At 66.4% G+C, this 54,579-nt stretch carries 57 protein-coding genes and 2 pseudogenes (1 of these 59 only partly in view); 23 read left to right on the forward strand and 36 right to left on the reverse strand.

Going from position 1 to position 54,579, the window contains the following annotated elements:
• Positions 1-107 precede the first annotated feature (107 nt).
• The 3 genes from ACFXN1_RS28170 to ACFXN1_RS28180 form a co-directional block, all read right to left on the reverse strand.
• Positions 108-365: a DUF397 domain-containing protein gene (locus ACFXN1_RS28170; protein WP_379446798.1), complete on the reverse strand. Its 258-nt coding sequence runs from the start codon at positions 363-365 to the stop codon at positions 108-110.
• Between the two features lie 958 nt (positions 366-1,323).
• Positions 1,324-3,315, reverse strand: a complete 1,992-nt coding sequence (gene ligA / locus ACFXN1_RS28175; protein WP_379444135.1) for an NAD-dependent DNA ligase LigA — start codon at positions 3,313-3,315, stop codon at positions 1,324-1,326.
• A 189-nt stretch (positions 3,316-3,504) separates the two neighbouring features.
• Entirely contained in the window at positions 3,505-4,164 is a 660-nt protein-coding gene (locus ACFXN1_RS28180; protein ID WP_379444134.1) for a hypothetical protein, read from the reverse strand.
• 386 nt (positions 4,165-4,550) lie between these two features.
• Here ACFXN1_RS28180 and ACFXN1_RS28185 point away from each other — a divergent pair, with 386 nt between their 5' ends.
• From ACFXN1_RS28185 to ACFXN1_RS28195, 3 genes and pseudogenes are all read left to right on the forward strand, one after another.
• Positions 4,551-4,877: a YciI family protein gene (locus ACFXN1_RS28185; protein WP_379444133.1), complete on the forward strand. Its 327-nt coding sequence runs from the start codon at positions 4,551-4,553 to the stop codon at positions 4,875-4,877.
• A gap of 70 nt (positions 4,878-4,947) precedes the next feature.
• Positions 4,948-5,121 (forward strand): annotated as a pseudogene (locus ACFXN1_RS28190) (SDR family NAD(P)-dependent oxidoreductase); the annotation flags it as partial.
• A 938-nt stretch (positions 5,122-6,059) separates the two neighbouring features.
• Positions 6,060-6,569: a hypothetical protein gene (locus ACFXN1_RS28195; protein ID WP_379444132.1), complete on the forward strand. Its 510-nt coding sequence runs from the start codon at positions 6,060-6,062 to the stop codon at positions 6,567-6,569.
• A 397-nt stretch (positions 6,570-6,966) separates the two neighbouring features.
• Here ACFXN1_RS28195 and ACFXN1_RS28200 read toward each other — a convergent pair whose 3' ends face one another.
• A complete protein-coding gene (locus ACFXN1_RS28200; protein ID WP_379444130.1) occupies positions 6,967-8,340 on the reverse strand; it encodes an FAD-dependent monooxygenase in 1,374 nt (457 codons plus the stop codon).
• Between the two features lie 35 nt (positions 8,341-8,375).
• Between ACFXN1_RS28200 and ACFXN1_RS28205 the strand changes: the two genes are divergently transcribed.
• Together ACFXN1_RS28205 and ACFXN1_RS28210 are read left to right on the forward strand one after the other, a co-directional pair.
• Positions 8,376-9,062, forward strand: a complete 687-nt coding sequence (locus ACFXN1_RS28205; protein ID WP_379444129.1) for a TetR/AcrR family transcriptional regulator — start codon at positions 8,376-8,378, stop codon at positions 9,060-9,062.
• Positions 9,063-9,456: 394 nt separating this feature from the next.
• A complete protein-coding gene (locus ACFXN1_RS28210) occupies positions 9,457-9,930 on the forward strand; it encodes a hypothetical protein (RefSeq protein ID WP_379463705.1) in 474 nt (157 codons plus the stop codon).
• A gap of 151 nt (positions 9,931-10,081) precedes the next feature.
• Here ACFXN1_RS28210 and ACFXN1_RS28215 read toward each other — a convergent pair whose 3' ends face one another.
• From ACFXN1_RS28215 to ACFXN1_RS28225, 3 genes are all read right to left on the reverse strand, one after another.
• The gene (locus tag ACFXN1_RS28215; protein WP_379444126.1) at positions 10,082-10,519 is read right to left on the reverse strand and encodes a GNAT family N-acetyltransferase; all 438 of its coding nucleotides are present in this window, start codon (positions 10,517-10,519) and stop codon (positions 10,082-10,084) included.
• A gap of 606 nt (positions 10,520-11,125) precedes the next feature.
• A complete protein-coding gene (locus ACFXN1_RS28220) occupies positions 11,126-11,347 on the reverse strand; it encodes a hypothetical protein (RefSeq protein WP_379444125.1) in 222 nt (73 codons plus the stop codon).
• Between the two features lie 146 nt (positions 11,348-11,493).
• Complete coding sequence (locus ACFXN1_RS28225; RefSeq protein ID WP_379444123.1) at positions 11,494-11,937, reverse strand: MarR family winged helix-turn-helix transcriptional regulator; 444 nt, start codon at positions 11,935-11,937, stop codon at positions 11,494-11,496.
• A 115-nt stretch (positions 11,938-12,052) separates the two neighbouring features.
• Here ACFXN1_RS28225 and ACFXN1_RS28230 point away from each other — a divergent pair, with 115 nt between their 5' ends.
• The gene (locus ACFXN1_RS28230; RefSeq protein ID WP_379444122.1) at positions 12,053-13,180 is read left to right on the forward strand and encodes an NADH:flavin oxidoreductase; all 1,128 of its coding nucleotides are present in this window, start codon (positions 12,053-12,055) and stop codon (positions 13,178-13,180) included.
• Positions 13,181-13,239: 59 nt separating this feature from the next.
• Here the strand turns inward: ACFXN1_RS28230 and ACFXN1_RS28235 are convergent, their stop codons facing one another.
• Together ACFXN1_RS28235 and ACFXN1_RS28240 are read right to left on the reverse strand one after the other, a co-directional pair.
• Entirely contained in the window at positions 13,240-13,434 is a 195-nt protein-coding gene (locus ACFXN1_RS28235; RefSeq protein WP_364625851.1) for a hypothetical protein, read from the reverse strand.
• Between the two features lie 53 nt (positions 13,435-13,487).
• Positions 13,488-13,907 carry a hypothetical protein gene (locus tag ACFXN1_RS28240; RefSeq protein ID WP_379444121.1) on the reverse strand — a complete coding sequence of 140 codons (420 nt, stop codon included), beginning with the start codon at positions 13,905-13,907 and terminating at the stop codon, positions 13,488-13,490.
• 684 nt (positions 13,908-14,591) lie between these two features.
• Here ACFXN1_RS28240 and ACFXN1_RS28245 point away from each other — a divergent pair.
• Complete coding sequence (locus tag ACFXN1_RS28245; protein ID WP_379444120.1) at positions 14,592-14,903, forward strand: putative quinol monooxygenase; 312 nt, start codon at positions 14,592-14,594, stop codon at positions 14,901-14,903.
• Positions 14,904-14,922: 19 nt separating this feature from the next.
• On the opposite strand, the gene ACFXN1_RS28250 is transcribed toward ACFXN1_RS28245, so the two are convergent.
• The 3 genes from ACFXN1_RS28250 to ACFXN1_RS28260 form a co-directional block, all read right to left on the reverse strand.
• On the reverse strand, positions 14,923-15,312 hold the full coding sequence (locus tag ACFXN1_RS28250; RefSeq protein WP_379444119.1) for a hypothetical protein: 390 nt from the start codon (positions 15,310-15,312) through the stop codon (positions 14,923-14,925).
• Positions 15,313-15,650: 338 nt separating this feature from the next.
• The gene (locus ACFXN1_RS28255; RefSeq protein WP_379444117.1) at positions 15,651-16,487 is read right to left on the reverse strand and encodes a MurR/RpiR family transcriptional regulator; all 837 of its coding nucleotides are present in this window, start codon (positions 16,485-16,487) and stop codon (positions 15,651-15,653) included.
• Between the two features lie 31 nt (positions 16,488-16,518).
• Positions 16,519-16,818, reverse strand: coding sequence for an antibiotic biosynthesis monooxygenase family protein (locus ACFXN1_RS28260; RefSeq protein ID WP_379444116.1), 300 nt, complete (start codon positions 16,816-16,818; stop codon positions 16,519-16,521).
• A gap of 77 nt (positions 16,819-16,895) precedes the next feature.
• Between ACFXN1_RS28260 and ACFXN1_RS28265 the strand changes: the two genes are divergently transcribed.
• Positions 16,896-18,131: an amidohydrolase family protein gene (locus tag ACFXN1_RS28265; RefSeq protein WP_379404766.1), complete on the forward strand. Its 1,236-nt coding sequence runs from the start codon at positions 16,896-16,898 to the stop codon at positions 18,129-18,131.
• A gap of 117 nt (positions 18,132-18,248) precedes the next feature.
• Complete coding sequence (locus ACFXN1_RS28270) at positions 18,249-19,634, forward strand: threonine/serine exporter ThrE family protein (protein WP_379463706.1); 1,386 nt, start codon at positions 18,249-18,251, stop codon at positions 19,632-19,634.
• 103 nt (positions 19,635-19,737) lie between these two features.
• On the opposite strand, the gene ACFXN1_RS28275 is transcribed toward ACFXN1_RS28270, so the two are convergent.
• A complete protein-coding gene (locus tag ACFXN1_RS28275; protein ID WP_379444113.1) occupies positions 19,738-19,929 on the reverse strand; it encodes a DUF397 domain-containing protein in 192 nt (63 codons plus the stop codon).
• A complete protein-coding gene (locus ACFXN1_RS28280) occupies positions 19,926-20,804 on the reverse strand; it encodes a DUF5753 domain-containing protein (RefSeq protein ID WP_379444111.1) in 879 nt (292 codons plus the stop codon). The genes ACFXN1_RS28275 and ACFXN1_RS28280 overlap by 4 nt, the downstream gene beginning before the upstream one ends.
• A gap of 387 nt (positions 20,805-21,191) precedes the next feature.
• Here ACFXN1_RS28280 and ACFXN1_RS28285 point away from each other — a divergent pair, with 387 nt between their 5' ends.
• Positions 21,192-21,428 (forward strand): hypothetical protein, encoded by a 237-nt coding sequence (locus ACFXN1_RS28285; protein ID WP_379444110.1) that lies wholly within the window; start codon positions 21,192-21,194, stop codon positions 21,426-21,428.
• Positions 21,429-21,672: 244 nt separating this feature from the next.
• Here ACFXN1_RS28285 and ACFXN1_RS28290 read toward each other — a convergent pair whose 3' ends face one another.
• Positions 21,673-23,421 (reverse strand): proline--tRNA ligase, encoded by a 1,749-nt coding sequence (locus tag ACFXN1_RS28290; RefSeq protein ID WP_379444109.1) that lies wholly within the window; start codon positions 23,419-23,421, stop codon positions 21,673-21,675.
• Positions 23,422-23,479: 58 nt separating this feature from the next.
• On the opposite strand from ACFXN1_RS28290, the gene yaaA reads away from it, so the two are divergent.
• Both yaaA and ACFXN1_RS28300 read left to right on the forward strand, forming a co-directional pair.
• Positions 23,480-24,226 carry a peroxide stress protein YaaA gene (gene yaaA / locus ACFXN1_RS28295; protein WP_379444107.1) on the forward strand — a complete coding sequence of 249 codons (747 nt, stop codon included), beginning with the start codon at positions 23,480-23,482 and terminating at the stop codon, positions 24,224-24,226.
• 64 nt (positions 24,227-24,290) lie between these two features.
• Entirely contained in the window at positions 24,291-24,683 is a 393-nt protein-coding gene (locus ACFXN1_RS28300; RefSeq protein WP_354850838.1) for an ankyrin repeat domain-containing protein, read from the forward strand.
• A 217-nt stretch (positions 24,684-24,900) separates the two neighbouring features.
• On the opposite strand, the gene ACFXN1_RS28305 is transcribed toward ACFXN1_RS28300, so the two are convergent.
• From ACFXN1_RS28305 to ACFXN1_RS28315, 3 genes are all read right to left on the reverse strand, one after another.
• The gene (locus tag ACFXN1_RS28305) at positions 24,901-25,722 is read right to left on the reverse strand and encodes an ABC transporter permease (protein ID WP_379444106.1); all 822 of its coding nucleotides are present in this window, start codon (positions 25,720-25,722) and stop codon (positions 24,901-24,903) included.
• Positions 25,719-26,741 carry an ABC transporter ATP-binding protein gene (locus ACFXN1_RS28310; RefSeq protein WP_379444105.1) on the reverse strand — a complete coding sequence of 341 codons (1,023 nt, stop codon included), beginning with the start codon at positions 26,739-26,741 and terminating at the stop codon, positions 25,719-25,721. The genes ACFXN1_RS28305 and ACFXN1_RS28310 overlap by 4 nt, the downstream gene beginning before the upstream one ends.
• 164 nt (positions 26,742-26,905) lie before the next feature.
• Positions 26,906-27,589 (reverse strand): PadR family transcriptional regulator, encoded by a 684-nt coding sequence (locus ACFXN1_RS28315; protein WP_379384158.1) that lies wholly within the window; start codon positions 27,587-27,589, stop codon positions 26,906-26,908.
• A gap of 218 nt (positions 27,590-27,807) precedes the next feature.
• Between ACFXN1_RS28315 and ACFXN1_RS28320 the strand changes: the two genes are divergently transcribed.
• Positions 27,808-29,076, forward strand: a complete 1,269-nt coding sequence (locus ACFXN1_RS28320; protein WP_379444104.1) for an alkaline phosphatase family protein — start codon at positions 27,808-27,810, stop codon at positions 29,074-29,076.
• Positions 29,076-30,164 carry an alkaline phosphatase family protein gene (locus tag ACFXN1_RS28325; RefSeq protein WP_379444102.1) on the forward strand — a complete coding sequence of 363 codons (1,089 nt, stop codon included), beginning with the start codon at positions 29,076-29,078 and terminating at the stop codon, positions 30,162-30,164. Before ACFXN1_RS28320 ends, ACFXN1_RS28325 begins: the two co-directional genes overlap by 1 nt.
• 57 nt (positions 30,165-30,221) lie before the next feature.
• Here the strand turns inward: ACFXN1_RS28325 and ACFXN1_RS28330 are convergent, their stop codons facing one another.
• Both ACFXN1_RS28330 and ACFXN1_RS28335 read right to left on the reverse strand, forming a co-directional pair.
• On the reverse strand, positions 30,222-30,713 hold the full coding sequence (locus tag ACFXN1_RS28330; protein ID WP_379439503.1) for a carboxymuconolactone decarboxylase family protein: 492 nt from the start codon (positions 30,711-30,713) through the stop codon (positions 30,222-30,224).
• Positions 30,710-31,786, reverse strand: a complete 1,077-nt coding sequence (locus ACFXN1_RS28335) for a dihydrodipicolinate reductase (protein WP_379439505.1) — start codon at positions 31,784-31,786, stop codon at positions 30,710-30,712. The genes ACFXN1_RS28330 and ACFXN1_RS28335 overlap by 4 nt, the downstream gene beginning before the upstream one ends.
• A gap of 56 nt (positions 31,787-31,842) precedes the next feature.
• Between ACFXN1_RS28335 and ACFXN1_RS28340 the strand changes: the two genes are divergently transcribed.
• Positions 31,843-32,331 carry a nuclear transport factor 2 family protein gene (locus ACFXN1_RS28340; protein ID WP_379439506.1) on the forward strand — a complete coding sequence of 163 codons (489 nt, stop codon included), beginning with the start codon at positions 31,843-31,845 and terminating at the stop codon, positions 32,329-32,331.
• A gap of 46 nt (positions 32,332-32,377) precedes the next feature.
• Here the strand turns inward: ACFXN1_RS28340 and ACFXN1_RS28345 are convergent, their stop codons facing one another.
• The 4 genes from ACFXN1_RS28345 to ACFXN1_RS28360 form a co-directional block, all read right to left on the reverse strand.
• Positions 32,378-33,145 carry a hypothetical protein gene (locus tag ACFXN1_RS28345; protein ID WP_379439508.1) on the reverse strand — a complete coding sequence of 256 codons (768 nt, stop codon included), beginning with the start codon at positions 33,143-33,145 and terminating at the stop codon, positions 32,378-32,380.
• A 14-nt stretch (positions 33,146-33,159) separates the two neighbouring features.
• Entirely contained in the window at positions 33,160-33,852 is a 693-nt protein-coding gene (locus ACFXN1_RS28350; protein WP_379439510.1) for a hypothetical protein, read from the reverse strand.
• 86 nt (positions 33,853-33,938) lie between these two features.
• On the reverse strand, positions 33,939-34,529 hold the full coding sequence (locus ACFXN1_RS28355; RefSeq protein ID WP_379439511.1) for a hypothetical protein: 591 nt from the start codon (positions 34,527-34,529) through the stop codon (positions 33,939-33,941).
• A gap of 38 nt (positions 34,530-34,567) precedes the next feature.
• Positions 34,568-35,992, reverse strand: coding sequence for a DUF1254 domain-containing protein (locus tag ACFXN1_RS28360; RefSeq protein WP_379439513.1), 1,425 nt, complete (start codon positions 35,990-35,992; stop codon positions 34,568-34,570).
• A 228-nt stretch (positions 35,993-36,220) separates the two neighbouring features.
• Between ACFXN1_RS28360 and ACFXN1_RS28365 the strand changes: the two genes are divergently transcribed.
• Entirely contained in the window at positions 36,221-37,465 is a 1,245-nt protein-coding gene (locus ACFXN1_RS28365; RefSeq protein ID WP_379439514.1) for a PucR family transcriptional regulator, read from the forward strand.
• 297 nt (positions 37,466-37,762) lie between these two features.
• Here the strand turns inward: ACFXN1_RS28365 and ACFXN1_RS28370 are convergent, their stop codons facing one another.
• The 3 genes from ACFXN1_RS28370 to ACFXN1_RS28380 all read right to left on the reverse strand — a co-directional run bounded on the left by ACFXN1_RS28370 (position 37,763) and on the right by ACFXN1_RS28380 (position 40,741).
• A complete protein-coding gene (locus ACFXN1_RS28370; protein WP_379439516.1) occupies positions 37,763-39,235 on the reverse strand; it encodes an MDR family MFS transporter in 1,473 nt (490 codons plus the stop codon).
• 26 nt (positions 39,236-39,261) lie between these two features.
• Positions 39,262-39,894: a hemerythrin domain-containing protein gene (locus tag ACFXN1_RS28375; RefSeq protein WP_379439518.1), complete on the reverse strand. Its 633-nt coding sequence runs from the start codon at positions 39,892-39,894 to the stop codon at positions 39,262-39,264.
• Positions 39,895-39,958: 64 nt separating this feature from the next.
• Positions 39,959-40,741, reverse strand: a complete 783-nt coding sequence (locus tag ACFXN1_RS28380) for an SDR family NAD(P)-dependent oxidoreductase (RefSeq protein ID WP_379439519.1) — start codon at positions 40,739-40,741, stop codon at positions 39,959-39,961.
• Between the two features lie 92 nt (positions 40,742-40,833).
• Between ACFXN1_RS28380 and ACFXN1_RS28385 the strand changes: the two genes are divergently transcribed.
• A complete protein-coding gene (locus ACFXN1_RS28385; protein ID WP_379439521.1) occupies positions 40,834-41,451 on the forward strand; it encodes a TetR/AcrR family transcriptional regulator in 618 nt (205 codons plus the stop codon).
• Positions 41,452-41,657: 206 nt separating this feature from the next.
• On the opposite strand, the gene ACFXN1_RS28390 is transcribed toward ACFXN1_RS28385, so the two are convergent.
• Together ACFXN1_RS28390 and ACFXN1_RS28395 are read right to left on the reverse strand one after the other, a co-directional pair.
• Positions 41,658-42,869 carry an alpha/beta hydrolase family protein gene (locus ACFXN1_RS28390; RefSeq protein ID WP_379439522.1) on the reverse strand — a complete coding sequence of 404 codons (1,212 nt, stop codon included), beginning with the start codon at positions 42,867-42,869 and terminating at the stop codon, positions 41,658-41,660.
• A gap of 259 nt (positions 42,870-43,128) precedes the next feature.
• On the reverse strand, positions 43,129-43,485 hold the full coding sequence (locus ACFXN1_RS28395; RefSeq protein WP_379439524.1) for a DoxX family protein: 357 nt from the start codon (positions 43,483-43,485) through the stop codon (positions 43,129-43,131).
• A 49-nt stretch (positions 43,486-43,534) separates the two neighbouring features.
• Between ACFXN1_RS28395 and ACFXN1_RS28400 the strand changes: the two genes are divergently transcribed.
• Positions 43,535-43,909 (forward strand): winged helix-turn-helix transcriptional regulator, encoded by a 375-nt coding sequence (locus ACFXN1_RS28400; RefSeq protein WP_379439525.1) that lies wholly within the window; start codon positions 43,535-43,537, stop codon positions 43,907-43,909.
• Between the two features lie 180 nt (positions 43,910-44,089).
• On the forward strand, positions 44,090-44,422 hold the full coding sequence (locus ACFXN1_RS28405; protein WP_379439527.1) for a hypothetical protein: 333 nt from the start codon (positions 44,090-44,092) through the stop codon (positions 44,420-44,422).
• 16 nt (positions 44,423-44,438) lie between these two features.
• Here ACFXN1_RS28405 and ACFXN1_RS28410 read toward each other — a convergent pair whose 3' ends face one another.
• Complete coding sequence (locus ACFXN1_RS28410; protein WP_379439528.1) at positions 44,439-44,786, reverse strand: hypothetical protein; 348 nt, start codon at positions 44,784-44,786, stop codon at positions 44,439-44,441.
• A 323-nt stretch (positions 44,787-45,109) separates the two neighbouring features.
• Entirely contained in the window at positions 45,110-45,556 is a 447-nt protein-coding gene (locus ACFXN1_RS28415; RefSeq protein WP_379439530.1) for an RICIN domain-containing protein, read from the reverse strand.
• Between the two features lie 813 nt (positions 45,557-46,369).
• Here ACFXN1_RS28415 and ACFXN1_RS28420 point away from each other — a divergent pair.
• Positions 46,370-46,591, forward strand: coding sequence for a hypothetical protein (locus ACFXN1_RS28420; protein ID WP_357008936.1), 222 nt, complete (start codon positions 46,370-46,372; stop codon positions 46,589-46,591).
• Positions 46,592-47,012: 421 nt separating this feature from the next.
• Here the strand turns inward: ACFXN1_RS28420 and ACFXN1_RS28425 are convergent, their stop codons facing one another.
• The 3 genes and pseudogenes from ACFXN1_RS28425 to ACFXN1_RS28435 form a co-directional block, all read right to left on the reverse strand.
• Entirely contained in the window at positions 47,013-47,351 is a 339-nt protein-coding gene (locus tag ACFXN1_RS28425) for a hypothetical protein (RefSeq protein ID WP_379439532.1), read from the reverse strand.
• A gap of 178 nt (positions 47,352-47,529) precedes the next feature.
• Positions 47,530-47,643: pseudogene (locus ACFXN1_RS28430) on the reverse strand (electron transfer flavoprotein subunit alpha/FixB family protein); the annotation flags it as partial.
• Positions 47,644-47,746: 103 nt separating this feature from the next.
• Positions 47,747-49,363 (reverse strand): MFS transporter, encoded by a 1,617-nt coding sequence (locus tag ACFXN1_RS28435; protein ID WP_379439534.1) that lies wholly within the window; start codon positions 49,361-49,363, stop codon positions 47,747-47,749.
• A gap of 253 nt (positions 49,364-49,616) precedes the next feature.
• Here ACFXN1_RS28435 and ACFXN1_RS28440 point away from each other — a divergent pair, with 253 nt between their 5' ends.
• Together ACFXN1_RS28440 and ACFXN1_RS28445 are read left to right on the forward strand one after the other, a co-directional pair.
• Positions 49,617-50,357, forward strand: a complete 741-nt coding sequence (locus tag ACFXN1_RS28440) for a hypothetical protein (RefSeq protein WP_379439535.1) — start codon at positions 49,617-49,619, stop codon at positions 50,355-50,357.
• Entirely contained in the window at positions 50,354-51,136 is a 783-nt protein-coding gene (locus ACFXN1_RS28445; RefSeq protein WP_379439537.1) for a hypothetical protein, read from the forward strand. Before ACFXN1_RS28440 ends, ACFXN1_RS28445 begins: the two co-directional genes overlap by 4 nt.
• A 5-nt stretch (positions 51,137-51,141) precedes the next feature.
• On the opposite strand, the gene ACFXN1_RS28450 is transcribed toward ACFXN1_RS28445, so the two are convergent.
• Positions 51,142-51,975, reverse strand: coding sequence for an IclR family transcriptional regulator (locus ACFXN1_RS28450; protein ID WP_379439538.1), 834 nt, complete (start codon positions 51,973-51,975; stop codon positions 51,142-51,144).
• Positions 51,972-53,213, reverse strand: coding sequence for a flavin-dependent monooxygenase (locus ACFXN1_RS28455; protein ID WP_379439540.1), 1,242 nt, complete (start codon positions 53,211-53,213; stop codon positions 51,972-51,974). The genes ACFXN1_RS28450 and ACFXN1_RS28455 overlap by 4 nt, the downstream gene beginning before the upstream one ends.
• Positions 53,214-53,323: 110 nt before the next feature.
• Between ACFXN1_RS28455 and ACFXN1_RS28460 the strand changes: the two genes are divergently transcribed.
• Positions 53,324-54,579: the 5' portion of an MBL fold metallo-hydrolase gene (locus ACFXN1_RS28460; RefSeq protein ID WP_379439541.1), read on the forward strand. The gene runs 34 nt beyond the window's last position; only the first 1,256 of its 1,290 coding nucleotides appear in the window; it begins with the start codon at positions 53,324-53,326; its stop codon lies beyond the right edge, outside the window.

Consider the following 54,579-nt stretch of genomic DNA (forward strand, 5'->3'; position numbering starts at 1 on the left):
TCGATTCGCCCGACGCCCCTGACGCTTTTGCGGTTGCGCTCGCTGGGTGCCTCGGTCGTTGGGGTGGGCTGTGCGACACCGCGAAGCGCTTCAAACCACCTTTCCCGTCAGAGGCCGAAATCGAATTCGCCGGCCCGCACACCTGACATGAACGCTCGCCACTCAGATTTCGTGAACCACAGTGTCGGGCTGTGCCGATCCTTGGAATCACGCAATGCGATTCGGCCTTCGTGGTACGCGACCTCGACGCAATCGCCGCCACCGTAACTGAAACTGCTCTTGGCGAACCTCGGGCCGCGATGCTCCCCGCGAATCATATTGCGGTTCATGGCATTCATTCCTTCCCCCGGAGGGCCACTCCCCATGGCCCTTCGTCCGAATCACTTACGACAAACACAGTGCTATCCGAACCACCGGCCGCGCAACCGAATTCGTCCGGGCCTGCGCGCCGACACATCGAAATGCTCATGAACGCAACTCTACGGCGACCCACCGACAAATCACCGTGGCGCACGGATCGCAGGTACGAGATGCGTCTGCTACAGGCGGGCCACCACGCTGCTACCAGCCGCCAGTTCAGGCTGATATCAGCGGAAATCCGCCGGTCACGACCGTGTAGGTCAGGTTCGAACCTCACCCACCAAGACCCAACGCAGAACCAGCACCCGGCCACCCACGCCCAGATACTGCATCGACAAAACCCCAACCCCGGTAACAGAGCAGACCGACGCGGGCAAACAGCAGGCACGATCGGCCCCGTGCACCAACCACCGGTCAGACACCCTCAGCGAGTCGATCTCGCGCGGACACAGGCCCGCCGTTCGGCCAGCGGGGCAAGCGGCCCTTCCGTCCGCTGCCGACAACCCAGCATCCACCGTCTCGAGTGGATGGGCGTCTGGTCGTCACGATCGTGATCGCCGAGCGTGTGGCGGTTCCAGGTGCCGCCCGGCCTTCTGATGGGCGGGGACGGCCCGGACGCTGCGGAGACGGCGTCCGGGCCGTAAGTGCCCTGGCACTGCATGCGCTGCCCAGCGCTACCGCTGGGCACCGGAGGTCCTACGGAGAGTCACCGGGGTGACGGGGCGTCTGAAGTCCGCCACCGGTGACCCGAGGGGTGTGTATTTCCTGCACGGTGCCGCGCGCAGTGCGCCGCACAGTGCCCGGGTGTTCCCGGCAGCACCGAAGTACGGCCGGTACCAACGAGTTTCACGTATCCGTTCCGGCCGTGCATTTCGGGAACCCTGGTAGGCACGGGAGGTCGCCGGTCTGGCACAACCGGTCGGCCTGTAATGCTGCAGCACGCATCGCCCGCAATTGGAGGGTCTAGATGACCTTCGCGGCGATGAGCAGATTCCAGATTTCTGCTTGGTCGACGACCGCGACACCGAGCTTCTCCGCCTTGGCCAGCTTGGTCTCGCCGACTCCCCCACCGGTGATGAGCATGTCGGTGTTGGCCGAGACCGACGACGCGGCTGTCGCGCCGGCTTTCTCGCACAGGCGTTGGAATGTCGGGCGCGCGACTTTCTCACCGGAGCGCGGGTCGCTGATGGCGCCGGTGATCACGACCGTTTTGCCTTCCAGGGGCGCGCCGGCCGCGACGACCGGGGGAAGGTCTTCCTCCCGAACATCCAGGCTGACACCGGCTTCTCGGAGCCGCTGCAGTTCCGGGCGCAGGCGGGTGAGGTGCGCGGCCAGGGAGGCCGCGACTTTCGGGCCGATGTCCTCGACCGCCACGAGGCGTTCCTCGCCTGCGTCGGCGACCTCTTCCAGGGAGCCGAACCCGGCTCGGGCCAGGCGCGCGGCGGTGCCGTCGGAGGCCATGGGGATGGCCAGGCCGATCAGTGCGCGGCGCAGGCCGACCTTGCGGCTGGCGTCGATCGAGTCGATCATGCGCTGCGCCGAGATCTCGCCGACGCGGTCGAATTCGAGCAGGCGTTCCTTGGTCAGCGTGTAGAAGTCGGACGGGCGCTCCAGGATGCCGGCCTCGGCGAGACGTTCGATCCACACCTGCCCGATGGCGTCGATATCGGCCGCCGCGCGCGACGCCCAGTGGATGAGTCTGCGCACCGTCTGCGCGGGACAGGAAACGTTGGTGCAGAACAGTTCTCGGCTGTTGCCCTGCTCGGTCACCGGCTGCCCGCAGGACGGACACACGGTGGGCGGCACGATCTCGCGCTCGGTGCCCGTGCGCTGGGAGGCGTCGAGTACGCCCGCCACGAACGGGATCACGTCGCCCGCGCGGCGCACCAGCACCGTGTCACCGATCTTGATGTCGCGGGCGCGGATCACCTCCTGGTTGGCCAGCGTGGCCTTGGTGACCGTGGTGCCGCCCACGAACACCGGCTCGAGCCAGGCGACCGGGACGATCTTGCCCGTCTTGCCGACGTCCCAGACCACGTCGTCGAGCACCGTGGTCTTCTCCTCGGCGGCGAACTTGAACGCCAGCGCACCACGCGGGGAGTTCGACCGAGTCCCCGCCGCCGCGTAGGCGCCGCGGTCGGCCAGCCGCAGCACCGCACCGTCGAGGTCGTAGTCCAGCTCGTTGCGGCTCTGCTCGATCGCGGTGATCGCTGCCTGCGCCTGTTCGGCGTCGGCGCAGTGCCGCATCTGCGCGCCCGCGATGCCCAGCGCCCGCAACCCCTCCTCCAGGTCGACCGCGGCACTGTCGGGCGAGGTGTCCAAGTCGAAGCCGAAGAACTGCAGGCGCCGCTCGGCGACCGTGGCCGGGTCCTTCGCCCGCAGCGTGCCCGCAGCGGCGTTGCGCGGATTGATCAGCGGCTTGTCCGGATGCGCGGTGTTGTAGGCGGCGAAGGTCGAACGCAGCATCACGGCCTCGCCCCGCACCTCCACCCGCCCCGGGACGTCGATGCGCTCGGGAACACCATCGACCAACGCACGGACCAGCACGGTCACATCGTCACCGGTGGTGCCGTCACCCCGGGTCACCGCACGCACCAGCCGCCCGTCCTCGAAGACCAGGGCCAGCGACAACCCGTCGAGCTTCGGCATCACCACCACCGGCTGCCCGGGAAAGCGCGCGAAGAACGCTGCGACCTGCTCGGGCTTGGTCGCCTTCTCGAGTGACAGCATCGGACGCGAGTGCCGGATCGGGGCGTGCAGCACCGCGGGCGCGCCGACCTGCTCCAGCGGATTCGGGTCGGGCGTGAGGTCGGGATGCGCGTCGATCAGGCCACGCAGCTCGTCCTCGACCGCGTCGTACTCGGCGTCCGCGACCAGCGGCGCACCCTGGTAATAGGCATCACGCAGCGCCACGATCCGGTCCGCGAGTTCTTGGATACGTTCCCCAGTTTCCACGGCCCCCGACGCTACCGACACTCACCGACACCAGGGCCCGCCGCAGGTCACCACCATGCGGACGGCCGTTGTGGCTGAAGGCTAGTCAGCTGCCCCGCAGGGGCCACACCTCGACCAGCACTGGGCCCCTGCTATGAAGCAGGGGCCCAGTGGGTTTCAGTAGAGCGGGCAGTCGGGCCGCCCAGCCGGTCAGATCCGTTCGAGCAGCCAGTTGCCCTCTTCCTCGTTGACCAGCGAGGTTTCCGAGGCCGGGCCGGATGCGTACAGGGCGTCGTCGAACTGGGAACTGTCCGGATCGTCGCGGGGGCCGAGGCCTTCGAGGTCGTGGGTCCCCGCGCTGGTGATCTTCTGCGATCGCGGCAGCATGGGCATGGCTCCGACAGCGTTGAGCGCGCGCTGCTCGTCCGCGGTCGGTGTCGTGCTGTCGAGGCTGAAGAAGGCAGCCACCTCATGATTCATCCGCATCTTCTCGAGATGGGCCAGGGCGTAGCGGGTCAGCAGCGCGGCCCGTCCGGCACCGACGACGGCCATGGGCCTGCCGCCAGAGCGCATCGCCTGCGTGCGCATCGCAGCCTCTACGATCACCTGCTCGGCGGTGTCCCAGTCGGATTGGTCGCCGTAGCCCACCAGGATCACGTCCTTGCCGCGTTGGCCCAGTTTCGTCCGCAGCGGGTAGTCCGGGCCGTCCACCCGGCTCGAGAACGCGTCGAGGTCGGTGGGTCCCTGACCGGGCTCGGCGACCACGATCACCGGATCGACGACCTGCGCCGCACCATTGGCCGGGTACACCCAGGCGGTGCCTCCGCTGCGGAGGCTCCACTTCTCTGACGGTTTGTTGTTGCCAGCCATGATCGAACTCCTCTCACGTCGGAAAACGAAGAAGGAATCTCCCATCACGCACCCGTGACGGCATGCAACATCGCCCAGTCACCGGCCACCGAACCGACGGTCACCAGGTGATCTTGATTCTAGAAGAGGACGCACCACCGCGAGACTCTTTGCCCGAGTCGACGGTGCAGCTACCGCTCCCGGCGGCGGTCGGGCCCGAGCGCGGTGCGGTGGTCCGCAGACCCGCCGCTCCAGCACAGCGAAGGCCTCCCGGCTCAGCTTGTCCAGCTCGCTGGAGTCTGAGGGCTCTCCGGTGGTGACCCGGTACGGGAAGCGGGGGGTTGTCTGCGGCGCGTGAATTGGCGCACCGTTGACAGGGGTCGCATCTGAGTACCGAGGAGGCTGAAATGTGGTACCTGACGTTGCACCGATGGCTCGGCGATCGAGACACGGCGACCGACAGCAGCCTCGACGATCACCTGGCCTGGATGCGCGAGCAACAACTGGCCGGCAAGGTGTTGTTTTCCGGCCCGAGCCTCGACGGCGAACTCGGAATCATCGTCTTCGGGCATATGTCCAGGGCCGAACTCGATGACCTGTGCCGCCAAGAACCGTTCGTCGCCCGCGGATATCGCGGTTTCGAAGTAATCCCATGGGAAGTCCACCAGATCCTTGGGATCGGCGGTTTCGACGTCAGGACACTTACGGCGATGACCCGTTCCGAGCGAGCGTAGGTATAGACACCGAACCGTCCTGCTCTAGAGCCGAATCATTCGTCCGAACGATTTCGTTGAGGAGTGAACCATGAGCGATTCTCCACGTCTGGCCGGCAAGCGGGCACTGGTTACTGGTGGCGGGCGCGGCATCGGGGCCGCGATCGCGCGTCGGCTGGCCGCCGATGGTGCCGCGGTCGCGGTCAATTACGTCTCGAACCAGTCGTCCGCAGACACGCTCGTCGCCGAGCTGACCGACAAGGGCTACCACGTCGGGGGAGAGTAAGAACGCAGCGACCGCGGCGATTTCATGGGGTTCGGCTAGGCGCCCGAGCGCGGTCATCGATTTGATGACCGCCTCGGCGGGCGCTCCTACCTCACCGGCACCACAGTCGAAGCCGCCGGCGGACTGCGATAATCGTGCTCGCTGGGAAGCACAGCACCGCCGATCGGTGGCTCGCTTCCGGCGCAACGGAAGCCGTTGCGCCGGAAGCGCATTCACTCGATCCGTTGAACCGGGAACACTCAGCCGTTGCACTGAGTGGTCACGATGTGACCCTCGTCGTGCAAGCCCTGCGAGCTTCCGGCGGGCGGAAGGATGGTCGACACGAAAGACTCAGCACCTCGCCGGTATGCCCGTCACGGGCGGGTAGTGAGACGGCTGCGTGAGCTAGACGTCTTCTCGCTCGAATCGCCAAGGCGTGTCTGCCTTCTCGTCGTATCACGCGGGTCGCTGGACGGCCAGATCGCCGGGACTCGAGCTACCTCCCAACAATCACAGCCCAATCGTGGAATGGCAGCATGAAGAGCAGCCTCGCGACCAAAGGATCGAAAACATGGCACCGAACTGACAGAGATCCACCAACCTATCTCTCGCACAGGGAATTTCAATGAACACCATCTCGACTTACGCGTCGGCGCCCGGCTGATCATCGGATGCGCATGCCGATGCCCGCAGGGTTCGCGGCGAGGGGGTCCGGATCCGAGCCACAGTCGCCGCCATCGGCTGGGGTGCGCTGGTTCGCGACCATCACAACCTGCTCAGATTCATCGACCTACCGGATCTTGTGATGCGTCGAAGACTATTCCGCCCAGGTGGCTGGTGTTCCGCCATTCGTCACCAGCCACCTAGCGTTCTTGTGGAGTGGTCACACCGTCGGCGCGCCTTACGCCCCGCTTTGCAGCATTAATTACCTTTTCTGCATGGACTGGCTGAAACTGCTTGTTCCACCGGTTGCCGGTGCGTGTATAGCTGGCGCTGTCGGCCTTCTCGCTGCGTTAGTCGGCCCCGGAACTTATCGAGGCTGGCGGATCAAGAAGCTACTGGACCTGGTGAAGGACCTTGATAGGGACCGATTTCCCGGACAGCGTGCGGTGCTTCTCGATCAGGTTGAGCGTCTTGCGACACAGATGGCGGCGATCTATAAGGTTCCTCACGAGTGGCGCCTATTAGCGGCCAGCTACGTTCTTTATGGCGCATTGTCGGGCAGCGTTTTCACCCTTCTTCACCGGGCGGCGTCGGCGTCAGGGATTTTTCTCCTACTGGACTCCATTATCGTCCTAATTATCATTTTCGTCACTTACGTGACAATGAAGCCGGCCCAAGAAGCCTTTGATTACGTGAAATTTCACCGTGCGGAATTCATTCGGCGGGGGTCACCGGAATCGTACGAGCTTCCACCACGGCCAAGACCTTGGTGGATCCGGAAATAAGGCCGTGGGGGAATCGCCGCGGACTAAGACTGACGATTTCCCCATGCGCCGGAGGAGTTCTCAACCTGCGCGCGGACAGCCACCGCCACACCGTGCGTTCGGTGACGCCCAGCGTCTCAGCGGTCAGCCGGACATGATCGCTGGACAAGCTGCCCTGCTCGGACAACCGGGCGAGCCGGACCATAGCCGCCTGCCCGCACTTGCTCGCGTAGGAACTCAGGCCCTCGTTCGGGAATACCCCATCTCCAGCGCACCTGGGCCGACAGCCGGCGCCTGGCGCTGGCCGGTTCGGTCAGCGCGGCATGCGGCAAAGTAGTGCGTTTGCTGGCGACGTTGACCTTCGAGACACTGCCGCGGCTGGATCGAACCGTGCGGGCTGGGACAGCACACGGGCGCGCTAGCGGTACGACCGGCTCACGAAACTGTCAGGGCGAACCAACACCGTCCCGTACGGCCAGCCATCCACGACGTGCACCGGAACGTCGGCCGCCACGCCGGGATCGGCCGTGAGCACGCACCACTGCGATCCGACGAGATCCAGTGTGGACACCCCGTCGGCCACCCACATGTGCGGCAGGCGGGATCCCGGCGACCCGTCGAGGTCGAGGGCGACGTCCTCGGTGGAGGGGAGCTCCGCGCCGCCGTACCGGTAGCCCATGTGCACCACTGGCGCGTTGATCGCCCCCGCCGCCTTGCGCGCCTCCGCCATGTCCTTTCCCCAGTGCAGGGACGGATCGTTGAACCGCAGGCGCGCCTGCTCCATCGTCATGAGGGCCACCGGATGGCGTTCCGCGTGATAAGTCTCCAGCAGCTCGGGTCCGGCCTCACCGCGCAGTACGTGCGCGAGCTTCCACGCCAGATTGTGCGCGTCTGCGATGCCGGCGTTCAACCCGAACGCGCCCAATGGCGGGATCGCGTGCGCCGCGTCGCCCACCAGGAAGACCCGCCCGACGGAGAGCCGATCGGCCACCTGGCCGCGCCCCCGGAACCTCAGCACACTGCGGATCTCCACCTCGATCGACGGGTCGCCGAGCGCGGTGCGGATGAGGTCGGCAGTCGGCTCCGTGTCGAGGCGGGTGAGGAACACCCACTCACGTTCGCCGTCGACGGTCACCAGCAGGCCGGTCGCGTCCGGATGCTCGATATTGCACATTGCGAACGGCTTACGCGGACGCAGATCCGCACCGAACAGGACACTCGTCGTCTCCTGACCGATCACACCTGGACCGGTCAGGCCGATGCCGAGGACCTCCCGAACCCGGCTGCGCACACCGTCGGCGGCCACCAGATAGCGCGCCCGCACGACACGCCCGTCGGACAGGGTCGCCGTGACGCCGCCGGAATCCTGCTCGAACGAGTCGAGCGCCACGCCGAACTCCACGTCGCCTGCCCTGGTGATCAGTACGCGGTCGAGCCGGTTCTGTGCGCAGGTGCCGCGGATCCGGGCCGGTGTGTAGGTGAGCTCGGCCGCGGTTTTCGCCTTCCACTCAGCGCTTTCGGTGAAGTCGGCCTCGGCGAGCGTGCGCCCTCTGATCTTCCCCGCCCGCAAGTCGACCGCAGCCTCGTTGACCGCGTGATCCAGGCCGACCTCGCGCAGGATCTCCACCGACCGCGACCCGATGCCGGTGGCCCTGGGGTGGGGCGACAGCTCCGGCTTCTCCTCGACGACGAGGGGCTTGACGCCGTGGTGGTGCAACAGCACCGCCAGCATCAGCCCGACGGATCCGCCGCCGGCGATCAAAACATCAGTGGGCACAGTGTTCCCGTTCATGGGCACACTGTATCCATGTCTGTAGACTCCTGTCCATGTCGCTTATCTGGGAACGTGAGCCGTACCGGTCGAAAAGGCAGGCCCTGAGCGTGGAGCGCGTCGTGGACGCGTCGGTCGCCATCGCCGACGCCGAGGGGCTCGACGCACTGTCGATGCGCCGCGTCGCCACCGAGCTGTCGACCGGCACGACCTCGCTCTACCGCTACGTGGACAGCCGCGACGACCTGCTCGACCTCATGGCCGATGCGGTACAGGACGACCACGTGCCGCTGACGGGAGACTGGCGCGCCGACCTCGAGGCGTACGCCCACCACGAGCGCGAGCTGTGGCTACGGCACCCCTGGCTCGCCCCGCTGCTGGCCACCCGGCCATCGCTCGGCCCCAACTGGCTGCGCGGCCTGGAACACGCCCTCACCGCCGCCGCCCCGCTGACCTCCGACATCGCCGACGCGGCCTCGGCCGTCGGGCTCATCAGGGACTACGTGCGCGGCGCGGTCATACGCGAACTCGCCGAGAAAGAGACCCAGCGGCGCACCGGTCAGACCGAGGACCAGTGGCGCGCCGCCGTCGCCCCCTACATGCGCAAGATCATCGAAAGCGGCGCATATCCCCGGGTTTCGCGCATGACCGAATCCGCCGACCTGAGCCCGGCCGAACAGTTCTCGTACGGCTTGCGCCGCATCCTCACCGGGATCGCGGACTCTCAGCAGACGGCAAAGTGATCGCGAATGCACCGAGGCCGATCCCGCCTGAGCGGGAAACCACCTATGCGGCACACTGCATTCGGCAGTTGCGGACATTCCGCCGACCTCGGATCGGCACGGCCACATGATCTTCCGATGCCCCGCGCTGGCCGGTTCGGTCAGCGCGGTATGCGGCATGAGCGGATGGTCCCGACTCGTTTTGGTCGGTGCCAGGGTTCGCCTTGGTGCGGGCAACTGATCGGTGGTCGACGGGGAACCCAAAATGACGGTGCACTGCGGTGGGTGCTGGAGGTGTCAATACCCCAAAAGATGTGAAATGAATTCGGTTCGCAATGCTGGTTCGGTGGCTAGGCTGCGAGCGCCCGGGCAGCAATCTCCGGGGGGGGGATCGAACAAGAGAGGTTCTGCACCGATGACTCTGAAATCACTGACCGGCAAGGGATTCGCGGTCGCGGACGGGGGCGCGGGGGCCAAGCCCCCAGTCGCCGCGGCACCGGCGTCGGCGACAATCACCAACTTGACGGCGGACTGTGTCGGCGGCGCGCTCTCCGGCGGCTGCGCTTACGTCGCAGTCTCCGCCAACCTGACGGATTCGACGCCGGTGTCGTTCACGATCAACGGTGCAGTGCTGGCAGGAAGCCCGTTCACTCCCACACCGTCGTCAGGCGGGACGTATTACGTCTTGCTTTACCTCGATTGCATCGGCAACCCGTTCCATGTGGTCGCGACCCAGAACAGCGCGACAGGCGGACCCGCCAGCCAGGTGGCGGCCGATTACACTGTCCCCTCGTCCATTCATGTCGTTGGCACCGGCAGTTCCGCGGTCGACAACATCTTGAAGACTGGCTCCAGCCTGCTCCCGCGTCCCGCCTGCCACGTCGTTTAACCAGACGTGAGCGCCATTGGAACGCCCGCAACTCGGCAGTAGCGGACGTTCCTGCGCCGCAGTCTGTTCCGACGGCCGCCGCCCGCGCTGGCCGGTTCGGTCAGCTCGGTATGCGGCAAAGTAGTGCGTTTGTCCGACTGCCCGCGCGGGATCAATCGGTCGGAGCGAAGCGATAGACCCGTGATTCGCGCGGTTGGAATCCGAGCCGCTCATAGAGGCGGTTGGCGGCTGAACGCGAAGCTCGCGAAGTCAGATCCAGCGTCCGCGCACCGGCGGCACCAGCCCGCGTCTTGGCCTCCTCGATCAAGGCCGCACCGATGCCTTGACCGCGGGCCGAGTCATCGACCACCACATCTTCCACCCGCGCTCGAATGCCCGACGGGATCGGGAACATCACCAAGCTCAACGTCCCGACAATCTTTCCATCGCTGCGTGCGACCAGGACGGTGGTCGACTCCACAGAGGCCAACTGCGACAGCGCTTCTCGACTCAATCGTTTCGCCGTTGCCGACAGTTGAGGCAGCAGTCGGTCGAAAGCTTCCACGATCTCGTCGTCGACCTCGGTCAGTGTTTCCACAGTGACAGCCACCACGGCACTGTACTGCGGGCCCACACCTTCCGCCTTCTTCGAGCCCAGCGAGCGACACTTACTTCGCGCACTATGCAACACGAGCGGATGTTCACACCGATCGCCGCTGGATCCGTGCGAAGGTGCCACGTTCTCGGCCACTCAGTCCAGACAGAACTCGTTGCCCTCGACGGGCTACGGGATGACGATCGTGATGGAAGTCGTTCACCCCCCGTTGGTTTCACCACCGCGACACTGCTCGACGGACGTACAGCGTCCAGGGGAGGACGGCGACGATGATGTCCAACGGGCCTGCCAAACGTTGAGCCATTCAGTTCGTGGCGCGGGCATGATGGTGCGTCGCCAAGGCTGGGATAGCCTCGGCCCGCTGATCTTCGGGCGTGCCGGAGGGCCGCTCTGAACAGCGCCCTATGCGGCTAGGACATTGCCCGTGAAGACGATTGGCGGTGGCGACCATCGCGATCGGACCCAATGGGTCTGATGACCGGGACGAGGCGGCTAGGGATGGGCTCGCCGGAAGCCTCGGTGCTCGGATTTTGCGATGGCCAGGCCTGGGTTTCGGCTGTGCAGTTCCGCGGCAACGTCGTCCAGCGATATCGTGCGCAGTCAGCGCTCCGAGATGGTCAGTGGGTGGCCGACCGCGATCTTGCCTATCGGGCCGTAGATCCATCTGGGCCAACGCCTTTCGGTGATCGTCGGGCTGGGCTCGACCAGTTCGATGGCCAGATACCTGCTGCGATGGGCGGTAATCAGATGGATGCGCGATATCGCAGCCCACGGAATTCGGCCGAAGGGGCTGAACGTAACGCCCCGATCGTCGACTGCCATCTCGGGTGAGGGACGGACGATGTGGTCCAGTTGCGTACCGATGCAAATGCGGTATCCAGTAATGCAATTCGCGCAGACTCAACGAGAAAACGATTGTCTCCCACCTAAGTCCACCTCGATCCTGCGGCGCGAACTCGAGCGAATGATCACTCCGGTCGAGAGGCGAGCCGGGAGACGAAGACCCGTTCCAGTAGGGCGTACAGGCGGTCCTGGTCCTCGGCGCTGAGTCTGTTCAGGCCATCTCGAGTGGTGTGCATCTTCGCTCGGATCGCGTCGGTGACCTGCTCGCCCGCGACCGTGATGACGAGGTTCGTGACGCGCCGGTCCGATGCGCTGGCCTCGCGGCGCACGAGGCCGCGCTTCTCCAGCCGGTCGATGATCCCTGTTACGTTCGAGGCGTCGCAGGTCATGATGTCGGCCAAGGCGCGCATCGCAATCGGGCCTCGGCGCAGCACGGTCAGTGCCTTGCCCTGAATCGCTGTGAGGTTCTCGCTCGCCGCCGCGAGTGTGAAGTCTCCGTAGTAGGCGCCGAGCGACACCGAGAGCAGCTCCATGAGCTGAGCGGTGTCGACGCGGGGAGCTTCTGCCATACGAACCAGCCTATCCACAGAAACTTGACTACCTCAAATATTCACCACTAGCGTGTGCCATATTGCTTGAAGTTCTCAACCATCTAGGTTGGCAAGTAACCACGAGGAGTGTCCAGTGACCGTCATCGCGTCCGACGCCGCCCGCACGGCTCAGGTTCTGTCAAGGCCCGTCATGCTGAACGGACTGACCGTTCCGAACCGCATCGTGATGGCGCCGATGACGCGCATGTTCTCCCCCGGCGGCGTTCCCGGAGAGGACGTGCGCGCCTACTACGCCCGCCGCGCTGCCGCCGGCGTAGGGCTGATCGTCACCGAGGGGACCTACGTCGGCCACGATTCGGCCGGGCAGAGCGATCGGGTGCCGCGATTCCACGGCGAAGAGCAGTTGGCGGGGTGGGCGAAGGTGGCTGCGGACGTGCACGCCGCAGGCGGCACGATCGTGCCACAGCTGTGGCACATCGGCATGGTCCGCAAGCACGGCGAGGAGCCCTACGCCGATGCCCCCGCCGTCGGCCCCTCCGGTATTCGCGTCGACGGCACCGAGGGCACCGGCAAGGCGATGACCCAGCGTGACCTGGACGACGTCATCGGTGCCTTCGCGGATGCCGCTGCGGCCGCCGAGCGCATCGGCTTCGACGGCGTCGAAGTGCACGGCGCCCACGGCTATCTCCTCGACCAGTTCCTATGGGAACGGACGAACCGCCGAACCGATGCCTACGGTGGCGATTCCGTGGGCCGGACGAAGTTCGCGGCTGAGATCGTGGCGGCGATCCGGGCGGTCGTCTCGCCCGGGTTCCCGGTGATCTTCCGCTACTCGCAGTGGAAGCAGGAGGCCTACGACGCGCGGCTCGTCGAGACCCCGCAGCAGCTGGAAGCGATCCTGGCCCCGCTCGCCGCGGCCGGCGTAGATGCCTTCCATGCCTCCACCCGCCGCTACTGGCTTCCGGAATTCGAGGGCTCGGACCTGAACCTGGCCGGCTGGACCAAGAAGCTCACCGGCAAGCCCACCATCACCGTAGGTTCGGTCGGCCTCGACGGCGACTTCCTGCGTGCGTTCACCGGTGAGGGCGCCGAACTCGGCAGCCTCGACAACCTCCTCGATCGGCTGGAGCGTGACGAATTCGATCTGGTCGCCGTCGGCCGAGCCTTGCTCCAGGACCCGGAGTGGGCGTCCAAGGTCCTGGCGGGGCGGATCGACGAGCTGAAGCCGTACGACGCGGCAGCACTGAAGACACTGAGCTAGCCGTCGGCGTGCAGGCGAGGTCGCCTCGGCGACCCGCCACCGCTGCGGGCAGACGACGGTTAGGCCGAAGGGCTGGCGATCAAGCACCACAGGGCGAGAAGGGGGTCGGCGTTGCACAGGCCGCCGGCGACGGGTTCGGTTGTTGCCGGAGAGGGCGATTCGAGCGGGAGGGGGTTGGCTGTGGCGGTGCCGGCGGCGGACAGGGTTGCGGCGCCGATCAGGAGGGCGGCGGAGATTCCGCGGCGTGCAAGCATTTGAAACTCCTCTGAGCGTGGGGTGGGGCGAGAAGAGGTCGGGTGGTGGCGGATTAGATTGCTACGCAGGCGGATCCGAGGTTGATGCCGGTGCCGACGTCGACGGGCTGTCTGATTTGAGCTGTCGCGTTCGGCTGGATGGCGTAGATGTAGGTGATTTTCGTCGAGGACGGGGTCCAGGTCGCCTTCGCTACGCCGTTGGAAGGCTTCGCCTCGGCGAATCCGCTGGGGCCCTGACCCTCCTCGAAGAAGTAGACGGTCTGACTGTTGTCGTCCACCGCGACGGTGACGGTGTACGAACAGGTCGTTCCGTACGTGTGGGTGCCGAGGGTGAAGGCGGGCGCGATCGCGATGCTGGTGACGGTCGCCGAGGCCGACGGCGCGGTCAGCGCGGTCACGCTTGCGACGACGCCGAGTGCGGCAGCACCCGCGACGATGCGCTTCGTCTTGGGCGAGTTCGGAATTCGCGTCATGGTGTATCGATCTCCTGTCAGGGTCGAAATCGGTTCGGCCGGACGGTCTGCCGCCGGCCGAGGGTGAGAGCCGCAGTGCCCTTGCCGACGATCACGCCGTCCGTTGCATTGATGACGTAACAGCGGCGGGTCTCCCGGCCCCGACCAGCGTCGCGATCGCAACTGCCGCAAGGACACCGATCCGCGCCGAGAACTGTTGAACCTTGCGCTTTTTCGGACTCACAGTCCATTCGTCGGATGATCCCCGGATACCGTTAGCAACACTGGCGGCCCCCAAAACTGGGGGCAGCGTTCGAGCAGCCCTATCGGAGCCATCCGAGTTCGTGGGCGAGTTCCCTGACGGCGGACCGGATGCGGCGGTGTAGGGGTGACTGCTCACGTGGAAGTACCAGATAGACCGTCAGGGCGGGTGCGCCGCGCAGGGGTCGCCAGGTGAGGCCGGCTACCTGGGTTGAGAGGGCTGCCTCACCGGCGAGAGACAACGTGGCTCGGTCACGCAGGTCTCGCTGGGCGATGTCGAAGGAGAGTGCCGGCGTGTGGAATCGAGGTTCTCGGCTGCCGGTGCGTAGCAGCGCCTTCAGTTGGTCGTAAACGGCCGGGTTGGCGGCGCGATCGTGGATTCGGACGGGATATGTTGCGGCCGCGTCGATCTCGATCTCTGCCTCGGCGGCGAGCGGATGGTCTGTGGTCCACCAAGGCCGGAGCGGTTTCCGAACCGGCGCTGGGGCTGTATCCGATGCGCAGGCGGCCGAGTTCCCCGGTTCCGGCTCGGCGGGCCGTCTCGGTGTGCTCGACTACGGATTCTGGCGCGATCCGGCCCAACCTGGCCGTTATCTCATCCGGGAGCGCTACGCCGACCAGGCGGCAGTCGACGTCCATATGGCGCTTGCGGACGTCGTGGCCTTCACCGTCCTGCTCCCGGAGTGGCTGACCGAGGACTCGCACGCGCTCCTCGAAACCACGACCGACCTGACCCGAATCCCGTTTTCCCGTTGAGCGGCTGCTGACGCCGACGCTACCTCTCGATCTCTTGGGACGTGATCATGGTGGAGTGGATTCCGCGGGCGTCGGCGGCCGCTGGTCCACCTCCGGTCCCGCCGGTGTCGCCGTGGTCGCTGCAGCCGTTCCCGGTCTGGCTGGGGTCGGTGCAGGTGTTGTCGCCCCCGCCGTTTTCACCGCAGTTTCCGGTGTCGCAGCCATGGGGCGGGACAGGCGGAGGCGGAACCGGCTCGGCGGCATTGCCAACCCACCCCCAGGTCCGATCGACCTGCACCACGCCGGGCACTGCACTCGGCGCGGCCAGGGCCGGAACCGCCGCCGTCGCGGGAACTGCCATCGCCACCCCCGCCAGCACGAACGCGGTGAACAGCTGACGTGTGGCACTTCGGTAAGTCTCGTTGGTCATCATCATTGCCTTTCCCGGACTCGGTGAACCGACTGTTGTGCCTGATCGATTTCGTCACCTCGCACGTCTCGTTCGAGTAACGACTACGTCGTGACTATCCGGGGTTGCGGCGCGGTCGACGGTGTCGCTGTGAATCCCGCTTCGGCGAGCAAATCTGAGCAAGCCCGGTCTGTGCATGTCCGAGGACGCCGTCCACGAGATATTTCATGCGTGATCGCTATGAATCGAATCCTACTCAGATGATCAACAGCGGAAAATAGTCATCTCCGGCAGCGAGACAAGGACTCGATGCGTGCTCTCCGCCGGTCCGTCAGCGGATCCAGATGCCGTGAGCGGGTTCAGGGTTGGTCGTCCATGAGATCGAGGTCTTGCCACATTTGCTGGATCTGGCCCGAGGCGCGGATCGCGTCGTCGTCGGCGAGTTCGCCGAGAATGGCCTGGATTGCGGCGACTACGCCGGTGAGGGATGGTCCGGCATGGGTGGCCTCGATGGGGGTGAGGATGAGGTGGTCGGCGTCCCCGGCGAGGGGGGAGGTGCGAAGGTCGGTAAGAACGCTGACGGTGGCGCCACGGTCGCGGGCGAGCCGGGTCAGGCCACGCAAGGTTCGGGTCAGACGCCAGATGTTGATGGTGATGAGGCAGTCGCCCTTTTCGAGGCGAGCGACGTCGACGGCCTGCGTGGTGGAGGAGCCGAGGGAAAGCCGGATGTCGTGCCCGGCGATGGCACCGAGGTAGCCGAGGATGTGGGCGGGACCGGCTCCGCTGCCGGAGCTGATGATGAGCGTGCGGCGGGCCGCCTTGATGGCCCGGGCGGTGGCGCGGATGGCGGCGAGGTTGTCGGAGGTGGCAAGTGCGACAACGTTGTTCGCGTCCTGCCGCAGCATCTGGGCTGCGGGGTCGGCGGCCGCGGGGCCGAGGGAGATGTCACCGGAGGAGACGGAGGCGAGGTAGAGGGCGCGGAGTTCCTCGCGGAGCTGGGGCCAGCCTTCGAAGCCGAGTTGCTGCGCGGTGCGGACCACGGTGGAGACATTGACGCCGGCGCGTTCGGCGATCTCGCGTGCGGAGGAGTAGCTGGCGAAGTGTGGCGCCCGGACGAGCACCTGCGCAACGCGTTCGGCTTGGGGACCGAGCGTGTCACGTGTGGTGCGTGCCGCCAGCCATGCCTCGATGCTCACGTGTCGTCTCCTCGTGGGGTAGGTGCCCTCGTCACTGCGCCGTGTGATGAGCGACGTGGAAGCCGCGGCTGCTGATGGCATCGGCAGAGTCGAAGAAGGGCATCAAGGCCAGGGCGAACTCCTGGCGCTGGGGTGAATTCTGCCAGGCCGCACAGGCGACGGCGTCGGCCCACAGGGCGGTGACGACGACGGCGTCCGGCTCGTCCGCGGGAATCAGAACCTGCGCCGCGAGGGCGCCCGAGGCTTCGAGGATGCCCAGCGAGCGATAGCGCTCGACCAGCTCGTCACGACGGCCGGGCGAGGTGCGTAGCGACAGTGATGTGAACTGCATGGAACAATCATTGCACACATCCATGCTGTGCATCTATTGTTGCATTCAACTTGGCTATTACCGGAAGGAAACCGAGCATGAGTGCCCCCAATCCCGATCGCCTGTTGATCACGAACGCTCATCTGCTACATCCCGAAAACGGTGAGCTGAGCGATGTTTCATGGCTGGAGGTCGCCGACGGGCGCATCGCGGGCCATGGCACCGGTCGCCCGCCGACAGTGTCCGAGGACGTGCCGGTGCTCGACGTCGCCGGGGCGACAGTGCTGCCGGGTCTGATCGACGCACACGTGCATCTGCTGTTGACCACCTTCGACCCGAAGGAAGCGGCCGGCTGGACCCCCGGGTACGCCACTGTCCGGGCCTTGAAGGAAGCCGAGCGCATGCTCCGACGCGGATTCACCACCGTCCGCGACGTCGGCGGCGCCGACTACGGGATGGCCCGGGCCATCGAGGAAGGGCTCGCTGCGGGTCCGCGTTTGATCTACGGCGGGAAGGCGCTGTCACAGACGGGTGGACACGGGGACATCCGCCCACTGGGTGACGACGCGATGCCCTGTTGCCAGAGTCGTCCCGCCTTCGCCCGCATCGCCGACGGTGCCGACGAGGTGCGTGCCGCCGCGCGTGACGAATTCCGCAAGGGCGCTTCGCATCTGAAGATACTGATCAGCGGCGGCGTCGCCTCACCGCACGACGAGATATCGGCGGTCCAGTACACCGATGAGGAGATCCGCGCGGCGGTCACCGAGGCCGAGCAACACAATCGCTATGTCACCGCGCACGCCTACCACCCGCGCGGCGTCAACCGGGCGCTGCGGGCGGGCGTGCGCAGCGTGGAACACGGAAACCTCATCGACGACGAAACCATCGGCCTGCTGCTCGAACACGACGCCTTCCTGGTCCCCACCCTGGTGACCTACGACCAGATGGCCCAGTTCGGCAAGGCCGCCGGAATGCCCGAACAGTCGTACAAGAAGATCGCCGATGTCCACGCAGCGGCCATGTCCGCGCTCGAACGGGCCCACACCGCAGGGGTCAACCTGGTCTTCGGCACCGATCTGCTCGGCCCGCTGCACAGCGCACAGCTGCAGGAATTCGCCCTGCGCGCCGAAATTCAGCCCGCGGCCGACATTCTCCGCGCCGCCACCACCACCGCTGCCCGGCTGCTGCGGATGGAAGGCGACATCGGCACCCTCGACGTCGGAGCCCACGCCGACCTGCTCGTCGTCGACGGTGATCCGCTCGACGATATCCGCGTGCTCACCCGGCCTGAGCAGACCCTGCGCCATGTCATCAAGGCCGGGACCGTGATTTGAGTTGTCGCACAAGCCGGTAGGACCGTGAACACACGGAACAGAGAGCAGCTGCGCGGTACAGATTCGAGAGCAGCGCGGTCGTCGCCGCGGATGGCGGTGCGCGTGCGGAGGGGACGGATGTGGCAACCCCGTGCCGCAGCCCCCTCCCCTCCGCGGGTGCTCGACTTGGCGCTGCGCATCGGGACCGCACTGTTGGGTGGTGGGGCGAGTTGCCGGGAAGTCGAGGCCGCGATGCGCGCGGTCACCAGCGCATACCGCTTGAACGGCAGCGTCCCGAACGTCACCTTCTCCATGATCAGCCTGTCGTACCAGCCATCGGTGGACGTGGCGCCGCTGGCGGCGGATCGATCGGTGCTGGATCGCGGCTCGCACTACACCCGTGTGGATGACGTCGAGCGCCTCACCGCGCGTATTGCCGACGGTCTGCCACCGAGCGCGGCAGCGGAGCAGCTGGCCGCGGTCGAATGCGGGCCCGGCCCTTACCCGCAGTGGGTGCTGTCGGTGGCGACCGCGCTGGTCTCGGCTTTCGCGGCGGTCATGGTGGGCGGCGGCTGGTGGGTGCTCCTCGGTGCGCTCGCCGGCGGCCTGGTCGGCGAGCGCGCAGCGGCGGCGGTAGCCAGGACCGGGGCTGCGCCGTTCTACCAGCTCGGCGCCGTGGCCGTAGCCGCAGCCGGAATCGGTGTCGCCGCAAGCACAGTGACCGACCGGTCTCAGGCGGGCGCCATGATCACCGGCGCGCTCTTCGCGCAATTCCCCGGCCGCCCGCTCGTGCTGGCAATCAACGACGGCTTGGCCGGCTACTTCCTGACCGCCGGCGCACGCCTACTCGAGGCGTTCTTCCTGCTGACCGCCATCGTCTGCGGGGTGACCGCGACCCTGTACATCGGCCGCCTGGCCGGGACCGGACCGACCGTGCAGGACACCATCTTCGGCCAAGCTCCCACTGCCGGCTGGGCACTCGTGCTGACAGCCGGGGCGCTGACCGCCGCCTTCGCGGTCATTCACGAGGTTCCCCCGCGAGCGATAGCAGCGGCCACGGCCACGGGCCTGGCATGCTTCACGACCTACCATCTCCTCGTCGTCGCGCACCTGGCCCCCGTGGCCGCGACGGCCGTGGCGGCCATACTGATCGGGATCTTCGGCGGACTCGGAGCCCGCGTACTGGGCAGCAGCACCTTGCCGCTGCTGGTGCCTGCCCTCGCTCCCCTGCTCCCCGGCCGCTCGCTCTATCTCGGGCTGCTCGCTCTCAGTGAGGGGCGTTTCGCAAGCGGCGGACCGCAATTGGCCCTGGCAATCACTCTCAGCCTCACGCTGGCAGTGGGCACCGACGTGGGCCTGCAGATCGTCGGCCGCCCGCCCCTGCCACCGGCCATCCCGAGCGGCCGGCCGAACCGGTCTGAACGCGCACTACGACTGAGGAATTGGCGGGAAACTGCTGTTCAGCTCTGGATCGTGCGCGATTGCACCGGCCGACCCGAACTCGGCATCTCGGTGCGTTCGTGACGCTGAAATGATTTGGGCGCGTTGGCCTCCGATCCGCGCCCGGACGAAAGCCGCCGACTGGATCGAGCACCCGGCCAGGGGCTTTCGTCGTGTGGTCAGTTCGTCAGCGCTGCCAGATACCGCTGTCGATGAAGTTGGCCCACACGTCAGCAGAGAACTCCAGGATCGGGCCCCAGCCGTTGTCCTTCGTGTCGCGCACCAGCGTGACAGCCGGGTCGTGCCGAACCTCGACACACTCCTTGCCAGCATCGGAGAAGCTCGACTTGTACCACTCGCTCATTACCGGCTTCTTCATGCCGTGTGCTCCTTTGCGATTCGCACCAGCAAGTCCCTGGTGTCCTGCGCTGTCAACGCTACAGCCCGAAGACCGGCGATTGCTTCACGATATTCGTCGACCTCTTCGTCGTGCTCGTGGAGAACGCTGCCGATGGCGCCTTCGGCGTATACCACTGGCGGCAACGTCATCCCACTCGTGCCTTTGGGCAGATGGAGCAGGATGAACTGCTGTATGACAAGCCCCGGGTGTGGGCCGATAGCGAACGGGAGCGCCCGGATCTCGATATTGGCCCGGTCTCCAACTTCGGCGAGCCACCGCAGTTGCGCTGACATGACCTCCCGCAGTCCAGGCCTGTTCCACAAGACCGCTTCGGATATGAACGCCTCCAACCGAAAACCGGCATCGTCCAACCGTGTTTGCCGCTTTTGGGTGAGCTCGACCCGCCGTTCTACGTCCACTGCGGACAGACGCGGCAGGGTGACGCGGACGATTTCCCGCCGGTAGTCAGCAGTCTGCAACAAGCCGGGCACGATTACCGGTTGGTACGTGATGATCTGCTCTGCCACTCCTTCGAGCCGGAGAAGCTTCTCGAAGTTCGGCGCGACTTGGTCGCTGTACGGCTGCCAGAACCCTTTCGAGTTCCCCTGTGCCTTGGCCGCATTGTCCTGTGCTCGAACCTCTTCCAGAAGCTTGAGCGCCTTGGCCTGGTCCTCCGGGGAAGCGTGGTAGTACTCGAGCAGGTCCTTGATCTGCGGCCTGGTGAGCTTGGTCGGCGAGCCTTCCTCCATTCGCATCAGGACAAATCGCGTGACCTCGAGGTGGGCCGCCGCGGTCGACAGGGCCGTACGAGGTGCTTTTGATCGCACAGATTTCATGAAGTTTCCGAAATCCATGCGAGAGACCGTCAAACCGGCCATTTCGTTAGCCTCGCTATCTGGGAAACGTTCTCTACGCACATGTGCGTTCCGCACCTCAATCTTATTTCACGCGACTGTATGCCATGCACGTATTGCCGCAGCGCTTTTCGGCGCATGCTTAGTGCATGGCACCTGACGGCGACAGGGTCGGCCCCGCCGCAGTGGAATGAATCCGGAAGCAACAGGAGTCGAAATGACTTGGGATGCTTGGGCTTTGATGCTCTTGACGATCGTTGAGGCAGGTGCATTCATCGTCTGCCTGGGCGGGGATATAAGAAATTCCGGTCGGTACGTAAATAGCGAGCGCGGCCGTCACCGACGCGGACGCAAGAAAGTTGGCGAGTGGCGGGAGGTGAATGGGTCGTGGACATCTACGAACGGCTGGAAAATTGCGATGTCGGGGAGCGGGAACCGGCGATGACGTCAACCGAGGCGATGGAATCGCTTGTGTTGCATCAGGATTGCCTGACCGCGATGTGTGAGCGAAAGATGGCGGCGCGGCAGATCATCAAGACCGACGCGGAAAAGATCGAGTCCGCGAAGGTCATTCGGTTTCCGGCGAGTCGAATGGAGCCGGGTTGTGGCACGTGTGATCCGTAATCGGCATCGGGCACCTTATCGGCGGCCCGCCACGCTCGCCGAGGCGAAGAGCGGACTCGATCGGCATCGGGCGTGCGTGGACGACTGTGCGGCGAAGAAGTGTTATGAGCGCGCCGTCCAGGAGATGGTTCGCGGGCCTGGTCTCGGCTGGAACATCTGGCGAGCGGACACCGGCCAGGTTCGGTGAAAAAAGTGGCGCATCACCGGACGGTGATGCGCCACTTACAGTTTCGCGAAAGCGATGTCAGCCGCGGATCTTGGCCGCGACCGAGGCCACGGCGGTCTCGGCCGGGAGTTCCTCGGCGGTGCCAGCGAAGCGGTCGCGGAGTTCGATCTTGCCGTCGGCCCAGCCGCGGCCGACGACCACGATGTAGGGCATGCCGAGGAGTTCGGCGTCCTTGAACTTCACGCCCGGGGAGGCGGTGCGGTCGTCGAGGAGGACCTCGAAGCCGAGCGAATCGAGTTCGGCGGCAACCTGTTCGGCGCCGGCGCGGGCGCCCTCGTCCTTGTTCGCGATGACGACGTGGACGTCGAACGGGGCGACCTCACGAGGCCAGCGCAGGCCCTTGTCGTCGTGCATCTGCTCGGCGAGCACGGCGACCATGCGGGACACGCCGACGCCGTAGGAGCCCATGGTGAGGCGGACCGGCTTGCCGTTCTCGCCCAGCACGTCGACCTCGAAGGCGTCGGTGTACTTCTGGCCGAGCTGGAAGATGTGGCCGATCTCGATGCCGCGGGCGGCCTCCAGGACGCCGAGGCCGTCGGGCGAGGGATCGCCGTCGCGGACCTCGGCGGCCTCGATGGTGCCGTCGGGGGTGAAGTCGCGTCCGGAGACCAGGCCGACGTAGTGCTTGCCCTGCTCGTCGGCGCCGGTGATCCAGGCGGTGCCGGAGACCACGCGCGGGTCGACGAGGTAGCGGATGCCGTTGGCCTGCAGGGCCTTCGGGCCGATGTAGCCCTTCACCAGGAACGGGTTGGCCTTGAAGTCGGTCTCGTCGAGCAATTCCACCTCGGCCGGCTCGACGGCCGCCCCGAGGCGCTTGTCGTCGACCTCACGGTCGCCGGGGATGCCAACGCCGAGGATCTCGGTCTTGCCGTCGGGGTAGCGCAGCTTGACCATGACGTTCTTGAGGGTGTCGGCGGCGGTCACCTCGCGGCCCAGCACGTTGGCGGTATTGGCCCAGTCGACCAGCGTCGCGATGGTCGGCGTGCTGGGGGTGTCGTGGACGACGGCGTCGGCCTGGCCGTCGAGCGGGATCGCCGGGGGCGCGGCGGTGACCACGGCCTCCACATTTGCGGCGTAACCGGATTCGCGGCAGATGACGTAGGTGTCCTCGCCGACGGGGCTGTCGGCCAGGAACTCCTCCGACGCCGAGCCACCCATGGCGCCGGAGGTGGCGGCCACGATGACGTACTTGACGCCGAGGCGGTCGAAGATCTTCTGGTAGGCCTCGCGGTGGGCGTTGTAGCTGTTCTTCAGTCCGTCCTCGTCGAGGTCGAAGGAGTACGAGTCCTTCATGATGAACTCGCGCCCGCGCAGGATGCCCGCGCGCGGGCGGCCTTCGTCGCGGTACTTGGTCTGGATCTGGTACAGCGTGACCGGCAGATCCTTGTAGGAGCTGTACTCGCCCTTCACGGTCAGGGCGAACAGCTCCTCGTGGGTGGGGCCGAGCAGATAGTCCTGGCCCTTGCGGTCCTTGAGCCGGAACAGGCCGTCGCCGTACTCGGTCCAGCGGTTGGTGGTTTCGTACGGTTCGCGCGGCAGCAGCGCCGGCAGCGAGATCTCCTGGGCCCCGATGGCGTTCATCTCCGACCGGACGACATCCTCGACCTTGCGCAGCGTGCGCAGGCCGAGCGGCAGCCACGAGTAGACGCCTGGCGCGATGCGACGCACGTAACCGGCACGCACCAGCAGCTTGTGGCTGGGTACCTCGGCGTCGGCGGGGTCGTCGCGCAGGGTGCGCAGGAACAGGTGGGAGAGACGGGTGATCACGGCTCAACACAGTAGCCCCTGCTCGCGCACAGTTCACAAGGCATTACCGTGTTGGCTCGTGCTGGTGCTGCTGCCTCCCTCAGAAACCAAGTCCGACGGTGGTTCGGGCGGTCCCCTGGACCTGGATTCCCTCGCGATGCCGCAGCTCACTGCGGTGCGCGACAAACTCGTCACCGAGGTGATCGCACTGGCCGCAGACCCCGACGCCTCCCGTGCCGCGCTGGCACTGGGCAAGGGGGCTGACGCGGAGATCGCGCGCAATGCCGCGCTGCGCACCTCCGCGACCCGCCCAGCCTTGGACCGCTACACGGGTGTGCTCTACGACGCGCTCGACGCGGCCCGGTTCACCAAGGCCCAGCGCGCCAAGGCCGAGGCGCGCCTGGGCATCGGCTCGGCGCTATTCGGGGTGATCCGCGCGGGCGATCCGATTCCGGCCTACCGGCTTTCGGGCGGGTCGAAGCTGCCGGGTCTGCCGACGCTGCAGTCGCTGTGGAAGGCGGCGCTGCCGGCGGCGCTGCGCGCGGAGGCGGCCGGGCACCTGGTGGTGGATCTGCGGTCGGGCACCTATCAGAATCTGGGCCGGGTCCCGGGCGCGGTCACCGCGACGGTGCTGACCGAGCGTCCGGATGGGAAGCGAACCGTGGTGAGCCACTTCAACAAACACCACAAGGGACTGCTGGCGCGGGCGCTGGTGCTGTCGCGGTCGGAGCCGTCGGATATCGACGGGCTGGCCCGGGTGGCCGAGAAGTCCGGGCTGCGCACCGAGATCGCCTCGCCGACCGAGCTGCTCATCATCACCTCCTGAGCACGCCGATTTCCTATAGGGAACTTCCCTCGGCCGCGGCGGTCCCGCTGGCTAGAGTGGCCTGGTGGAACCCAAAGACCTGGATCCGGAAGTGCTCGAGCTGGCGAGCAAGATCTTCGATCTGGCCCGCAGCGGCGATGCCGCCACCCTGGGCGCGTACCTCGACGCCGGGGTGCCGGTGAACCTGACCAACGACAATGGCGACACGCTGCTCATGCTGGCCGCCTACTACTCGCACCCGGAGGCGGTGAACGCCCTGCTGGAACGCAAGGCGGACCCCAACTTCGGCAACGACAAGGGCCAGACGCCCCTGTCCGGCGCGGTGTTCAAGGGCTCGGACGAGATCGTCCACGCCCTGCTCGCGGCCGGGGCCGATCCGAACGCGGGCAGCCCGTCCGCGCGCGACGCGGCCGAGATGTTCGGGCAGACCAAGTATCTGGCGCTGTTCGACAAGTAGGGTGACCAACCAACTCTCGTGCCTCTCAGGGGCTTCGCCCCCGAAGCCTCTGAGAGGCACGACTCTCGTAGCTCTCACAGGCTTCGCCCCCGAACCCCCAGAGAGGCACGACTCTCGTAGCTCTCAGAGGCTTCGTCCCTGAATCTCCTGAGAGGCACGACGTCCGGCCTGCGGGCGAGATCGCCATGCAGGCCGGACTTTTCGCGTGTTCGGCCTGTTACTGCGTCCGCTGGTAGGTGCGGAAGGCCGACAGCGCCCAGAGGAAGGCGAGCGCTGCCAGGGCGGTCAGGTAGCCGAGGTGGGCGGCCACGAAGCCCGCGTCGGCAGCGCCCGCCAGGCCGGTGCGGCCGATGTCGACTGCCCAGGTCACCGGGTTGAACTTGGAAATGCCCTGGACCCAGCCCGGCATGAGGGAGGTGGCCATCATGCCCGAGGACAGGAAGGTCAGGGGCAGGATGATGAGCTGGGACATGCCGATCAGGGCGATCTGGCTGCGGGAGATCAGGGCCAGGGCCACCGAGCCCGCGCAGAAGACGGCCGCCAGCAGGGTGGCCGCGATCAGCGCCAGCGCGATGCCGGTCACGCCGCCGGGATAGCGTGCGCCGCCGGCGAATCCGATGAGCAGGACCAGCGCGGACTGGACCAGGCCGATGGTGAGCTGCACGCCGAGCTGGCCCGCCACCACCGCGCTGCGCGAAATCGGTGCGGTCAGCAGCTGATTCATCACGCCGTTGTCGATGTCCTCGATGTATCCGGTGCCCGCCCAGACGCCCGAGTAGAGCACGGTCATCATGAGCACGCCGGGCGCCAGGAAGGTGATGTAGTTCGCCGCCCCGAATCCCGGGATGTCGCCGACGGATTTGAAGACCTGCCCGAACAGCAGGATCCACACGATGGGCTGCAGCAGCGCCGCGAACACACCCCAGGATTCCCGCAGGGTGTTCACCATCCAGCGCCGGAAGATCTGCCCGGCCGCCACCGGCCAAGCGGCCGTGGGGTTTTCGTGAGTGACAGGCAGGTCGTAGGTGAGCGTGGTCATGCCGCCGCCTCCGCCCGGTCGCGGTTGTTGTCGGCCCGGTAGGAGCGGCCCGCGTAGTGCAGGTACACATCGTCGAGGGAGGGCCGGGAGATGGAGACCGCGCCGAAACCGATGGCGGCGGCGTCGAATTCGGAGATGACCCGGCCGACGATGCCGGAGGGGTCATCGGTGCGGGCGATGAGCCTGCCGTTGGGCCCGTCCTGCTCGACGACGATATCCCGCAGTGCCGGAATGGATTCCCCGACCGCACGCACGGCGGCCACATCCGGTGCGATGAGTTCGACGGTGAGGGTGTCCCCGTCGAGGGTCGACTTCAGTTGCGCAGGTGTGCCTTCGATGACCGCGCGCCCGTGATCGATGATGACCAGGCGATCGGCCAGCTCGTCGGCCTCCTCCAGATAGTGGGTGGTGAGCACCACGGTGAGGGCCGCCTCGGTGGACAATCGCCGGATCTCCGACCACATCTCGGCCCGGGCCTGCGGGTCCAGACCGGTGGTCGGCTCGTCCAGGAACAGCACCGACGGCGTGTGCACCAGTCCGACGGCGACGTCCAGTTTGCGCCGCATGCCGCCGGAGAGCTTGGACACCTTGCGGTTTCGCGCCTCGGTGAGCTGGAACTGATCGAGCAGCCCGTCGGCCCGGGTCATCGCGTCGTGGCGGGTCAGGCCGTGCAGACGCGCGGCCATGACCAGATTCTCGAAGGGCGTCTGCCGCGGGTCGGCGCCCGAGCCCTGTGAGACGTAGCCGATGCGATGCCGGATGGCGGCCGCGTCGGTGGTGACATCGAATCCGGCCACCCGCGCGGTCCCGGAATCGGCCCGCGACAGCGTGGTGCAGATCTTGGTGGTGGTGGACTTGCCCGCCCCGTTGGGGCCGAGCATGCCGTACACGGTGCCGGCGGCAATGCTGAAGCTCAGGCCGTCGAGGGCCCGCACATCGGGCTTGCGGCGGCCGCCGGGATAGGTTTTGACCAGGTCGTGCACCTCGACCGCGGCCGAGGGCATGGGTGTGATGGACATGGTTGTTCGTTCCTCGTCAGGTGTGGCGAACGACCACGGGACCGGTGGATATGCTGGGAATGCGGTTCGAGCATCCGGCGGTTCGCCGTCGGTCGTTCGGATTCGGCGACGGCTCGGGTGTTGGCGCACCCGGGCCGTCGTTGTTACCGGGCCGATTGCCCGGCTCACGTCGGCGGTGTCGGCAACCCCCATTCCTCGAGCAGCTTGTCGCCGATGTCCGGGGGCACCCGGCCGGCGGGGTATCGGGCGACCAGGTCGGCCATGGTGCGCCAGCCCTCGATGCCGCCCAGGTCATCGGATTCGATGCGGGCGGCCAGGGCGGCGGTGAAGTCGCGGTCGGCGGTGAGCATGTGCATCTCGTAGTTGCCCTCGATGAGCAGCACCTCGGGCAGCCAGGAGACAACGGCGTCGGTGGCGGCGCGGATCTCGGCAATCTGCTTGTCCAGCACCGTGACTCGCCGCCGCAGCAGGGCCGCGGCCTCGTCGGGTCCGAGCGCGGGCAGGAACGACAGCGCGGCCATGAACCGCGGGTATTCCTTCTCGGGTTCGGATATCCAGGCGCGCAACCAGTCCCGCATCTCGACGACACCGTCGGGGGTGATGCGGTACACGGTCCGCGCGGGCCGGTTGCCGTCCTGCTCAGCGCCGACGACCTCGATGAAACCCTGGTTCAGCAGTGATTCGACCACCGGGTACAGCGCGCCGTAATTGATCCGCACGCTGCCGTCCTTGCCGCGCTGCTTGAGGGTCTGCGAGATCTGATACGGGTGCATCGGCCGCTCCCAGAGCTGCACGAGTACGGCCAGCGCCAGCGGATTGACCCGGCGGAACGCCCGCTTCCCAGCCATGCTCACCCCTGTTACTCTGGTCAGAGTATTTACTTACTCTAGCCAGAGTACTCCCCCGCAAACGGCCCGGCAAGGGGCGGAATGCGGGGCGAGCAGGAGATGGTGGACATGCCGCGCTATATTGGTCGCACGTCCAATAGTTGACGCGTTCATCTATTTCTCATTCAATTTCGCCACACTGGTTACTCGCCGGTAATCCCCGGCGCGATGCATAACCCGTGACAGAATTTCTTCGAAGTACCACCACCAGCCGCCGAACGGTCCTCGCCGGAGCGGGAGCCCTCGCGGTCGGCGCGGCCCTCGGATCCCCACGTGCCTCCGCCGCCCCGCTGCCCGCGCCCGCGGATTCCGGTATCGACCACATCATCGTGGTGATGATGGAGAACCGCTCTTTCGACCACTACCTGGGCTGGCTGCCCGGAGCGAACGGCAAGCAGGCCGGGTTGACCTTCACCGACCGTAATGGTTTGGCACACAACACCTTCCACCTGGCGACCACGCAGGGCTGTCAGTACAACGATCCCGACCACTCCTTCGAGGGCGGCCGCGTCGAGTACAACGACGGAAGGTGCGACGGCTGGCTGCGCGCCGGAACCAACGACGAATTCTCGATCGGCTATTACGAGCAGGGCGATCTCGGCTTCTACGGAAATGCCGCGCCGGCGTGGACGGTGTGCGACAACTACTTCTCGGCGATCATGGCCGAAACCTATCCGAATCGCTTCTATCAGCATGCCGCGCAAACGGACCGCATTCACAATTCGACGACCATCTCGACGCTGCCGACCATCTGGGATCGCCTGGCGGCGGCCGGTATTCAAGGCCGCTACTACTTCTACGACACACCGTTCCTGGCGCTGTGGGGCAGCAAGTACCTGTCCATCTCCCGCCCGTTCGCGACCTTCCTGTCCGATTGCGCGGCCGGGACGCTGCCCGCGGTCTCCTTAGTCGATCCCAAGTTCCTCGACGAGGACACCGGCACCTCGGCCGACGATCATCCGCACGCCGATATCCGTGCCGGACAGTCGTTCCTGAACCAGGTCTATCAGGCCGTCACCAACAGCCCGGCCTGGTCGCGCACCCTACTGATCATCAACTACGACGAGTGGGGCGGCTTCTTCGACCACGTGCCGCCGCAGGTCGCGCCGGATGCCAACCCGGACTGGGGGCTGCGCGGGTTCCGGGTGCCGTGCCTGGTGGTCTCCCCACTGGCGCGGCGCGGGCACGTGGCCCACGAGGTCTACGACCACACCTCGGTGCTCAAGGCGATCGAATGGCGATGGGGGCTGCCGTCCCTCACCCCGCGCGACGCCGCCGCCCGCAATATCGCCGAGGTGCTCGACTTCGGCAGCGCCCCGAATCTCGCTGCGCCGCAATGGAATGTGCCGCCCGCACCGCCGGGGGTGTGCGCCCCGGCCGTGGTGGCCGACTTCGAGCAGTGGAATACCCTGCGCGCCGTGGCCGCATCGACGGGATGGAGTCTGTGATGCGCCGGCTCGGCCAACTCATCGTGGTGCTGGTGTTCACGATCGCCGCGCTGGCTGTCGGCTACGGCCCGCATGCGACCGCGGATCCCGGCGCGCCGCACATCTTCGTGATCCAGCTGGAGAACAAGGGGTACGACGAGACCTGGGGACCGGCGTCGGCCGCACCGTATCTGAGCCAGACCCTACGGTCGGAGGGGGTGCTGCTGAGCCAGTACTACGGCATCGGGCACAACAGTCTGGACAACTACATCGCGCAGCTGTCCGGTCAGGGACCGAATGCCGAGACGCAGGCCGACTGCCAGATCTACAGCGACTTCGCGGGCGCCGGAACGGTTCCGCCCGGCCAGGCGGTCGGTCAGGGCTGCGTGTACCCCGCGTCGGTGCCGACGCTCGCCGGGCAGCTGACCGGGGCGGGCCGCAGCTGGAAGGGCTACATGGAGGATATGGGCGCGCCCTGCCGCCATCCGGCCCTGAACAGCCAGGACACCACCCAGAAGGCGACCGTCGCGAGCCAGTACGCGGCCCGGCACAACCCGTTCGTGTACTTCCACGAGATCATCGACTCGCCCGCCTGCCAGCAGCAGGTGGTCGATCTCGGTGCGCTGAAGAGCGATCTGGCGCAGCCGGATACGACGCCGAACTTCGCCTACATCACCCCGGACCTGTGCGACGACGGGCACGACTCCCCCTGCGTCACGGGCGCTCCGGGTGGACTGGCGTCGGCGGATCTCTGGCTGCGGGAGTGGGTTCCGGTGATCACCTCGGCCCCGGCCTTCCAGCAGAACGGGATCCTGATCATCACCTTCGACGAATCCGATGGGCCGCAACAGGATTCCTCGGCGTGCTGTGGCGAGGGTCCCGGCCCGAACAGTGCCCTGCCGGGTATCGCCGGCCTGGGCGGCGGCCGGGTGGGCGCCCTGGTCATCTCGCCCAAGTCGGTGACGCCGGGCACCTTCAGTGACACGCCGTACAACCACTATTCGCTGCTGGCGAGCATCGAGGATCGATTCGGCCTGCCGTATCTGGGCTATGCCGCCGCACCGGGTCTGCCGCGCTTCGGAACCGACGTGTTCAACCGGAGGAACTGACGCGGCCGCCGGCCGGGGTGCTGCCGAGCAGGGGCGGGCAGCACCCCGGCCGTTGCGCTACGGCTGGGCGGTGTGACCGGGCAGGACGCAGACGGCGTCGAGGCCGAGCACGTGGTTGAGGCGGCCGAAGGCCAGCCAGGAGCCGAGGCACATGGACAGTTCGACGATCTCGGCGTCGGAGTAGAGCGTCTTCATCCGCTCGAAGAACTCGTCGTCGAGGTTGTGGTGGTCGAGGGCGTAGCGCTCGGCGTACTCGGCGGCCATCCGCGTGCGGTCGTCGAAGGATTCGGTGGTGCGCCACTCGGTCACGTCGTCGGCGAAGGACTCCTCGACCTTCTCGCCATTGCGATCGGTGCGCCAGTCCAGGCAGAACAGGCAGCCGTTGATCTGGGCGATGCGCAACCGAGCGGCCTCGAATTCGCGCAGTCCCAGGGTGCTGTGCGAGTAGACGGCGAGGGAGAAGTTGGAGGCCGCGACGCCGATGCCGGGCACCATTTCGCCCCACACGTAGCCGATGGGGTCCTTGCCCTCGGGAATGTCGATGATCATGCCGATGGGTTCCTTCCGAGAGTGCCGAACGGCAGCGGGACGTCGAGGGCGTCGTACAGGCCGGGCTCGGCGTCGGCCAGCCACGGGATGGCGTTCACCAATCTGCCCACGGCGGTGGCGTTTCCGCCCGCGGAGTGATTGCCGTCCTCGTCGGTAGCCTGCACGGTGATCTCGATGCGCGGGCGGCCCTCGATGAGCACGCGGTGCGCGCCGGCGCCGCTGGGCGGGTGCGGCCAGTCGGGGGCGCAGCTGGCGTGGATGCGGGTGATGTGCTCGATGACGATGCGCGGGCTGCCGTCGACGATGCCCTGCACCTCGAAGCGCACCGCGCCCTGGGTGCCCGCCTCGAATTTGCCCATGCGCTCGGTTTCGACGGTCTCGTCCAGCGCGCGCCGCTCCACCACCTCGCGAATGTCGGTGAGCGCCACGCCCAGTCCGCGCGCGATCATCCGAATCTGCCCGCCCCACACCATGGTCGGGATGGTGGGCGCGAGCATGGGCGGCTGATAGTCCAGGGGCTGGCCCATGCCGACCAGGTAGCGCACCGAGTCGGGCTGGTCGTAGGTGGAGTAGTCGAAGATCTCCTGGCAGCGCAGCACATCCACGCTGCTGCCGAGGCCGCTCATGAGCAGCGGCAGGACATCGTTGCCCCAGCCGGGGTCGATGCCGGAGACGAACAGGGCGCCACCGCCCTCCGCGATGGCCGCCGATACCCGGTCCTGCAGTTCGATCGGGGCACTGCGGTGGTCGTAGAGCGCGTAGAGCGCGGGCGTGACCACCACGGCCCCGGTGCGCAGGGCGCGTTCGATGTCGGCGAGGGCGTCGTCGGGGCGGATGTCGCCGGACGCGGCATACACGATGGCGCGGGGTCCGGCTGCGAGCGCGGCGTCGACATCGGCGGTCGCCGCGATCCCCACCGCGGTGTCCAGCCCGGCCAGGTCACCGGCGTCGCGGCCGACCTTGGCCGGGTTGTGGACCAGGACGCCGGTCAGCTCCAGACCCGGATGTGCCGCGACGGCCCGGATGGCGGCGCGGCCGACATTGCCCGTACCCCAGACCAGGGTGGAAATCATCTCCGAAACGTAGCAAATGCTTGCTAGGTAGATGTCCGATTCGGCTACATTGCGGTATGGATTTTGCAGCTCTCGAATCGATTCGCGCACTCAAGTATCGCTACCTGCGCACGCTGGATCTGAAGCAGTGGGACGAGTTCGGGGACACGCTCTGCCCGGACATCGTCGGGTCCTACGGATCGCCGTCGGGCGGACTGCCGGACCAGTTCACCAGCCGCGACCAGATCGTGGACTTCATGCGCGGCGCGCTCAGCGGGAACATCATCACCGTGCACGTCGCCAACCACCCGGAAATCACGGTCGACGGCGATACCGCTTCCGGCAGTTGGTGTCTGGAGGACACCGTAATCGCCGCCGACTACGGCCTGCTGATCCGCGGCGCGGCCTACTACCACGACACCTACCGCCGCGAGGACGGCGTCTGGCGCATCGCGAGCACCGGCTACCAGCGCATCTACGAATCCAAGATGTCCACCGACGCGCTGCCCGGCTACGCCCTCACCGCCAACCGCTGGGCCCCGGCCGCCAAGCCCCAGCAGGGCTGACGCAGTCAGCGCCGGGCCAGGGCGCGGCATCGTCTGCCGGAGGCGATCAGTGTCCGGCAGACAGGCTGGAGGAGCCGCTCGGCAGGGCGATCTTCGGCAGCCGGAGATTCGCGTCCGGAACGCCGGTGCCGTTCGGGTCGAGCAGGCCGCCCTGCTCGGCGTAGGCGCTCTCACCCGGCGCCGCCTGCAGGGTGCTGAGGTACTTCCACAGGCCGCCCGCGAGCGTGCCGCCACCGGCCAGCAGGGTCCCGGCCAGGCCGCCCGCACCGGCGAAGGCCGCGAGCGCGGCGGGCGCGGCGGGCGCGGTGGCCAGGCAGACGGGGCCGACCACCAGGCAGGAACCGAAGCCGATCACCGCCCCGACCAGCAGGCCGATAACAGTGCCGCCGACGGTTCCGGCCAGCGTGGCCGTCGGCATCTTCCCGGCCAGCTCACCGAGCGCGAGTTGGTTCTCCAACGGGGAGGCCACCGGCTGCGCCGCGGCCCGGACCGCCGGATCGGGGGTGAGTGTCAGCCGGTGTCCGTCCGCCGAGATCTGTTGGCCGAGGGCGTATTCGCGACCGTCGAGCTCGAATGTCAGTGGCAGATCGGCCAACTGCCGGCCGGTGCCGTCCTGGACCGTCACCGACCGCTGATCCGTCGACAGTACGAAGCCGCCGACCTCGATGGTCGAGATCACGGATTCGGGGGTGACGCTCGCCCGCCACTGCGGATCCGGGCCGGTTCCCGCGGCCGCCGGAACCGCCGCCACGCTCACGGTGACCACCGCTAGCGACGCGACGGCGGTGGCGAATGCTGTTGTGCTGATTCGCATCTGGTTCTTCACCCTCAGTGATTCGCGCCGGTCGCGTACTGGCCGTACTGGCTGGTGCCCGGTGCCGCGTTGAGAGTGGTGACGTAGTTGTAGGCGGCGACGGCGGCACTGGGCCCGCCCGCGAGCACCAACCCGGTCAGCCCCCCGGCCGCACCGGCCAATGTGACGATGGGCAGCACCGCCACGACGCAGCCGAGGCTGAGCACCAGGCACGACGCACCCGCGACCGCGAGCCCGATTCCGACGCCGGCCACTGCCCCGACGGCGGTGCCGATCAGACTGCCGACCGAGGTGCTGATGCTGACCGCGTTGATGAGATCGTTCATCGCCAACTGGTTCTCCACCGGCGAGGCCACCGGCCGCACCGATGCCCGGACCAGCCCGGTGACATCCGGAACCAGGGTCAGGGTGCGCGCGTCGGCCGAGATCTCCGGCCGGATCGGTAGCTGTCGGCCGTCGACCGCTGCGGCCAACGGCAGGGTGTCGAGCGCCTGTCCGAGCCCATCGCGCACAGTCACCGACCGTTGGTCGGCAGTGAGCCCGAAAGTGCCGTCCTGCAGCGTCACGACCACCGAATCTCCCACCGCGGCAGCGCGATAGGAGATGGCCGGAGCGGTCGGGTCCGGCGCTGCCGCTGCGGTCGCGGCGCTGACGGCGACGCTCGCGACAGCGGAAAACGCTGTCAGCGCCAGGGTGTGAAATTTCATGGCGAGTTCCTCATCGCAAAGCAAGTTGTCACGTGTGCTCGGCTTCCGAGCGCCCACCGGGTTCGGTGAGCCGGAAGTCCGTGGGATCAGAAGGGGCGGGGCGGCAGCGGCTCGATGAGCGGAGCGAGCAGTTCCCCCGAACGCTCGACGGTGAGGACCTCCGCGGGATCCAGCAGGATGATCTCGCGCTGGGACTCGTCGATCTCCCACACGTCCTCGCCGACCAGCCGGCCCTGGTCGTCGTAGGGCCAGATCATGTGTTCGACGTTCTTGACGAGATAGGTCGCGTCCGGGTCGACGTCGGCTCCGCCCGCAGCGAGGATCGCACCGGGTGTCTGCTGGTAGATCGCCGCGGTCGAGCAGATCATGTTGTCGCCGACCGCAAGCTTCTCGTCCTCGGCATAGAAGATGCACTGGCCGGTGCCGCTCCACTCGCTGTAGACGGCCTGCACCGCCTCGGCGCCCTCGAGGACGGTGCTCATTCCGAATACGTTGAAGTGATAGACGGGATGCTCGACAGTCATGTCCGGGGCGAAGATCTCCTTCCATCGCCCGGCCATCTCCAGATTGCGATGGCGGTCGTAGGCCTGCAGCAGGTATCGGTGCCGCGGGTTGTCGGTGGTCTCGATCAAGCGCCGCACGGCGATGTTGGTCATGGTGATGTCGAATCGGTTCACGATGGTTCCTTCTCTTTCTGTCAACGCGGGGCGGATCGTCAGTGTGTGGCCGTGATTCCGGGTGGGTTCCAGGTGCCGCCGACGATCGTCGGGTCGGGCCAGTACAAGCGCAGTACCAGGTTGAAGTCACCCGACGCCGGAGCCGGCAGCCAGTTGGATTCCCTTGCCGCGCCAGGATTTTCGCGCTGGATGTAGATGTCCAGCGAGCCGTCGGGGTTCTTGTGCAGCTGCTCGCCACGTACCGCATATCGATTGATGGGGTTGGCGATGAAGAAACCCTTGTCGTTGTACATGGTCACCGACCAGAACGCGTGCACCGGCGGAATCTGATCGGGGGCGAAATGCAGAACGTAGTTCCGGTCGGAGTTCAGCTGCGCGGCAGTCGCATCGGTGCGGGTGTTCGGGTAGATCGCATCCTCGGGCAGGTTCGCGCCGAGCCCGCCATGCGCGATATTGGAGCGCCGCTCGTAATCGGTCCCGTAGGTGCCCATCCCGGTGCGTGCGACGTTCCATCCGTTGACCGGTTTACCAACGAGATCGATCTCGATCTTCGACAGCGCCTTGGGCCATGCGTCATGCCACGCTCCGCGGTCGGGCTCCGGCAGTTGGCTCAGGTCCAGCTTCTTGTCCGGCGTCCACCCGGCTTCGGCCAACCGGTCGAGCAGGCCCTTGTCCTCCGGTCGCGGCTGATTGTGCGACAGGCTCGAGTAGTACAGGTCCCAGTACTGCTGCGGGGTGAGGTGGTGAATGTAGGCGGCGACCTCCTGACCGGTGGGCCAGTCCGGGTGCAGGTCGGTGTTGTCCGGTGGCGTGTAGGCAGTGCCGTAGGCACTCAGAGGCACGGCCGTCAGCTGCCGTTGGATCGCGGCGACCGCGGGAACGTCGTCGGGTCCGTTGACCTGAATCCGGCCGATCACCCAGCCGCCGTCGGTCGGCATCTTGTACTCGTGCACCCCTGCCGGGAGGGTGCCGTGCCAGCTCGGGCCGGTGATCGCGAACTGATATCCATGGCCCGCGCGGAGAGTGCGGGTGCCCGGCGACGCCTGCACATTGGTCCACATGTCCAGGATCGGAAACAGGTGGTAGCGATTACCCATATCCGGAACGCTGACCACCAGCGGCTCCTTCGACACGTCGTAGAACATCGACGAGTACAGGGTGTCGACATTCGGGCGCACCACGGCGGTGAACGACGCATCGGGCAGAAACGCCATATTGGCGAACTGGTTCATCGGTGCCGCGGTGCGGCCGTTCGGGCGTGGCAGGTTTGTCAGCTGCCGACGCGTGACCTCCATCGTCACCAGCGGATACGTGTAGACGTAGGCGCTGACCGCCGCGTCCTCCTTCGCGGCTTGGGTCGGCGACGGCGATGAACTCTTCGAACACGCCGTCAGCGCGACCGCGATCATCAGTGCTGCGGCAAGTGCAGCCACGACCTTGCCTCGACGGGATCTGGAACTCAAGGATCCTCCTGGGATAGACATGAACAAGAGCGGACGGCCCTTGTACGGATCGCACAACTGCATCCGCCGCTCGACGCATCCGCAATTCACCGGGAATATGAGCGTGAGCTGGCCTTTTTCCGCTTCGCTGAAGAAACTACCAACCATGATGTGACGGCAACCACTGTCAAATGGTCAATGTAGATTCGAATAATTGACCATTTGGATAGTTCTTGGCACCATCTGGCCATGCATACAGTCCCGGGCGGCGACGAGATCCAGGCGACGGTCCAAGCCGTCGCCGGCGAAATGCTCCCCCGGTGCCCCACACTCGCCGAAGACGCCGCACAACTCATTGCGGACCGTGTCGGTGAAATTCGCCGGGCGGGCGTCGAGGACATCGTGCTCTCGACATGCCGGGCGAACACCCTGGTCGCGTTCGACTATCTGGCCCGGGGCGTGCCGGTGGAGATGTTCATGCCCTCGGCGGAGGTCATCGAACGCACTCGCATGCTGGTGCAGCGTGGGCTGCCGTTGACCGCCGTGATCCGCGGCTACCGCATCGGTGCGAACCTGTTGACCGAACAGTGGTCGGACGCGGTCTATGCCTACGGGCCCAATGATCGCCGATCAGTGGAGGTCGCCAAAGCGGGCACCTCGTACATCCTGTCGTGCCTCGATCTGATGACCGAACGGATATCGGAGGAGTACCGCAACGAAGACGAGCGGCTCGCGCGTGAACGCTCGCTCTCCCATCTCGAAGATGTGCGCCGCGTGCTCTCCGGCTCGGACACCGACGTGGACAATGCGACATACCGGCTGGGATACCGGCTCTCGGGACGGCACACGGCAATCGTGTTGCGCGCCTTGACCAACGATGCGGACGCGGGCGCGTCGCTCGACGTGGCAGTCCGGGAACTGGGCCGGGCAACCCGGGCACCAGGGTTGACCGTTCGTGTCGACATCCGCACCATGTGGTGCTGGCTGCCGAGCCCTGCGGATGATCACCTGCGCATCCCGTCGCCCTCGGTGCCGGTCCTGGTCGCCATCGGCAATCCGGCCGGCGGTCTCAACGGGTTCCGCCACAGCCACAGAGAAGCCCTCGACGCACTGCGCGTGTCGGAGATGACCGCCCCTTCCACCGCCACGGTCACCTACTACCGCGATGTCGACATCGCAGCCATGTGCTCGATCGTCCCGGAGCGATGCCACGAGTTCGTCAGCTCCGAACTCGGCACATTGGCGAGCAACGACCGCACGACGCGGCGCATCCGCGAAACCCTGATGGCGTTCTACGCCGCCAACAGCAACTTCCGTGCGACTGCCGCGAATCTCGGCATCCACCACAACACTGTCCGATACCGCCTCGAACAAGCGGAACTCGCCATCGGCAGACCGGTTGGTGAGCGCCGCTTGGCCCTCGAGCTCGCACTCCACCTCGCACATGCCATCGGGATCGTCGACGACGAAATCCCCCGAACCGGCATCCGATGACGTATCCGTCGGACCCTCTCCAGAGCAACCTATCGCGCGTAGCCTCCCGACCCTTGCAGCTTCTCGGGCTTTCTATTTCCGGAATCTGTTGGGACGACGTACATCTCAAGTGTGGATACGACAAATAACAGGCTAACGGTCACACACGCCGAAGCGGCTGGCCACGCTCGCCCATGATGTCAGATTTCGCCGATGCCAACGGATCTCGGCCGCGCCGTACGATGCGAGAGTTCACCGATAACCGTCGTCAGGATTCACCAGCCTAGCCAGGAACGCAAGGTAAGCGACGGCGCCCGTCTATTGTAGCGACGTATCGGCAATGACGAGACGGCGTCGCCGCGGCAATATCAGCGCGGGGACGACCGCGACGGCACCGATAGCGAGTGTCCACCAGTATGTTTGGGTGAATGCGTGGGTCAATTCCCGGGTGACTTCATCGGTTCGGACCGTTCTGGTGAACGCGTCGACATCCGGGGCCCGATGTTCGATGTTGCGTTGAATCAGCACCAGCAGCGCCGCGACACCGAACGAACTGCCCGCGCGAATGCCGACATTGGTAGCGGTTGTGGCCGAGGGGATTTGGGAGTGTCGTAAGGTCTGGTAGCCGGCACCCATCGCGGCGGGCATGATCATGCCGTGCCCGAGGCCGATCACGAACACTGCTGCCACGACCAGGATGTCGCTGGTGCCGGGCGCGAGGTGGGTCAGGCCGAAGATGCCGGATAGGACCACGGGCAGTCCGGCGAGGATCAGCAGTCGCGGGGAGTGTTTGTCGGTGAGCTTGCCGGTGATCAGCGTGGTCACGATCGCACCCAGTCCGAGGGGTGCGACCATCGCTCCGGAGCGCAGTGGGCTGTTGTCGTCGACGGTCTGGAAATACAGCGGCAGTAACGCGGTCAGGCCGGACAGGGCGCCGATGTAGACGAATACCATCGCGTTGACCGCGGCGAAGTTCCGATCCCGCAGTAACCGGACGTCGACCAGCGCCGCGTCGCCTCTGCGGAGCGCGTGCAGGACATAGCAGCCGATCAGAACGACTCCGGTCAGCACGCCGGCCACGACACGGATATCGGTCAGGCTCGTTCCGCTGCCCGCCTGCGAGGTGCCGTACACCAGCGCGCCCAAACCGGGTGACAGCAGCGTCAATCCGAGGAGGTCGAGCCTGGCGTCGTGGTCGCGGACCTGGTCGGTCGGCAGTAGCCGTATCGCGGCGATGACCGCGATCGCACACAGGGGAACGTTGATGTAGAACATCCACCGCCACGACAGATGGCCGAGGATCAGACCGCCGACCGTGGGACCGAGGACCGGGGCGAGCATCGCGGGCACCGCGACCGCGCTCATGACGCGCCCCATCCGGGCGGGTCCGGCGGCACGGGCGAGCATCGTCTGCCCGATCGGCAGGATCATGCCGGCGCCGAAGCCTTGCAGCAGCCGGAACATGATGAGCGCGGTGATGTTCCAGGCCATTCCGCACAGCACCGATCCGGTGATGAACAGCAGCAGCGAGACGATCCACATCGTCTTCGGGCCGAACCGGACGATCACCCATCCCGACAGCGGGATGCTGCCCGACAGCGCCAGGGTGTATCCGGTCAGCACCCATTGGATCGCCGTGAGCGACGTATGGAACTGAGCGCCAAGGGTGTTCACGGCCACGCTGGTGATCGTGGTGTCCAGGATCGTCATGATCGCGCCGAGGACCACAACGATCACGAGCTTGCGCAGGGCCGGGTCGAACTCGGTTGATGTCGTTGGAGCCTGTGTCATTTGCCTTGTTCCCCACCATCTCCCGGTTACTGCCAGCCTCGGCGGGCACGGGCGTAGCGGGGTTTCAGCACGTAGTGGTGGAGGGCGCGAATCGGCGAGGGCAGGAAATCGAGCATCTTGGCCTGTGCGTCGGCGGGCGCGTCGTCGAGTGCCCACGGCAGGTACTCGGTCAAGGCGCGAAGTCCGTTGCGCTTGCGCATCTCCGCGCCGAACGCGGCCCATCCGGGCCCGCCGACGGTGCGGTCGATGAGCGGCAGCGCCAGCTGTTCCTCGTGGGTGAAGTGCGTATCGAGCGCCGCGGCCAGCGCGTCCACGTCGGACCGCAACCGCAGGCCGCCGCTGGCGGTGGCTATTCCGGATTCCACTCTGGCCAGCAATTCCTCGATGCCCTCGTGTTCGGCCTCCATATCGTCGAGGATTGCCAGGTCTGCCGGATCCGTGACCGCGGCGCGCACCAGCGGCCACAGGGCGGCATCCTCGGTGCTGTGATGCCGGTCGAGCTGGCGTCGGAACGTCTCCCATCCGATCCGCACGGACGGCTCGGTGAGGCGGCCCTCGGCAACGGCGGCCGTGAGGCGTATCAGGTCGCGCATGCAGGCGTCGTGTGCCAGATACATTCCGAAGAAGTCGATTGTCGTGGTCGGTCTGTGATTGTTCATGGTCATCAACCGTTCTCGTTGAAAGTTCCTGGGCGTACTGCATATTCAGATCAGGGGCAAGCACTCACGGCATGACCGAGCCGCCCGCGATGTCGAGCGTGACGCCGGTGATCCACGACGACGCGGCGGAGGCGAGGAACAGCGCCGCGGAGGCGACGTCGTCGGGGGTACCCAGCCGTCCCAGCGGGAAGCCCCGCAGCAGGTGCTGCCGTTGTTCGTCGGACATGAAGCGCCGCATCCGCTCGTGCTCGATCGTGGCGGGCGACACGCAGTTGACGCGAACCCCTTGGGGTGCAAGCTCTTTGGCCAGATGACGACTCATCGACACCACTCCCGCTTTGGCTGCCGCGTAGGCGGCCGAAGCCGGGGTGGCCTGTCGGGCCGACGATGACGCCATGGTGACGACGGCGCCGCGGCGAGCGATCAGGTCCGGCAGGAACGCCGAGATGGTCAGGAAGGTAGCCGTGAGATCGGAATCCACCACGTGACGCCAGTGTTCCGCGGTCTCGTCGATCGACGGCACCGGTTGGCCATAGCCGCCGGCGAAGGCGATCACGATGTCGACTTCACCGAATTGGTCCAGGACCAGGGCGCGTACCCGGTCCATGTCGGATTTCGAGGTGCAATCGGCGACGGCCGTCAAGGCCCGGCCGCCTGCGGCGGTGATCGCGGTCGCGACGCCGTCCAGCGCGGCGTGGTCGCGGCCCACAACGGTCACCGCAACACCGTTGCGGGCCAATGCGATGGCGGTGGCCGCGCCGATTCCGCGGGAGCCGCCGGTCACGACGGCGGTCTTGCCCGCCAGATCCGGGTGGTCGGCCATCACTGCAAGGTCCGGAGTAGTCACGCCACTGTCCTTTTCGTCATCGCGGGTGTCTGGCGAGATTTAGTTAGACTGTCCGTATGAATAAATCAGGCGCGCAAGGTACTGTCAAGGCCATGAGCCCACGCCAATACAACCTGGGGAAGCGCACCGCGCAGATCGAGCAGAGTCGCCGGCAGGTTCTCGACGCCGCCAGGGCTGTACTGGGTGAGGCCGACAGCTACAACGGATTCACGCTGGATGCGGTAGCCAAGCGTGCGGACGTGGCCCGTGCCACGGTCTACTACCAGTTCGGGTCGAAAACCGGCCTACTGGAAGCGGTCTGCGACGATCTCGGCGTGGCCGGCGGCCTGTCCGAACTGGTCAAGGCATTCACCAACCCCGAACCACTGGCGGCGCTCGCCGAATTCATCGCCTGCTTCGCGCGCTTCTGGCAGGCCGACCGCCCCGCCATGCGGCGGCTGCGCGCGCTGGCCGCACTCGACGCCGACGTCCACACGGTTATCAGCGCCCGCGACGAGCGGCGCCGCGAAGGCTTGGCGGTATTGGCGGCTCCCTTCGCCGACGCCGACGGGAACCCATCGGAGGGAGACACCGATCGGCAGGTGCGTATCCTGCTGGCCCTCACCAGCTTCGAGACGTTCGACACCATGGTCGGACCCGACGGCGACCTGTTCGACGCCATCCCGGTCATCACCGGGATGGCGGCCACCGTGCTGGGAGCAAGCACATAGGAATGTTCGGCCCGTTCGGGCTGAAGATCAGCCGCCCGAGATCGACAGGGACGGTCGAACGTCCTGCACTGCCGGTGTTCTCTGGCGATCATTGCGTCTCGAGGCCGTAACGCGCCCTGCCTGTTCATCTTCCGAGGTGCCGCGCCGGCCGGTTCGGTCAGCGCAGTATGCGGCGTTACAGGATATTCGTCAGCAAAGAGCATGGGTCACAGATGTGGAAGCATTTCGGGCTGTGCGAGTCGCTTGAGGGTTTCCGCGAGGCTGCTATCGGTGCGGCCGAAAACGGCGTCGAAGTAGGCCAGCAGGGACGAGCGTTGGAGGTCGATCGAGCGGCTTGGATCGATCGAGCCGATCGCGGCGTTCTTCGCGTCTTCGGGGAGAAGGCCCGCCGCGGCCACTCCTGCCACGATCACCTGTTCGTCGGTGAAGGACATGTGGCGGGTACCTGCGATGCGGAGGGGCAGCTTCAGTCCGGTGTTGGTTGCCCAAGACGGTTCCCAGCCCGAGTGCCCGAACCACGGCGAGGTGTCGCCGGCGAGCATCAGCAGCGGCCGATCGAGACCGTCGGTGGCAACGGAGCCGAGTACGGGGCCGTCCAGATTGACGCCGGCGGCGATGCGCGCGTCGTCGTGCATGGTTTGAGCGGTGGTCGACCCTCCGAGAGAATGGCCGAACATACCGACCTTCGTCAGGTCCAGCTCATCGGCGAGGTGTTGCGGCAGCGCAGCAGCCGCATCGGTGGAATGTCCGGCCGCGGCGGCGAGCTGATCGAGAACGAAACGCATATCGGCGACTCGGATCGGAAGCAACTGGTCGGACAGGACGCTCAGCGGCGAATCCACCGGCACCGCACTGTGCTCGGTGTGCCCATCGGGGAATTGAACCGCGAATGCCTCGTGAGTGTGGTTGACGGCGACCACGACGTAGCCGTGGCTCGCAAGATCCTCGGCTTGAAAGGTGTTCAGCCCGGCGGTGTCGTCCAATCCTGGCGAGTTCAGCAGGATCGGAAACCGCCCGCCGACTCGGGCCTGCTCGTCGCTGCGGCCATGACTCGGCGTGAGCGCCCAACTGTCCGAAGCGACACCGGCCTGGGTCAGGCCGAAGCGCTGCTCTTCTCGGGCGCCCGGCGCCATCCACGGTGCCAGGGGCGAGGTATCGGCGTCGTCAGCTGGATACCAGATCTGCACCATCAGTTCGCGTCGGTGGCCGGGATCCCATGGATCGGCGCGATTGGCATCGACGAGATGCCATTCGGTAACGCCGACCGGATCGGGCCCGGTCGGAGCGGGCAATGTGATCGTGATAGCCGGATCCGTGGGTGTGCCGGGGCTCGCTTCCGCGACGCCAGCGGCAGCTGTGGCCGCCATCGATGCTGCGGCGACGGCCAGGATGCGCCGTCGTAAACCCTTGTGTTCCAAGATAATTCCCCCGAGTCGATATGAGCATCGGTTGGCCACCATACAAGATCAGAAACGGGGACGGGTCACTGATCGTCGAGTCCAGATCAAGACCCGCCGTAACCAGGACCTTTGATAACCCCGGCTGCGAGGCGGTCGGCCCAACTGGCTTGGGCCGCGGATTGGGCACGGCCGGTTGAACTTCCGAGGCCCGCACTGACCGCTTTGGTCAGCGGCATTACAGGCGCGTTCCTGGTGTGGGTGGTATGTCGCCGCAAGCTCAGGCGGGGCGAACATCGAGAACGAGCACGACTGACGTCGCGATCGAGAACGCGAGGAAGACCGTGGCTCCCAGCATGTTCCGGTCGCCGCTGCGGATGTGGGCGACGATCGCGCCGCCGAAGTAGAGCACCAGCCCGATCGCGGCGGCGATCGCGAAGGGCGGGAACCAGATGCCCCAGACGAGACCGACCGACGCGGCGATCTGCAGGCTCCCGAGCGCGGTGAGCTGGGACGTGGTGAGGTGGACCGCTTCGGCGAATTCGCGGATCCACGCTGGGCGAACGAACTTCATCACTCCGGACTGGAGCATCGCCACAGCGAGCAGGACGGACAGGATCAGGGCTGCGATGTGCATGATCGCAACGCTAGGAATCCGATAGGTACCCTTTGGTAACCTTCGGATCGTGAGTGCCCCTGCCGGAATCATGTTCATGTCCGACTGCCCTGCGCGCACAGCAATCGAAGTCATCGCGAACAAATGGTCGGTAGTCACCCTGTACGCGCTCCAAGACGGCCCCAAGCGACACAGCGAACTGGTCGCCCTGTCCGGTGGGATCTCCCGAAAAGTGCTGACCCAGACCCTCCGCCGCCTACAGAGCAACGGCCTCATCGACCGACAGCTCTACGCCGAAGCGCCCCCACGGGTGGAGTACAGCCTGACCCCGCTCGGCCGGACGCTCCAGGAACCGATAGCGATGCTGACGGAATGGGCGCAGGTGCACGGAGAAGAACTCGTCGACTTCCAGGAATCAACAGCTGCCGCGAACCAGACGCACTAGGTTACGCACAGCCCACACCTTCGGAGAGTCCGGCGCCAAAGCATAAGGAACCGACTACCGATCATCGACAACACGGTGCGTGCGGCCGCGCTGTACGCGGCAAAATAGTGCGCTTCGCCTCGGGCTGATGGCGCTGCGACCGACCACAATCGCCGAGCAGCCGCACTTCATAATGTCGGCATGTACTTCCGTGGCAATCTCCCGTTCCGAGGCGAGATCACCTGGCTCACTGCTGAACAAGGTGGCCGCTCATCGGGTCCACCGCCCACGCCTGCTGACCAGGATTTCGCCGCAACAGCATTCGTGCCTCCGCACACCCTGAAGGATGGCCTGGCATCGTTCGTCCTGCGCGTGGACGATCGCACGGCGTGGCGTTCACCCGCGAGCGCCGGATGGCTGGTCGTCGACAACAGCGGCGCCTACAGAATCCAGGTCGGTTCGGTTGCCATCATCACTGGAGGGTCACGCACGATCGGCTACTTCCACGTGAACGAAGTGCTCGGCCTCACCTGAGAACCTGAGCAACTTCTCATTCCAGGTCAGCGAACGTCCCCTCACCAGGACGCCACACCCCCCACATGTCGGAAAACCCCGAGAGCATGGCGATTTCGCCTTCCAGTTCCTCGAGTGCCGGATGGATGGAGAGGGTACCTATCGCGAACCGCAGGAGAAGCCCGGTGCCAACAGCTTCATCGGTCGACACGACGGTCTGGTTGATGAAGGCGCACAGCGTATCTCGATATCCCGCATCTCCCAGGGACCGAGTAGTACCGTCGGCGTCGATGGTTGGCCAAACGTAGCAGGACAAGCGTGGGCCGTCGAAGTCGAGCTGGAGGTAATCCCTGACGAAAACCACCGAGGCAAGTTCGAGACCCACCAGGCGAGCGGGCAGCGAGTCTCCGAGAGGATCCATTGGCCTTCGTGGCGGTGAGCTCTGCAGAGTGAGCTGAATCGGTTGAACGAATGAACAATAGCCGCATCTGGCCGTACCCCTCGTACCGGCGGCCACGTGAGAACGGTCTGCCTAAGGCACGAAAATCGTCAATAGCGTGCACTGCCGGCGGCCGAGCGACACTCAGCCCGTTGATCTTTCGATGCCCCGCGCTGGCCGGTTCGGTCAGCGCGGTATGCGGCAGAATAGTGCGTTCGGAGCGATCTACCAGAAGGTCAGGCACCTTCCGGATTTCACCCGCAATAGATTTACCAGCGTTGATTGGCTTGACCGTTGCACGGGTACGTGACGACCGGCGCCGGATCAGGGTTCGCCCCCTGGATATCGAGGCAGAAGTCATTCAGATAGCTACGGATCTCCGCGCCATTCCTGTACCAGGCTTGATTGAGCTGACCGTTACACGGGTACGAGACGACCGGCGCCGGATCAGGGTTCGCCCCCTGAATATCAAGACAGAAACCATTCATTCCACTACGGATCTGCTGGCCGTCCCAATACCAGGCTTGATTGGACTGACCGTTACACGGGTACGAGACGACCGGCGCCGGATCAGGGTTCGCCCCCTGAATATCAAGACAGAAACCATTCATTCCACTACGGATCTGCAGGCTGTCAGCTGACGCCGCAGACGCTACAGTCAATGCGGCAATAGCCGCCAGCAATAGAATGACAGATCTACGAATGCCTTTCAGCACGTTCTTTTCCCCCTCCAGTTGCAGCCCCGCTGGCGGCAACTCCGGATGGAGGCTAGCACAGCCACCCGGCGCCGTCTCGGCAGTTTCTCCGAGCCTGAGAATTGACGAAAGGCTCTGCTGCGATACGCCTTCCGCCCTTCGGGTCCAGCGTCAGTGGGCCGTGGCCCTGCGTCATGGCTTCTCCGTGCGATTGATCGGTGATGACGGGTACGACATGGAGATGGGGGTGGCGGATTACCAGTTCGCGAATGCTGTCGACCTCCGGGTCCGGCGGAGTTGGTTGATCATCTACGGACCGCTCCTCACCGCAGGCAACTGGTCTTTCCCGATGGAGGGGCCGAACCCCGGAAGACGGGGTCGCGCGGGCGCAGTGGGTTCGGCAGGCGCGCCCGAGCCTCGCCGACACTGAACACCGAAGTGCGCGACTGACATTCACCGAACGCTACCTTCGTGACACCGAGGGCCGATCATCCTGCCTCGCATCCACAGCGTCAGCTATACCGACTTCGGGTGGCGCACAGGCGATCTGCGGCACGCCTCTGCTTTGCGGTGTCTCGAACGGGTTGCCCTCAGCTGGGCGGCAGTGTCGGTGACCTGTTCGGCCGGTCATGCGTACAGCCCTAGCGAAGTGCCGGGGGCTGTCCTCGTGAATTGGGTGGTCCGGGCTGAGCAGGTCGATAGGCGAGTGCGTTCGAATGGTTGCCGCGTCCAACTGTTGTCGAGCATCGTGCGAACCGTCGATAAGCGAACTCCAAGATTTCGTTAACGCCGTCCTCGCAGAGTGGTCTTGTCAGACGACAAAGGGAGGACACAGTGAAGGCACTGGCGAGCACAGCCGTCATCGGCGGAGTCATTGCAGCGGCGGTCATCGGATTAGCCGGGTCGGCGTCCGCGACGGCGACGCCGGTAGTGAACACCTGGTGTCCACACAGCGAGTTGATGCATCCGACGTGGGATGTGAACACCGGGGAACCCGTCATCTGCGTCAACACCGGGATCAGCGGGTACATGTGGGTTCCTGACGCCACCCGCTGATTCCCGGCCACTGCCGCGGATTCACGTGGCGACCTTTCGGGGCCATGCCGGTGAGCGAATCTGGCTGTGCCCCAGTCACCGAAGCGTCCAGCCGACGCAATCCGCAGCAGTGGCCGACGCCCGAAAAGCATATCCGCTGCCAGATCCATCGAGTGGCAGACCGGTAGCTGGGCTGATTTCCCGGCGGCAAGCCGCTCGGTCATCGGCAGTAGCGGACGTTCCGCCGGCCTCGGATCGGCACGGCCAGTTGATCTTCCGATGCCCCGCGCTGGCCGGTTCGGTCAGCGGAGCCGGTGATCACCACAGAGCTGAAAACCGTCGCAGGGCCGGAAGAGGGTGTCAGGTAGGTGAGAACAGGTGCCATGGTCCGACCCGGCCCGTGGGGTCAGCACGGGCCTACCCGGGCAGCAGCGCCCTGCCCTCACCCATGGCGGGGTCCATCCCAACAGCCCAGCATCACGCAGTTGATCGTGTTGACCGCGTCCACGAACGCCCCGTACACATTTCCGGCGGCCAGGTCCGCGCTGCCGGTGGGGAAAATCGTCAGGAGCTCGGCACTTCCGCTGCCGCCGGGGACTCCTACCCACGAGCCTCCACTCAGGGTGTTCGCGCTCCCGGTTGTCCCGCTCCCGGATGCCGCCGTATCCGATGCCGAGGGCGTCCCGGCGGGATCGTTCAATGGCAGCGGGGCGGCCGCAGCCTGACCGGTCCCGGCGAGCAGGATGCCCGCGACAGCGCCGGCGAGGATGAGAGTCCGCATGTGTAATTACCTTTCGATGCCGCGACCGGCCTCCGCCGAACCGCGCCCCCAATCGTGAATTGCACCTTTTCACAATTGGGGCATTGGTTCGGAGCCCCTAATGCCATGGGCAGAACGCAAACTGTCCTCCGGCCGTTCGGGCCGGGGGACAGTCGATCGCGGGTTACCGCAGGGGTGTTCAGCCCTTGTGGGCCTTCACGGCCTCGGTGAGCTGCGGGGCGACGTTGAACGGGTCGCCGACGATGCCGTAGTCCGAGATCTCGAAGATCGGGGCCTCTTCGTCCTTGTTGACACGCGTGCGTGGGCGAGGACCCTGTCACCGCCCTGGCGGTCCTGGCTCAGGTCCGCCGCTGCGCCCCTGGGCCACCGTGCACAGCGCGCGCTCAGGCATCTGGCTAGTGGGTGAATGTGCCGCCGGTGGCCGGGGTACGGCCGTGTTTCATGACCAGTGCGATCGTGAGGGCGCAGGCGGCCGCCGCCGCGCCGAACCAGAAGCCGAGTTCGTAGCCCTTATCGGCGAAGACATTCGGCAGTGTGCTCTCCTGCGGGGGTCGTCCGGCGACGCTGACACTGGTGGTGATGGGGTGGGCGCTGACGAAGGCGGTGGTGACTGCCGTTCCGATCGCCGTGCTCAGGCTCTGGGTAGCGCCGAGCATGCCGCCGCTGATGCCCTGCTGCTCTGGGGGTACCGCCTCCACCATGAGGATTGGCATGCAGGCGTAGTAGAGACCCAGAGCAGCACCGAATCCCAAGCTGCAGAGAGCGAAAACCTGCCAGGTGTGTGGCAATACGGCCAACGTGACCGTGGTGATGACGAAGAGCGCCAATGCCGCCAGCAGCGGCAGACGAGCGCCCACCCGCCGGGCCAGAAGTCCGGCGACGACTCCGAACAGCATCGCGACCAGCCCTTGGCCCAACCCGATTCGTAGCGCGAACTGCATGAGCGACAGGCCGTCGCCGTAGTGGTAGCCCGGTGTGAGGACTACCTGAACCAGTTCCGGCGGGAGGACCCGTCCAGTCGATTGGGCGACCCGGTCCAGAGTGCGCGACACGATCGTCGTCTCGAGTTCGGATTGCGCAGGAGTCTGCACCATGTAGGCGACCGCGTAGCTGTGCACGCCGACCAGGCAGGCGGCGAACACCGCAGTGAGCAACACCAGACTTACTCGCGGCGAGAACAACAAGCGCATATCCATCAGCGGTGTGCGCGTCCGCAATTCCACGACCACGAAGAGCCCGAGTGCCGCAATGCCTCCGATCAGCCACGCCAGGGTGGTGGGCTTGCTCCAACCCCAATCGTTGCCCTTGGACACGTACAGCAGCGCCATTGCCATGCCTCCGGACAACAGCACGGCTCCGGTGAGGTCCACACCGCCGCGCGCCCGTAGCTTCGACTCGGGGACCACGAACGCCACCAGTGGCGTCATGGCGGCCACGAATGCGAACAGCACCCAGAACATCGCCCGCCAGCTGTGCTGATCGACCAGATACCCGGCCAGGATCGGAGCCACAGCGGCGGAGAACCCCAAACCGGTGGCCGAGATGCCGAGCCCGATCGGAACGTACTTGTGCGGCAACAGATCCCGGATCAACCCATAGGCAACGATCGCCATTCCGGCGGCCGTGGCCTGCAGGCACCGGCCGGTCAGGAATACTGCCCAATTGTCGGTGGTCGCGGACAGTAGACACCCGGCGGAGAACACCACGCCGGCGATGAGGAAGATCCGCTTCTTGCCCCAGATGTCGCTGAGTTTGCCGATGACGGGTGATGCCGAGGCCCCGATCAAGCCGAACACGATCAGCGACCAGGTGATGTTGGGCCCCGCCTGCGGAAACGACGGTGCGATCTTCTGCAGGGCGGCCGACACCATGGTGAATTGGATGGGCGCGACCTCGGTGTAGAGGACGATGGTCGCCAGCACCGCGACGATCCGCAGCCGCGAGGACTCGTCGAGCCGGCCGGTGTCGGAGCCCGGTATATCGGCGGCGCCAACGGTGGAAGTTGTTGACATTGCACCTTCTTCGTCAGAGGTGTTGGAGGCTCCGCCAGGGTGCACGCGAATTCCGCTACTTCAGCTCCGGTTTCGGTGAGTGGAACGGTCATGGGGTGCCGCTGAGCTCCGGCTCGGGCCGCGGCGCGGTCGGATGCCACTCACCGACATCGTGGTGTGACTCCTGCTCGCGGCTCGCTAACTTCCGTTCGGTCGAAGTGACCGCTCTCACATTCCATTGGCTGATCGAATGATTCGGCTTCAGAGGAACACCATGAATTCACGCAGGACGACGTCCGCTTTCGCCGCCTTCACCTCCGCCGCCGTCATCGGCGGCCTAGTGACTTCCGTCAGCGCCTCGGCGGCGCCCCCAGCTGCCGCTCCGACACCGGCGGTGTCGTATTCCGCCGAGCCGACCGGAGATTCGGTCACCACCACCCTCGATGGCGGGACCTTCGCGTTGTCGCTGGACGGGACCTCGGTGCTCGTAAGAGACGTCGCTGGGCAGATCCTGGATGCGCTGCCATCGGCGTTGCGGTTGGACGGCCGGCAGATCGGGATCGATCAGCGGATCTCCGCCGACGGCCGGTCGCTGGTCTCCACGCCGGACTGGGATGCGGTGCGCCATCAGGACATTCGACCCATCGCGGCCCCGCTCGAAAATCAGCTGGCGATGAACGACCTCATCAATTCGGTGAGCATCGGCACCTCGATCGGCAGCTTGATCGGCACCGCGATCGGCGCGGTGGTCGGGGTGGGCGTCGGATTCGCGGTCGCCGGCGCCTCCTGCGTGGTCCTGACTCTCGGGTGCGCGTTGGTGGTGCTGCCGGTCGTCACCCTCATCGGTGGTGTCGGCGGACTGGTCGGGTTGGTGGTCGGTGGCGGCCCCACCGCGGCAGCGGCCCTGTTCGATTACTTCACGGTACTGCGGGCCAATCCGGGCGAGAGCAAATATGCGCCCTACCTGCCCAACCGCTCCCAGCCCGCCCCGAGCGCACCCGAGGAGACCCGATGACCGCCCGGCACAACGGAATCGCTTCGCTCAGCGTGGCGGGACTCGCCGCACTCATGGGTGCCGGTGGCGTGGTGGCGGCCGGGCCCGGGCGCGCCGACGTCGGCCCGCCGGTCCACTACTCGGTCAGCGTCGTCGGCGATTCTGTCCGGACCGTCCTGGACGGCGGAAGCTTTGCCGTGGCCGCCGACGGGCAGTCGATCGAGGTGCACGACAACGCGGGACTGGTGGTCGACGCGATGCCGCTGATGGTGTTCCTCGGCGATGGGCGTGTGCCCGTGACCCAGCGCATCGACGACGGAAACCGAACGCTCACAGTGGCTCCCGACCTCAGCGGTGTTCCGGCTGCGGCGCTGCAGCCGATCGCGTCACCGATCGAGAATCAGCTCGCGCTCACCGATCTGGCCAATAACCTCAGCCGGGGGCCGCTTATCGGCACCGCTATCGGGATGGCAGTGGGCGCGGTGATCGGCGGTGTGCTGGGGTTGAGCACCTGCGCGGTGATGGGCCCGGCCTGCGTGGCGACGGTACCGGCCGCGGTGTTGGTGTTCTCCGGAGCGGGCGGGCTGGCGGGAACTCTGGTGGGCGGTGGCGCGGGGCTCGTCGACGGGGTGCGCAAGTATCTGATCACCTTGCAATCCGCTCCGGGCGAAAGTCCGTACGCGCACAACGGATTGGTCGACCCGGACGGCACCGGCGTCCCCGACGCAATCCTGCGGCTTCCCAGCGGATCGTCCAATGGGCTGCGAAGCGGATCCTCGGGCGGGTCATCCCACCGCTGACCGGTTCACAGCAGAGCGTCGTCGTCGAGCAGCGCCAGCACCCGCGTGACCAGCGCGTCGGCGGGCGTCGATGACGACGCCTCGGTGCCGTCCGGGTCGAGCCGCGACGACACCCGCCGGGCCGCCTCGACGACCAACGGGGCGAATCGTTCGACGGTGGTTGCGGTGCCGGGAGCGCTCACCCCGAGCGCGCCGCGGATGCCGTCGGCGCCGCGGATGACCGTTGCGACGCCGTAGATTCCGGGCAGATGCTCACCACTGTCGAACGCCAGCCCATTGCGGGCGCGGATGCGGCGCAGCTCGGCGTACAGCACCGGCAGACTGGTGATGGTGGCGGGCGTGCACGGTCGCAGTCGCCCGGCGAGCGTCGTCTCGGCCTCCTCCGGGTCGATACCCGCGAGCAGCGCCTTGCCCAGCGCGGTCGCATGGGCGGGCGCACGGTGCCCGACACCCACGACCGAGGCCCACGGAAGGCGGGTAACCCGGTCGAGGAACACGACCTCGTCGAAGTCGAGGACGCCGAGATACGCTGTCGCGCCAGTGGATGCGTGCAGTTCCTCGAGTGCGGGCAGCGCCGCGACGCGCAGATCGGCGTTGGTGTCGTGGCCGCCGCCCAGCCGCAGGGCGCGCGGCCCCAGACCGTACCCGCCGGGACGCTGGCGCAGCCAGTCCAGCATGGCCAACTGCTCGAGAATGCGGTAGCAGCTCGACCGCGGTAGTCCGGTGTGCGCGACGACTTCGTCGAGCCGCATGCGCATCGACCGATCGTCGAACAGATCCAGGATGAGGGTCATGCGTTCGAGCATCGACTGCGGCGGGCCTTCGGTTCTCGGGTTCATACGATCACCATGTCGTCGCCGACTTCGAGTCCGAATGCCCATCGGCCGTAGAGCCTCAACGCCGGGTCGGGCTGATTGACCAGGTGGGCCGCGGCGGTGCTGACATCTCGCCAGACGCGTTCGATGCCCGCGCCCTCACGAATGGCCTCTGCCCCCGCCACCCGCCGCAAGGATTCGAGCGCGGCCAGTGCGCGCTCGATGGCCCATACCTGGTCACGCCGCGTGCGCAGCCTCAGTTCCGTTGTGAGCACGTTGCCGGCGGCGACCGCGACGGTCGCTTCACGCGCGTCCCGTTCCAATTGCAGGATCGCCGCGTCGATTTCGGCCAATCCCCGCGCGACTGTCACCTGGACCGCCGGATCGGTGACCGAGCGCGCACCCGCCAGACTGAACGCCGCGCGCTGACCGGCACGGCCCAAGTACTGCTCGAACGCGCCCTGAACCGCTCCGATCACCGGTATGCACGCGGCCAGGCTGTAGATGATCGCGAGTGGGTAATGGCCGGGGGGAGGCTCGGAGCCGACCATGTCAGCGCCCGTGGGTTGCGCAGAGGTATGGACCAGATGCGCGGGGACGAACACCCGCTGTGCCGTCACCGACCTGCTGCCCGTCCCGCGCAGGCCGATGGTGTTCCAATAGTCGCCAAGGGCGAGCTCCGCACGCGGCACGACAGCGGTCGCGAGGCCGACCGGACCTCCGTCGGGCCCGGTTGTCAGCGCCGCCAGCGCGGCCCATCCACAATGCTCGATCGCGGGCACGTTCGGCCACTGACCATCCAGTAGGTACCCGCCCACCGTTGAGGTCAGCCGCCCGGCGGGCGCGTGCGACGCGGTCACCAGCGCATTCGGCGCCGATCCCCACACCTCCTGGCGCGCATGCGGTTCCAGCAACGCGACATGGCAGGATGCGGCACCCAGCATCGCGGCCACCCAGCCGGTCGACGGGCAGGCCGCCGCCAGGGTGCGCACCGCGTCGAAGAACCCGACCGGGTCCGCGGACCCGTGCTCGGCGGACGAGTACAGCAGTGTGAACAGCCCGGTCTCGACCATCGCCGCGATCACCGCCGGATGCGTCACGCGATCGTGCTCGGCATGCTCGGCGTGCTCGCGCACCATCGGCGTCAGCGCCGCGATGGCGGCCGATATCGCCTCGCGTGTATCAGTGCCCGCGGCCGCCGCCGAGCGCGTCCGAGATCGGGACTCGGTGGCGGCGCCCCGCACGCGGGATGGGTGAGCCATCGGTGTCGTTCCGCTCAACGAAATAGCCTGCCTTCCATCGGTTTCCCGCCCCTACCTTCGGCTGTGTCCCGCGGCGGTGATGCCGCATCCCCCAGAGAGGAGTTCATCGCATGACCCAGGCACAGCCGGTTCCGGAGCACACGACAGCCACCGGTGAGACGGCGTTCATCGGATTCGCGGTGGAACAGATGACCCACCTGTTCTCCCGTGGCCACGGTCCAGCCGGCGAAGCGGAGATCATCGAGGCCGCGCCACGCACCTACTACATTCGGCCCGGGGTGGCCAATATCGCGGTGTTCGAGACCGACGAGGGCCTTCTCATGGTCGACACCGGACTCGCGGGCGATGGACCGGAACTGCTCCGGGCAGTGCGGTCGATCTCCGACAAGCCGCTGCACACCATCGTCTACACCCACGGACACGTCGATCACGCATTCGGCCACTGGGCCTTCCTCGAGGCCGGTGAGACACCGCGGATCATCGCGCACGAGAACCTGATCGGGCACTTCGATCGTTACATGAAAACGCCGGGCCTCAACGCGGTGATCAACAAACAGCAGTCCGGCACCGAGGACAAGGCCTGGCCCGCCGAACGCACCGATTTCCTCTGGCCCACCGAAACCTATCGCGACACACTGGAACTCACCCTGGGCGGGGAACGATTCGTGATCCGGCACGGCAAGGGGGAAACTGACGACTGCTCGTGGGTATGGGCACCCGAGCGCGGCGTCATCGCCGCCGGTGATCTCGTCACCGGGTACCTGCCCAACGCGGGCAATCCCCGCAAGGTGCAACGCTATGCCGAGGAATGGGCCGACGCCGCCGCCGAAATGGCGGCCCTGCAACCCGAAGTGATCATTCCCGGCCACGGCACCCTGGCCATCGGCGCCGCCGCCATCCAGGACGAATTGCAGGCGATCACCGCGTATCTGCGCCACATCGTCGACCACGCGCTGGCCGGGCTGAACGCGGGCGTCCTGCACGACGAGATTGTCGAGACGCTGCGGATCCCCGACCACCTGGCCTCCCACCCGCGTCTCCCGGCCATCTATGACAAGCCGGAATTCATCTGCCGCAACGTGATTCGCCGATACAGCGGCTGGTGGGACGGCCACCTGGCCAACCTGCTGCCCGCGCCCGAGCGCGACCAGGCCCTCGAATACGCGGCTCTGGCCGGTGGAGCGGACCGGCTTGCCGCTCGGGCCCGGGAGCTTTCCGCGTCCAATATCCGGCTGGCCTGCCATCTGGCCGAGACGGCGTTCCACGCCGATCCCGACGACCCCGCCATCCAGTCCGCCTACGTCGAGATCTTCACCCGCCGTGCCGAAATCGAGCCGGCGCTGATGGCCAAGGTGATCTTCAGCGA

The sequence above is a fragment of the Nocardia sp. NPDC059154 genome (assembly GCF_042755705.1).
Lineage (GTDB): Bacteria > Actinomycetota > Actinomycetes > Mycobacteriales > Mycobacteriaceae > Nocardia.

What these genes read in the sequence shown, in the direction of transcription:
- ACFXN1_RS28170 (WP_379446798.1), bottom strand. Translation starts at nt 365, where the DNA reads ATGGGGAGTGGCCCTCCGGGGGAAGGAATGAATGCCATGAACCGCAAT.
- ACFXN1_RS28180 (WP_379444134.1), bottom strand. Translation starts at nt 4,164, where the DNA reads ATGGCTGGCAACAACAAACCGTCAGAGAAGTGGAGCCTCCGCAGCGGA.
- ACFXN1_RS28185 (WP_379444133.1), top strand. Translation starts at nt 4,551, where the DNA reads ATGTGGTACCTGACGTTGCACCGATGGCTCGGCGATCGAGACACGGCG.
- ACFXN1_RS28195 (WP_379444132.1), top strand. Translation starts at nt 6,060, where the DNA reads ATGGACTGGCTGAAACTGCTTGTTCCACCGGTTGCCGGTGCGTGTATA.
- ACFXN1_RS28200 (WP_379444130.1), bottom strand. Translation starts at nt 8,340, where the DNA reads ATGAACGGGAACACTGTGCCCACTGATGTTTTGATCGCCGGCGGCGGA.
- ACFXN1_RS28205 (WP_379444129.1), top strand. Translation starts at nt 8,376, where the DNA reads ATGTCGCTTATCTGGGAACGTGAGCCGTACCGGTCGAAAAGGCAGGCC.
- ACFXN1_RS28210 (WP_379463705.1), top strand. Translation starts at nt 9,457, where the DNA reads ATGACTCTGAAATCACTGACCGGCAAGGGATTCGCGGTCGCGGACGGG.
- ACFXN1_RS28220 (WP_379444125.1), bottom strand. Translation starts at nt 11,347, where the DNA reads ATGGCAGTCGACGATCGGGGCGTTACGTTCAGCCCCTTCGGCCGAATT.
- ACFXN1_RS28225 (WP_379444123.1), bottom strand. Translation starts at nt 11,937, where the DNA reads ATGGCAGAAGCTCCCCGCGTCGACACCGCTCAGCTCATGGAGCTGCTC.
- ACFXN1_RS28235 (WP_364625851.1), bottom strand. Translation starts at nt 13,434, where the DNA reads ATGCTTGCACGCCGCGGAATCTCCGCCGCCCTCCTGATCGGCGCCGCA.
- ACFXN1_RS28240 (WP_379444121.1), bottom strand. Translation starts at nt 13,907, where the DNA reads ATGACGCGAATTCCGAACTCGCCCAAGACGAAGCGCATCGTCGCGGGT.
- ACFXN1_RS28250 (WP_379444119.1), bottom strand. Translation starts at nt 15,312, where the DNA reads ATGACCAACGAGACTTACCGAAGTGCCACACGTCAGCTGTTCACCGCG.
- ACFXN1_RS28260 (WP_379444116.1), bottom strand. Translation starts at nt 16,818, where the DNA reads ATGCAGTTCACATCACTGTCGCTACGCACCTCGCCCGGCCGTCGTGAC.
- ACFXN1_RS28265 (WP_379404766.1), top strand. Translation starts at nt 16,896, where the DNA reads ATGAGTGCCCCCAATCCCGATCGCCTGTTGATCACGAACGCTCATCTG.
- ACFXN1_RS28270 (WP_379463706.1), top strand. Translation starts at nt 18,249, where the DNA reads ATGTGGCAACCCCGTGCCGCAGCCCCCTCCCCTCCGCGGGTGCTCGAC.
- ACFXN1_RS28275 (WP_379444113.1), bottom strand. Translation starts at nt 19,929, where the DNA reads ATGAAGAAGCCGGTAATGAGCGAGTGGTACAAGTCGAGCTTCTCCGAT.
- ACFXN1_RS28280 (WP_379444111.1), bottom strand. Translation starts at nt 20,804, where the DNA reads ATGGATTTCGGAAACTTCATGAAATCTGTGCGATCAAAAGCACCTCGT.
- ACFXN1_RS28305 (WP_379444106.1), bottom strand. Translation starts at nt 25,722, where the DNA reads ATGACCACGCTCACCTACGACCTGCCTGTCACTCACGAAAACCCCACG.
- ACFXN1_RS28310 (WP_379444105.1), bottom strand. Translation starts at nt 26,741, where the DNA reads ATGTCCATCACACCCATGCCCTCGGCCGCGGTCGAGGTGCACGACCTG.
- ACFXN1_RS28315 (WP_379384158.1), bottom strand. Translation starts at nt 27,589, where the DNA reads ATGGCTGGGAAGCGGGCGTTCCGCCGGGTCAATCCGCTGGCGCTGGCC.
- ACFXN1_RS28325 (WP_379444102.1), top strand. Translation starts at nt 29,076, where the DNA reads ATGCGCCGGCTCGGCCAACTCATCGTGGTGCTGGTGTTCACGATCGCC.
- ACFXN1_RS28330 (WP_379439503.1), bottom strand. Translation starts at nt 30,713, where the DNA reads ATGATCATCGACATTCCCGAGGGCAAGGACCCCATCGGCTACGTGTGG.
- ACFXN1_RS28335 (WP_379439505.1), bottom strand. Translation starts at nt 31,786, where the DNA reads ATGATTTCCACCCTGGTCTGGGGTACGGGCAATGTCGGCCGCGCCGCC.
- ACFXN1_RS28340 (WP_379439506.1), top strand. Translation starts at nt 31,843, where the DNA reads ATGGATTTTGCAGCTCTCGAATCGATTCGCGCACTCAAGTATCGCTAC.
- ACFXN1_RS28345 (WP_379439508.1), bottom strand. Translation starts at nt 33,145, where the DNA reads ATGCGAATCAGCACAACAGCATTCGCCACCGCCGTCGCGTCGCTAGCG.
- ACFXN1_RS28350 (WP_379439510.1), bottom strand. Translation starts at nt 33,852, where the DNA reads ATGAAATTTCACACCCTGGCGCTGACAGCGTTTTCCGCTGTCGCGAGC.
- ACFXN1_RS28365 (WP_379439514.1), top strand. Translation starts at nt 36,221, where the DNA reads ATGCATACAGTCCCGGGCGGCGACGAGATCCAGGCGACGGTCCAAGCC.
- ACFXN1_RS28370 (WP_379439516.1), bottom strand. Translation starts at nt 39,235, where the DNA reads ATGACACAGGCTCCAACGACATCAACCGAGTTCGACCCGGCCCTGCGC.
- ACFXN1_RS28375 (WP_379439518.1), bottom strand. Translation starts at nt 39,894, where the DNA reads ATGAACAATCACAGACCGACCACGACAATCGACTTCTTCGGAATGTAT.
- ACFXN1_RS28385 (WP_379439521.1), top strand. Translation starts at nt 40,834, where the DNA reads ATGAGCCCACGCCAATACAACCTGGGGAAGCGCACCGCGCAGATCGAG.
- ACFXN1_RS28395 (WP_379439524.1), bottom strand. Translation starts at nt 43,485, where the DNA reads ATGCACATCGCAGCCCTGATCCTGTCCGTCCTGCTCGCTGTGGCGATG.
- ACFXN1_RS28405 (WP_379439527.1), top strand. Translation starts at nt 44,090, where the DNA reads ATGTACTTCCGTGGCAATCTCCCGTTCCGAGGCGAGATCACCTGGCTC.
- ACFXN1_RS28425 (WP_379439532.1), bottom strand. Translation starts at nt 47,351, where the DNA reads ATGCGGACTCTCATCCTCGCCGGCGCTGTCGCGGGCATCCTGCTCGCC.
- ACFXN1_RS28435 (WP_379439534.1), bottom strand. Translation starts at nt 49,363, where the DNA reads ATGTCAACAACTTCCACCGTTGGCGCCGCCGATATACCGGGCTCCGAC.
- ACFXN1_RS28440 (WP_379439535.1), top strand. Translation starts at nt 49,617, where the DNA reads ATGAATTCACGCAGGACGACGTCCGCTTTCGCCGCCTTCACCTCCGCC.
- ACFXN1_RS28445 (WP_379439537.1), top strand. Translation starts at nt 50,354, where the DNA reads ATGACCGCCCGGCACAACGGAATCGCTTCGCTCAGCGTGGCGGGACTC.
- ACFXN1_RS28450 (WP_379439538.1), bottom strand. Translation starts at nt 51,975, where the DNA reads ATGAACCCGAGAACCGAAGGCCCGCCGCAGTCGATGCTCGAACGCATG.
- ACFXN1_RS28455 (WP_379439540.1), bottom strand. Translation starts at nt 53,213, where the DNA reads ATGGCTCACCCATCCCGCGTGCGGGGCGCCGCCACCGAGTCCCGATCT.